The organism is Pseudomonas sp. 5Vm1k (assembly GCF_056161485.1).
The window spans coordinates 740,643-797,051 of the sequence record NZ_JBSPCZ010000001.1 but is presented as its reverse complement, the minus strand read 5'-3'; the positions used below and the strand labels follow the sequence as shown (position 1 = coordinate 797,051).

General features: G+C 60.1%; 54 protein-coding genes (2 of these 54 running past the window's edge). 28 read left to right on the top strand and 26 right to left on the bottom strand.

What is annotated here, in order from left to right; all coding sequences use genetic code 11:
- On the top strand, window positions 1-423 hold the 3' portion of the coding sequence (locus ACWIKB_RS03625; protein ID WP_475265345.1) for a cytochrome c oxidase assembly protein. Its footprint begins 135 nt before the window's first position; 423 of the gene's 558 nt are visible here — the last part of the coding sequence; its start codon lies off the left edge, out of view; its stop codon occupies window positions 421-423.
- A gap of 32 nt (window positions 424-455) precedes the next feature.
- A complete protein-coding gene (locus ACWIKB_RS03620; RefSeq protein ID WP_475265344.1) occupies window positions 456-1,343 on the top strand; it encodes a cytochrome c oxidase subunit 3 in 888 nt (295 codons plus the stop codon).
- Window positions 1,344-1,361: 18 nt separating this feature from the next.
- On the opposite strand, the gene ACWIKB_RS03615 is transcribed toward ACWIKB_RS03620, so the two are convergent.
- Window positions 1,362-1,565, bottom strand: coding sequence for a twin transmembrane helix small protein (locus ACWIKB_RS03615; RefSeq protein ID WP_027926133.1), 204 nt, complete (start codon window positions 1,563-1,565; stop codon window positions 1,362-1,364).
- A gap of 70 nt (window positions 1,566-1,635) precedes the next feature.
- On the opposite strand from ACWIKB_RS03615, the gene ACWIKB_RS03610 reads away from it, so the two are divergent.
- From ACWIKB_RS03610 to ACWIKB_RS03590, 5 genes are read left to right on the top strand one after another with little or no spacing between them, the layout of a single operon-like run.
- Window positions 1,636-2,376 (top strand): SURF1 family protein, encoded by a 741-nt coding sequence (locus ACWIKB_RS03610; RefSeq protein ID WP_475265343.1) that lies wholly within the window; start codon window positions 1,636-1,638, stop codon window positions 2,374-2,376.
- Complete coding sequence (locus tag ACWIKB_RS03605; protein WP_213937643.1) at window positions 2,342-2,935, top strand: hypothetical protein; 594 nt, start codon at window positions 2,342-2,344, stop codon at window positions 2,933-2,935. Before ACWIKB_RS03610 ends, ACWIKB_RS03605 begins: the two co-directional genes overlap by 35 nt.
- A 10-nt stretch (window positions 2,936-2,945) precedes the next feature.
- Complete coding sequence (locus ACWIKB_RS03600) at window positions 2,946-4,025, top strand: COX15/CtaA family protein (protein ID WP_475265342.1); 1,080 nt, start codon at window positions 2,946-2,948, stop codon at window positions 4,023-4,025.
- On the top strand, window positions 4,013-4,912 hold the full coding sequence (gene cyoE / locus ACWIKB_RS03595) for a heme o synthase (protein WP_290027183.1): 900 nt from the start codon (window positions 4,013-4,015) through the stop codon (window positions 4,910-4,912). Before ACWIKB_RS03600 ends, cyoE begins: the two co-directional genes overlap by 13 nt.
- Window positions 4,909-5,544: an SCO family protein gene (locus tag ACWIKB_RS03590; RefSeq protein ID WP_475265341.1), complete on the top strand. Its 636-nt coding sequence runs from the start codon at window positions 4,909-4,911 to the stop codon at window positions 5,542-5,544. The genes cyoE and ACWIKB_RS03590 overlap by 4 nt, the downstream gene beginning before the upstream one ends.
- A gap of 226 nt (window positions 5,545-5,770) precedes the next feature.
- Here the strand turns inward: ACWIKB_RS03590 and ACWIKB_RS03585 are convergent, their stop codons facing one another.
- The 3 genes from ACWIKB_RS03585 to ACWIKB_RS03575 form a co-directional block, all read right to left on the bottom strand.
- Window positions 5,771-6,544, bottom strand: a complete 774-nt coding sequence (locus ACWIKB_RS03585; RefSeq protein ID WP_475265340.1) for a MetQ/NlpA family ABC transporter substrate-binding protein — start codon at window positions 6,542-6,544, stop codon at window positions 5,771-5,773.
- Window positions 6,545-6,633: 89 nt separating this feature from the next.
- Window positions 6,634-7,308 (bottom strand): methionine ABC transporter permease, encoded by a 675-nt coding sequence (locus ACWIKB_RS03580; protein WP_475265339.1) that lies wholly within the window; start codon window positions 7,306-7,308, stop codon window positions 6,634-6,636.
- Entirely contained in the window at window positions 7,308-8,315 is a 1,008-nt protein-coding gene (locus ACWIKB_RS03575; protein ID WP_475265338.1) for a methionine ABC transporter ATP-binding protein, read from the bottom strand. The genes ACWIKB_RS03580 and ACWIKB_RS03575 overlap by 1 nt, the downstream gene beginning before the upstream one ends.
- A gap of 264 nt (window positions 8,316-8,579) precedes the next feature.
- Between ACWIKB_RS03575 and katE the strand changes: the two genes are divergently transcribed.
- Window positions 8,580-10,718 (top strand): catalase HPII, encoded by a 2,139-nt coding sequence (gene katE / locus ACWIKB_RS03570; RefSeq protein ID WP_475265337.1) that lies wholly within the window; start codon window positions 8,580-8,582, stop codon window positions 10,716-10,718.
- Window positions 10,719-10,813: 95 nt separating this feature from the next.
- Here the strand turns inward: katE and ACWIKB_RS03565 are convergent, their stop codons facing one another.
- The 4 genes from ACWIKB_RS03565 to zur are packed head-to-tail and all read right to left on the bottom strand — an operon-like array spanning window position 10,814 to window position 13,616.
- Complete coding sequence (locus tag ACWIKB_RS03565; protein ID WP_475265336.1) at window positions 10,814-11,530, bottom strand: PA5502 family lipoprotein; 717 nt, start codon at window positions 11,528-11,530, stop codon at window positions 10,814-10,816.
- Window positions 11,531-11,567: 37 nt separating this feature from the next.
- Window positions 11,568-12,356, bottom strand: a complete 789-nt coding sequence (gene znuB / locus ACWIKB_RS03560; RefSeq protein ID WP_475265335.1) for a zinc ABC transporter permease subunit ZnuB — start codon at window positions 12,354-12,356, stop codon at window positions 11,568-11,570.
- A complete protein-coding gene (znuC, locus tag ACWIKB_RS03555) occupies window positions 12,349-13,134 on the bottom strand; it encodes a zinc ABC transporter ATP-binding protein ZnuC (RefSeq protein ID WP_163910488.1) in 786 nt (261 codons plus the stop codon). The genes znuB and znuC overlap by 8 nt, the downstream gene beginning before the upstream one ends.
- Entirely contained in the window at window positions 13,134-13,616 is a 483-nt protein-coding gene (gene zur, locus ACWIKB_RS03550; protein ID WP_123408492.1) for a zinc uptake transcriptional repressor Zur, read from the bottom strand. The genes znuC and zur overlap by 1 nt, the downstream gene beginning before the upstream one ends.
- Before the next feature lie 66 nt (window positions 13,617-13,682).
- On the opposite strand from zur, the gene ACWIKB_RS03545 reads away from it, so the two are divergent.
- Complete coding sequence (locus tag ACWIKB_RS03545) at window positions 13,683-14,603, top strand: zinc ABC transporter substrate-binding protein (RefSeq protein ID WP_475265334.1); 921 nt, start codon at window positions 13,683-13,685, stop codon at window positions 14,601-14,603.
- A gap of 126 nt (window positions 14,604-14,729) precedes the next feature.
- Here ACWIKB_RS03545 and ACWIKB_RS03540 read toward each other — a convergent pair whose 3' ends face one another.
- Together ACWIKB_RS03540 and ACWIKB_RS03535 are read right to left on the bottom strand one after the other, a co-directional pair.
- Window positions 14,730-15,680 (bottom strand): homoserine kinase, encoded by a 951-nt coding sequence (locus ACWIKB_RS03540; protein ID WP_475265333.1) that lies wholly within the window; start codon window positions 15,678-15,680, stop codon window positions 14,730-14,732.
- Between the two features lie 60 nt (window positions 15,681-15,740).
- On the bottom strand, window positions 15,741-16,031 hold the full coding sequence (locus ACWIKB_RS03535; protein WP_201199341.1) for a DUF2782 domain-containing protein: 291 nt from the start codon (window positions 16,029-16,031) through the stop codon (window positions 15,741-15,743).
- A gap of 74 nt (window positions 16,032-16,105) precedes the next feature.
- On the opposite strand from ACWIKB_RS03535, the gene polA reads away from it, so the two are divergent.
- Entirely contained in the window at window positions 16,106-18,877 is a 2,772-nt protein-coding gene (gene polA, locus ACWIKB_RS03530; protein WP_475265332.1) for a DNA polymerase I, read from the top strand.
- 293 nt (window positions 18,878-19,170) lie between these two features.
- On the opposite strand, the gene yihA is transcribed toward polA, so the two are convergent.
- Window positions 19,171-19,821: a ribosome biogenesis GTP-binding protein YihA/YsxC gene (yihA, locus tag ACWIKB_RS03525; RefSeq protein ID WP_054048010.1), complete on the bottom strand. Its 651-nt coding sequence runs from the start codon at window positions 19,819-19,821 to the stop codon at window positions 19,171-19,173.
- 191 nt (window positions 19,822-20,012) lie between these two features.
- On the opposite strand from yihA, the gene ACWIKB_RS03520 reads away from it, so the two are divergent.
- The 7 genes from ACWIKB_RS03520 to ACWIKB_RS03490 all read left to right on the top strand — a co-directional run bounded on the left by ACWIKB_RS03520 (window position 20,013) and on the right by ACWIKB_RS03490 (window position 27,350).
- Window positions 20,013-20,303, top strand: a complete 291-nt coding sequence (locus ACWIKB_RS03520; RefSeq protein WP_054048012.1) for a c-type cytochrome — start codon at window positions 20,013-20,015, stop codon at window positions 20,301-20,303.
- Between the two features lie 46 nt (window positions 20,304-20,349).
- Window positions 20,350-20,961, top strand: coding sequence for a c-type cytochrome (locus tag ACWIKB_RS03515; protein ID WP_475265331.1), 612 nt, complete (start codon window positions 20,350-20,352; stop codon window positions 20,959-20,961).
- A gap of 200 nt (window positions 20,962-21,161) precedes the next feature.
- A complete protein-coding gene (locus ACWIKB_RS03510) occupies window positions 21,162-21,803 on the top strand; it encodes a thiol:disulfide interchange protein DsbA/DsbL (RefSeq protein WP_475265330.1) in 642 nt (213 codons plus the stop codon).
- A 14-nt stretch (window positions 21,804-21,817) separates the two neighbouring features.
- Window positions 21,818-22,696 (top strand): endonuclease/exonuclease/phosphatase family protein, encoded by an 879-nt coding sequence (locus ACWIKB_RS03505; RefSeq protein ID WP_475265329.1) that lies wholly within the window; start codon window positions 21,818-21,820, stop codon window positions 22,694-22,696.
- On the top strand, window positions 22,693-24,777 hold the full coding sequence (locus tag ACWIKB_RS03500) for a GGDEF domain-containing protein (RefSeq protein WP_475265328.1): 2,085 nt from the start codon (window positions 22,693-22,695) through the stop codon (window positions 24,775-24,777). Before ACWIKB_RS03505 ends, ACWIKB_RS03500 begins: the two co-directional genes overlap by 4 nt.
- Window positions 24,778-24,880: 103 nt before the next feature.
- On the top strand, window positions 24,881-25,660 hold the full coding sequence (locus tag ACWIKB_RS03495; RefSeq protein WP_475265327.1) for an N-acetylmuramoyl-L-alanine amidase: 780 nt from the start codon (window positions 24,881-24,883) through the stop codon (window positions 25,658-25,660).
- A gap of 76 nt (window positions 25,661-25,736) precedes the next feature.
- Complete coding sequence (locus ACWIKB_RS03490) at window positions 25,737-27,350, top strand: EAL domain-containing protein (protein WP_475265326.1); 1,614 nt, start codon at window positions 25,737-25,739, stop codon at window positions 27,348-27,350.
- Window positions 27,351-27,356: 6 nt separating this feature from the next.
- Here ACWIKB_RS03490 and ACWIKB_RS03485 read toward each other — a convergent pair whose 3' ends face one another.
- Both ACWIKB_RS03485 and algB read right to left on the bottom strand, forming a co-directional pair.
- Window positions 27,357-29,147, bottom strand: a complete 1,791-nt coding sequence (locus tag ACWIKB_RS03485; protein ID WP_475265325.1) for a KinB sensor domain-containing domain — start codon at window positions 29,145-29,147, stop codon at window positions 27,357-27,359.
- A 10-nt stretch (window positions 29,148-29,157) separates the two neighbouring features.
- Window positions 29,158-30,504, bottom strand: coding sequence for a sigma-54-dependent response regulator transcription factor AlgB (gene algB, locus ACWIKB_RS03480; RefSeq protein ID WP_054048028.1), 1,347 nt, complete (start codon window positions 30,502-30,504; stop codon window positions 29,158-29,160).
- 439 nt (window positions 30,505-30,943) lie between these two features.
- Here algB and ACWIKB_RS03475 point away from each other — a divergent pair, with 439 nt between their 5' ends.
- From ACWIKB_RS03475 to ACWIKB_RS03455, 5 genes are all read left to right on the top strand, one after another.
- A complete protein-coding gene (locus tag ACWIKB_RS03475; protein WP_475265324.1) occupies window positions 30,944-31,231 on the top strand; it encodes a hypothetical protein in 288 nt (95 codons plus the stop codon).
- 81 nt (window positions 31,232-31,312) lie between these two features.
- Complete coding sequence (locus ACWIKB_RS03470) at window positions 31,313-31,477, top strand: DUF1328 domain-containing protein (protein ID WP_008002172.1); 165 nt, start codon at window positions 31,313-31,315, stop codon at window positions 31,475-31,477.
- Window positions 31,478-31,479: 2 nt separating this feature from the next.
- The gene (locus tag ACWIKB_RS03465) at window positions 31,480-31,944 is read left to right on the top strand and encodes an inhibitor of vertebrate lysozyme family protein (protein WP_475265323.1); all 465 of its coding nucleotides are present in this window, start codon (window positions 31,480-31,482) and stop codon (window positions 31,942-31,944) included.
- A 701-nt stretch (window positions 31,945-32,645) separates the two neighbouring features.
- Window positions 32,646-33,977, top strand: a complete 1,332-nt coding sequence (gltP, locus tag ACWIKB_RS03460; protein WP_475265322.1) for a glutamate/aspartate:proton symporter GltP — start codon at window positions 32,646-32,648, stop codon at window positions 33,975-33,977.
- A 228-nt stretch (window positions 33,978-34,205) separates the two neighbouring features.
- The gene (locus ACWIKB_RS03455; RefSeq protein WP_475265321.1) at window positions 34,206-35,435 is read left to right on the top strand and encodes a nucleoside recognition domain-containing protein; all 1,230 of its coding nucleotides are present in this window, start codon (window positions 34,206-34,208) and stop codon (window positions 35,433-35,435) included.
- 137 nt (window positions 35,436-35,572) lie between these two features.
- On the opposite strand, the gene ACWIKB_RS03450 is transcribed toward ACWIKB_RS03455, so the two are convergent.
- From ACWIKB_RS03450 to ACWIKB_RS03410, 9 genes are all read right to left on the bottom strand, one after another.
- A complete protein-coding gene (locus ACWIKB_RS03450; RefSeq protein ID WP_475265320.1) occupies window positions 35,573-36,199 on the bottom strand; it encodes an ABC-type transport auxiliary lipoprotein family protein in 627 nt (208 codons plus the stop codon).
- Complete coding sequence (locus ACWIKB_RS03445) at window positions 36,196-37,134, bottom strand: MlaD family protein (RefSeq protein ID WP_475265319.1); 939 nt, start codon at window positions 37,132-37,134, stop codon at window positions 36,196-36,198. The genes ACWIKB_RS03450 and ACWIKB_RS03445 overlap by 4 nt, the downstream gene beginning before the upstream one ends.
- A 1-nt stretch (window position 37,135) precedes the next feature.
- Window positions 37,136-37,939 carry an ABC transporter ATP-binding protein gene (locus ACWIKB_RS03440; RefSeq protein ID WP_054048044.1) on the bottom strand — a complete coding sequence of 268 codons (804 nt, stop codon included), beginning with the start codon at window positions 37,937-37,939 and terminating at the stop codon, window positions 37,136-37,138.
- Complete coding sequence (locus ACWIKB_RS03435; protein ID WP_475265318.1) at window positions 37,936-39,084, bottom strand: ABC transporter permease; 1,149 nt, start codon at window positions 39,082-39,084, stop codon at window positions 37,936-37,938. The genes ACWIKB_RS03440 and ACWIKB_RS03435 overlap by 4 nt, the downstream gene beginning before the upstream one ends.
- A gap of 54 nt (window positions 39,085-39,138) precedes the next feature.
- Complete coding sequence (locus ACWIKB_RS03430) at window positions 39,139-40,167, bottom strand: DUF5924 family protein (RefSeq protein ID WP_475265317.1); 1,029 nt, start codon at window positions 40,165-40,167, stop codon at window positions 39,139-39,141.
- Between the two features lie 205 nt (window positions 40,168-40,372).
- Window positions 40,373-41,749: a M16 family metallopeptidase gene (locus ACWIKB_RS03425; RefSeq protein ID WP_475265316.1), complete on the bottom strand. Its 1,377-nt coding sequence runs from the start codon at window positions 41,747-41,749 to the stop codon at window positions 40,373-40,375.
- A 166-nt stretch (window positions 41,750-41,915) separates the two neighbouring features.
- Window positions 41,916-43,574, bottom strand: coding sequence for a Na/Pi cotransporter family protein (locus tag ACWIKB_RS03420; RefSeq protein WP_475265315.1), 1,659 nt, complete (start codon window positions 43,572-43,574; stop codon window positions 41,916-41,918).
- Window positions 43,575-43,947: 373 nt separating this feature from the next.
- Window positions 43,948-44,715, bottom strand: a complete 768-nt coding sequence (locus ACWIKB_RS03415; RefSeq protein WP_475265314.1) for a TerC family protein — start codon at window positions 44,713-44,715, stop codon at window positions 43,948-43,950.
- 85 nt (window positions 44,716-44,800) lie between these two features.
- A complete protein-coding gene (locus ACWIKB_RS03410) occupies window positions 44,801-46,108 on the bottom strand; it encodes a CitMHS family transporter (RefSeq protein ID WP_475265313.1) in 1,308 nt (435 codons plus the stop codon).
- A 401-nt stretch (window positions 46,109-46,509) separates the two neighbouring features.
- On the opposite strand from ACWIKB_RS03410, the gene ACWIKB_RS03405 reads away from it, so the two are divergent.
- Entirely contained in the window at window positions 46,510-46,911 is a 402-nt protein-coding gene (locus ACWIKB_RS03405; protein WP_475265312.1) for a GFA family protein, read from the top strand.
- On the opposite strand, the gene ACWIKB_RS03400 is transcribed toward ACWIKB_RS03405, so the two are convergent.
- Window positions 46,912-47,238 (bottom strand): DOPA 4,5-dioxygenase family protein, encoded by a 327-nt coding sequence (locus ACWIKB_RS03400; protein ID WP_475265311.1) that lies wholly within the window; start codon window positions 47,236-47,238, stop codon window positions 46,912-46,914. It abuts the gene before it with no gap.
- An 83-nt stretch (window positions 47,239-47,321) separates the two neighbouring features.
- Between ACWIKB_RS03400 and ACWIKB_RS03395 the strand changes: the two genes are divergently transcribed.
- Window positions 47,322-47,987 (top strand): NAD(P)-dependent oxidoreductase, encoded by a 666-nt coding sequence (locus ACWIKB_RS03395; protein WP_475265310.1) that lies wholly within the window; start codon window positions 47,322-47,324, stop codon window positions 47,985-47,987.
- A gap of 128 nt (window positions 47,988-48,115) precedes the next feature.
- Here ACWIKB_RS03395 and ACWIKB_RS03390 read toward each other — a convergent pair whose 3' ends face one another.
- Complete coding sequence (locus tag ACWIKB_RS03390) at window positions 48,116-49,066, bottom strand: choline sulfate utilization transcriptional regulator (protein ID WP_475265309.1); 951 nt, start codon at window positions 49,064-49,066, stop codon at window positions 48,116-48,118.
- A 114-nt stretch (window positions 49,067-49,180) separates the two neighbouring features.
- Here ACWIKB_RS03390 and betC point away from each other — a divergent pair, with 114 nt between their 5' ends.
- The 3 genes from betC (at window position 49,181) to ACWIKB_RS03375 (ending at window position 53,376) form a co-directional block, all read left to right on the top strand.
- Complete coding sequence (betC, locus tag ACWIKB_RS03385; RefSeq protein WP_475265308.1) at window positions 49,181-50,695, top strand: choline-sulfatase; 1,515 nt, start codon at window positions 49,181-49,183, stop codon at window positions 50,693-50,695.
- Window positions 50,696-50,711: 16 nt separating this feature from the next.
- The gene (gene choX, locus ACWIKB_RS03380) at window positions 50,712-51,632 is read left to right on the top strand and encodes a choline ABC transporter substrate-binding protein (RefSeq protein ID WP_475265307.1); all 921 of its coding nucleotides are present in this window, start codon (window positions 50,712-50,714) and stop codon (window positions 51,630-51,632) included.
- Window positions 51,633-51,807: 175 nt separating this feature from the next.
- Entirely contained in the window at window positions 51,808-53,376 is a 1,569-nt protein-coding gene (locus ACWIKB_RS03375; RefSeq protein ID WP_475265306.1) for a SulP family inorganic anion transporter, read from the top strand.
- 175 nt (window positions 53,377-53,551) lie between these two features.
- On the opposite strand, the gene aroE is transcribed toward ACWIKB_RS03375, so the two are convergent.
- Window positions 53,552-54,373 (bottom strand): shikimate dehydrogenase, encoded by an 822-nt coding sequence (aroE, locus tag ACWIKB_RS03370; protein WP_475265305.1) that lies wholly within the window; start codon window positions 54,371-54,373, stop codon window positions 53,552-53,554.
- An 81-nt stretch (window positions 54,374-54,454) separates the two neighbouring features.
- Window positions 54,455-55,369 carry an oxygen-dependent coproporphyrinogen oxidase gene (hemF, locus tag ACWIKB_RS03365; protein ID WP_475265304.1) on the bottom strand — a complete coding sequence of 305 codons (915 nt, stop codon included), beginning with the start codon at window positions 55,367-55,369 and terminating at the stop codon, window positions 54,455-54,457.
- Window positions 55,370-55,533: 164 nt separating this feature from the next.
- Between hemF and ACWIKB_RS03360 the strand changes: the two genes are divergently transcribed.
- Window positions 55,534-56,409: the 5' portion of an NADPH:quinone reductase gene (locus ACWIKB_RS03360; protein ID WP_475265303.1), read on the top strand. It continues 102 nt past the right edge of the window; only the first 876 of its 978 coding nucleotides appear in the window; its start codon is at window positions 55,534-55,536; its stop codon lies off the right edge, out of view.

Here is a 56,409-nt window from a genome sequence, read left to right as displayed (position 1 = left end):
GCCGGGCAATACGAAGGCGAACAAGTGGTTGATACCTCGCGCCAGGTGCGGGTGCAGTTTCTGTCGATGAACAACGCCGACATGGTCTGGGAGTTCTATCCCAAGGGCAATGAACTGACCGCGCATCCGGGGGCGGTGAACGAGATGATTTTCGTCGCCTACAACCCCACCGATCACCCAATGAGTGCCCAGGCCGTGCCGAGTATCGCGCCCAGTGAAGCGGCGGCGTACTTCCACAAGACCGAATGTTTCTGCTTTACCCAGCAAGTGCTGCAGCCCGGTCAACGGATCGAGATGCCGGTACGTTTCATCGTTGACCGTGACATGCCCAAGGATGTGAAGCACCTGACGCTGTCTTACACGCTGTTCGATATCACCGCACGTCATCCGCCCGTGGCTGTTGCTGCAAGCACCGGTGGCTAGGCGTTAAGCGTGCCCGATAAGGAGAACAATAAATGGCAACTCATGAACACTATTACGTACCGGCCCAGAGCAAATGGCCGATCATCGCCACCGCCGGCATGCTGGTCACGGTTTACGGCCTGGGCACCTGGTTCAATGACCTTAAAGCAGCGCGGCCGGAGTCCCATGGCCCACTGATCTTTTTCGTCGGCGGCCTGCTGCTGGCCTACATGCTGTTCGGCTGGTTCGGCACGGTGATCAAGGAAAGCCGCGCAGGGTTGTACAGCCCGCAGCTGGATCGCTCGTTCCGCTGGGGCATGAGTTGGTTCATCTTCTCCGAGGTGATGTTCTTTATCGCCTTCTTCGGTGCGCTGTTTTATGTGCGGCACATCTCTGGCCCGGCGCTGGGGGGCGAAGGCCCGAAAGGCATCGCGCACATGCTCTGGCCGAACTTCCAGTTCACCTGGCCGTTACTGCACACCCCGGACCCGAAACTGTTCCCGCCACCTAAAGAAGTCATCAGCCCCTGGGGCCTGCCGCTGATCAACACCATTTTGCTGGTCAGCTCCAGCGTCACCGTGACCATCGCCCACCATGCGCTGAAGAAAGGCCATCGCGGCGCACTGAAAATCTGGCTGGCGATCACCGTGCTGCTGGGCTGCGGCTTCCTGGCCCTTCAGGCCGAAGAATACATGCACGCCTACCACGAACTGGGGCTGACCCTTGGTTCGGGCATCTACGGCGCGACGTTCTTCATGCTCACCGGTTTCCACGGTGCTCACGTGACCATCGGCACCATCATCCTGTTCGTGATGCTGATGCGGATCATGCGCGGGCACTTCGACGCCGAGCATCAATTCGGCTTCGAGGCGGCGAGTTGGTATTGGCACTTCGTGGACGTGGTGTGGATCGGGCTGTTCGTTTTCGTCTACGTGCTCTGAGGCTTCTGACTCAAAGAGCTACCAAGGCGCTGTAGAGACCAACTGGCCGCTGTAGAAGCCCCAGGCGATCAAGCCGACGGTGGTGGCGGCCAGGGCAACACGAACACTCAAGGCAATGACCAGGCGGTTCGAGCTGCTGTCGTCCTTGACCAGAAAAAACAGGCCGCTGAACAGGCTGACAACCGTGGCAATCAGCATCAGGACGATGGCTGCTTTGAGCATGGTGAGACTCCGGGGGAAAGGCGATGCATTTGAGTATAGCTATCGCGATCACCGACTTTCTGGCGCTGCCATGAAGCGCTTCCGGCCGGGCATCGTGCCGACGATTGTGGTCGCGCTGCTGTTGCCACTGCTGGTGTCACTCGGGTTCTGGCAGTTGAGCCGGGGCGCGGAGAAAAGCGCACTGCTGCAAAGCTACGCCGAGCGCCGGGCGGCCGAACCGATGGCCAGTTCCGAGCTGCTGAATACGCAAGATCCAGCCTTTCGCCGGGTGCGCCTGCATGGTCAGTTCGATGCCGAGCACAGCTTGTTGCTGGACAACCGTCAGCGCGACGGCAAGGTCGGCATCGAGTTGCTGCAACCGTTCCACGATCAGGCGACCGGGCTCTGGCTGCTGGTCAATCGCGGTTGGCTGCCATGGCCGGACCGGCGCACCCCGCCGCAATTCAAGACGCCTGCCGAAGCCTTGAGCCTCGACGCGTGGGTCTACGTTTCCCCCGGCGCTACCTTCCAACTGCATGCAGACCCTAGCACCGCCACTTGGCCACAACTGGTGACAGCCATTGAGCCGACGAAACTGTGGACGGCGCTGAACCGCGAAGGTTTTGCCTACGAATTACGCGAAGAAACCGGCCCGGCGTCCTACCAGGCCGATTGGCCGGTGGTGGCCATGGGGCCGGAAAAACACATCGCTTATGCCGTGCAGTGGTTCGCCATGGCGATCGCCCTGCTCGGCCTCTTTATCTACCTCGGCTGGCACAACGCAAAGGAGAAACACCATGGGAGCGGCCATGAATCCACCCAGCATGTCTGAGGCGAAAACGCCGGCAAGTCGGCGCAAGGGTCGCTTGCAACTGCTGCTGATTCTGCTGGGGGTGATCGGTCCGATGATCCTCGCCACCGGCATGTACAAACTGAATTTCTGGGTGCCGGACGGTCGCAGTTATCACGGCGAATTGATCGGCAACGGCCAGACCCGCGCCGACCTCGGCGTGCAGGCGCAGGAAGACCGCTGGCAGATGCTGGTGACCGCGCCCAAGGACTGTTCGGTGGACTGTCAGCAGTTGGTCTATCTGGCGCGGCAAATCCAGATCGGCCTCGGCCGCGATGCCTCCCGCGCCAGCCATGCACTGGCCGCCGCGCAACCGTTGAGCGCCGATTACGAAGCCAAGCTGACCCGAGAGTATCCACAACTGCAACGCTACCCCATGGACCTCACCACCTTCAGCAAGACCACCGGCGACAAGACTGCGCCGCAACTGTGGATCATCGACCCACACGGCAATCTGGTGCTGCGCTACGACCCGACGGTCAAGGGCAAAGACCTGCTGAACGATCTGCGTCATCTGCTGAAACTGTCGAACATCGGATAAGGGCATCGTCATGGCCAAACCTGGATTTCGCCTCGCGCTGTTTGCCACCTTGCTGGCACTGATTGTGGTGTTACTCGGCGCCTACACCCGCCTGACCCACGCCGGCCTCGGTTGCCCGGACTGGCCGGGTTGCTACGGCTTTATCAGCGTGCCGAAAAGCGAAGCCCAACTGGCCCATGCCGAACTGCATTTCCCTGACACACCGGTGGTGGCGCACAAAGGCTGGAACGAGATGATCCACCGCTACTTCGCTGGCACCCTCGGGTTGTTGATCTCGGTGCTGGCCGGCCGCGCCTGGGTGCATCGTCATCATCCCGGGCAACCGGTGAAGTTGCCGTTGTTCCTGCTCGGCGTGGTGTTCGCCCAAGCCGCGTTTGGCATGTGGACGGTGACGCTCAAGCTCTGGCCGCAGGTGGTCACAGGCCATTTGCTCGGCGGTTTTGCGACCTTGAGCCTGTTGTTTCTGCTGACGCTGCGGCTGTCTGGAGTATTGCCGGCGCTGACCGTACCAAAGCGATTGCAGTACTGGGCGACCGCAGGCCTGCTGCTGGTAATTTTGCAAATCGCCCTCGGTGGCTGGGTCAGTTCCAACTACGCGGCGGTGGCGTGCATCGACTTCCCGACCTGCCACGGCCAATGGCTGCCTCCGGCTGATTTCGCCAACGGTTTTCACTTAACCCAACACATCGGCCCCAATTACCTCGGCGGGCAACTGGATAGCGATGCCCGCACGGCGATTCACCTGACTCACCGCATCGGCGCCTTGTTGGTAACGCTGGTACTGCTGGGCCTCGCCTGGCAACTGAAAGTGGTCGGCATGACGCGCCTCGCAGGCCTGGTGCTGATCGCTCTCGGCGCACAAATCACCCTGGGCATCAGCAACGTGCTGTTTCATCTGCCGCTGCCAATCGCCGTCGCCCACAACGCCGGCGGCGCGGCGCTGTTGCTGACCATGGTGCTGGTCAATTATCACGCGCGGACCAGTCTGGTCCGGGTCAAGCAACAAGCTCCTGCACGCTGGCGGTTCAGCCCGCGTAAACATTCAGCCGGGCCCATAACAATAAAAGGAGAGATGCCATGGCGATTCTGATCGGCGAACGTCACAGTCAGGCGATCTGGCGGGATTATCTGGAGCTGACCAAGCCCAAAGTGGTGGTGCTGATGCTCATCACGTCCTTGGTGGGCATGTTCCTGGCGACCCGCGCCGGGGTGCCGTGGACGGTGCTGATATTCGGTAATCTGGGGATCGCGTTGTGTGCCGGCGGCGCGGCGGCGGTCAATCATGTGGTGGACCGGCGCATCGATGCGGTCATGGCCCGAACCCATAAACGGCCGTTGGCTGAAGGCCGGGTGTCGCCTGCAGCGGCGCTGACGTTTGCCTTGGTGCTGGCGGTGCTGGGGCAAGCCTTCCTGCTGGCCTTCACCAACCCGCTGACCGCGTGGCTGACCCTTGCCTCGCTGCTCGGCTACGCGGTGGTCTACACCGGTTTCCTCAAACGGGCGACGCCGCAGAACATCGTCATCGGCGGCCTCGCGGGCGCGGCCCCACCGCTACTCGGTTGGACTGCGGCGACCGGACATATCGGCGCCGAGCCGCTGCTGTTGGTGCTGATCATCTTCGCCTGGACCCCGCCGCACTTCTGGGCCCTGGCCATACACCGCAAAGAGGAATACGCCAAGGCCGATATCCCGATGCTGCCGGTGACCCATGGCGAGCACTACACCAAAGTTCACATCCTGCTTTACACCTTCGCGCTGCTGGCGGTCAGCCTGATGCCGTATGTGATCCACATGAGCGGCGTGCTCTACCTGATTTGTGCCCTCGGCCTGGGCGCGAGGTTTCTGCAATGGGCCGTGGTGTTGTACCGTGGCACTCGGCCGCACGCGGCGATCAACACCTTCAAGTACTCTATCTGGTACTTGTTCCTGCTGTTTATCGCCCTGCTCGTAGACCACTACTTACTGTTGAACCTATGACTCGAACTCAGAAAACCGTCTTCATCCTCGTCGCCCTGATCGCGCTGGTTCTGGGCCTGACCGTCAACAAAGTGCTGTCCGGCAAGGGCCAGGGCGACCCGACGGCACTGATCGACGCAGGGATCATCCTGCTGCCGCAAAGCCGCAACTTGCCAGACGTGACGATGACCGACCAGGACGGCAAACCGGTGGCGGTCAACGAGCTGAAAGACAAGTGGAGCCTGCTGTTCTTCGGCTACACCTTCTGCCCGGACATCTGCCCGACCACCCTCGCCCAACTGCGCCAGATCAAAAGCGAACTGCCGCCAGAAGCGGTGGCCAAGTTGCAGATCATCCTGGTCAGCGTCGACCCGAACCGCGACACGCCCAAGCAGCTCAAGCAGTATCTGGGCTACTTCGATCCGCAGTTCCAGGGTTTGACCGCCTCGTCGGTGGACGACATCCAGAAACTGGCCAACGCAGTGAGCATTCCGTTCATCCCAGCGGACACCAGCAAGCCTAATTACACGGTGGATCACAGCGGCAACCTCGCGGTGATCGGACCGGACGGCACCCAGCGCGGGTTCATTCGCGCGCCGTTGAATAACGTGAAACTCGTGGCGCAGTTGCCGGTGATGCTCAAGCGCAACTGACTCAGCCTTACACAAATCCCTGTGGGAGCGGGCTTGCTCGCGAAGGCGCCGTTTCAGTCGGCATTGATGGTGGCTGACACACCGCTTTCGCGAGCAAGCCCGCTCCCACAGGGTCCGTATTCCAGGCATAAAAAAACGGGGACGCAATTAATGCGTCCCCGTTTTTTATCGTTCCCACACTCTGCGTGGGAATGCAGCCAGGGACGCTCCGCGTCCCCCTTGAACATCAGAACGCCGGCAATACCGCGCCTTTGTACTTCTCAAGGATGAATGCTTTCACTTCCGGGCTGTGCAAAGCAGCAACCAGTTTCTTCATCGCGTCGCTGTCCTTGTCGTCCGGACGAGCAACCAGGATGTTCACGTAAGGCGAGTCGTTGCCTTCGATCACCAGCGCATCCTTGGACGGATCGAGCTTGGCTTCCAGCGCGTAGTTGGTGTTGATCAGCGCCAGGTCAACCTGGGTCAGCACGCGCGGGATGGTCGCGGCTTCCAGTTCACGGAATTTCAGATCCTTGGGGTTCTCGGTGATGTCCTTGATCGTCGACAGGATGTTGTTCGAATCCTTCAACTTGATCAGGCCAGCCTTCGCCAGCAGCAACAGTGCACGGCCGCCGTTGGTGGCGTCGTTCGGGATCACCACGTTGGCGCCGCCTGGCAGTTCGGTCAGCGCTTTGTACTTGCTGGAGTAAGCGCCCAGCGGTTCCAGGTGCACACCGGCCACGGCTACCAGGTTGGTGCCCTTGGCCTTGTTGAACTCATCCAGGTACGGCTGATGCTGGAAGAAGTTGGCGTCCAGACGCTTCTCGGCAACCTGCACGTTCGGCTGGATGTAGTCGGTGAAGACCTTGACCTTGAGGTCCACGCCTTCTTTGGCCAGGGCCGGTTTCACGAACTCCAGAATCTCTGCGTGCGGAACTGGCGTAGCAGCGACGGTCAGGGTTTCATCGGCCTGCGCGGAAAACGCGGCTACGGCAGCCAATGCGACGAGTAGTTTTTTCATTCAGCTAACTCCTTGTGGGTACCCGCTTGCGGCGCCCGTTTGGCGCCTGCCAGCGAATGGCCGGCTCATGTCTTGATTACGAGAACTGTTTATTTTCTGGAGAAATGCACGACCAGCTTGTCGCCCACCATCTGCAGCACCTGCACCAGCACCAGCAACAGCACCACGGTGACGATCATCACATCGGTCTGGAAACGCTGGTAGCCGAAACGGATCGCCAGGTCACCCAGACCACCGGCACCGACCACACCGGCCATTGCCGTGTAGGACACCAGCGTAATCGCTGTCACCGTAATCGCAGCGAAGATGCCCGGACGGGCTTCCGGCAGCAAGGCGTTGATGATGATCTGCTTGGTGGTCGCGCCCATGGCCTGGGTCGCTTCGATGATGCCGCGGTCCACTTCACGCAGTGCGGTTTCCACCAGTCGCCCAAAGAACGGCGTGGCACCCACCACCAGCGGTGGAATCGCACCGGCGACGCCGAGCGAAGTGCCGGTGATCAGCACGGTGAACGGGATCATCACGATCAGCAGAATGATGAACGGCAGCGAACGCAGGATGTTCACCACCAGCGACAGCACGGCGTAGACACCTCTGGATTCCAGCAACTGTCGTGGGCTGCACAGGAACAGCAGCACACCCAGCGGCAGGCCAAGCAAAACGGTGAACAACAGCGAACCGCCGAGCATCAGCATCGTGTCGCCGGTGGCCAGCCAGATCTCGAACCAGTCGATATTGGCGAAGAAACTTGTGAGGGCTTCCATTAGCGCAGCACCTCCATGTGGACGTCAGCTGCGGTGAAGAGGGCAAACGCCGCCTCCATGTCGCCACCAGTGACGGCCAGCGTCAGTTGCCCGTAAGGGACGTCTTTGATGCGGTCGATACGACCAGCCAGGATGCTGTAGTCCACACCCGTTTCCCGAGCGACGGTGCCCAGCAACGGCGCGTAGGTCGCTTCGCCCTGGAACGTCAGACGCACGATACGACCCGGCACATGAGAGAAGTCATCGCGTTGTTCGCTTTCGTCGATCTGCTCGTCTTCCTGCACGAAACGCTTGGTGGTCGGGTGCTTGGGATGCAGGAACACATCGGCCACCGAACCTTGCTCGACGATCACGCCCGCGTCCATCACCGCCACTTGATCACAGACCCGACGGATAACGTCCATCTCGTGAGTGATCAGGACGATGGTCAGCTTCAGTTCGCGATTGATCTCGGCCAGCAATTGCAGGACCGACGCCGTGGTCTGCGGGTCCAGGGCGCTGGTGGCTTCGTCGCACAGCAGAATTTTCGGCTTGGTCGCCAGGGCGCGGGCAATGCCGACACGCTGCTTCTGGCCACCGGATAACTGCGCCGGGTACTTCTTGGCGTGCTCGGACAAACCAACGCGCTTCAGCAACTCGGCCACACGCCGGTCAATATCACCGCGGGACAGTTCACCAGCCAGGGTCAGCGGCAGCGCGACGTTGTCGGCCACGGTCTTGGACGCCAGCAGGTTGAAGTGCTGGAAAATCATCCCGACCTGCTGACGGAAACGTCGCAGGCTGTTGGCATCCAGCGCGGTGACTTCTTCGCCATCGACGAAGATCTTGCCGCCACTGGAATTCTCCAGGCGATTGATCAGACGCAGCAGGGTACTTTTTCCTGCGCCGGAATGACCGATCAGGCCGAAGACCTGACCATTCTCAATCGTCAGACTGGTCGGATGCAGGGCGGGAATATCCTTACCGGCGACGCGGTAAGTCTTATGGACGTTTTGAAACTCGATCACGTAGCGAACCTTGTGGGGCGCGTTGGAAAAGGATCAGCGGTTAGCCGGGCGCGCATTTTAGCCTGTCCGTATAGAGGTTATTAGCATTTATTCCGCATTCAACCTTCGATTTGGCAATAACGCGATCAAAGGTCAGAAAAAAGGAACGGCTAAAAACCTCATCAGTCACTAATAAGGCAACTCGAAAAGGCCCCCGGTGCCGTGCCTGGGGAATGCATAAGAGTCCTGGCTACGGCGGGAATCGCAACGAGGAGTTTACGACTGATGACTACTAAAAAGCCTGCCGCCCCTAAAAGCGCACTGGCCGGGACCGATACCCTGGACCGCGGCAACACCAACACCAAACTCGACAGCCTGGAGACATTCCGCTCCGACGCTACCGGGCAAGCCCTGCGTACCAACCAGGGCGTGAAGGTTTCTGACAACCAGAACACCTTGAAGGTCGGCGCCCGTGGGCCGTCGCTGCTGGAAGACTTCATCATGCGTGAAAAGATCACGCATTTTGACCATGAACGCATTCCAGAGCGCATCGTCCACGCCCGTGGCACCGGTGCCCATGGTTTCTTCCAGACCTACGAAAACCATTCCGTGCTGACCAAGGCGGGATTCCTACAAGACCCTGGTCAGAAAACCCCGGTGTTCGTGCGCTTTTCCACGGTGCAAGGCCCACGCGGGTCAGGCGATACCGTGCGGGACGTACGAGGTTTCGCCGTGAAGTTCTTCACCGACGAAGGCAACTTCGACCTGGTGGGCAACAACATGCCGGTGTTCTTCATCCAGGACGCGATCAAGTTTCCCGACTTCGTCCACGCGGTGAAACCCGAGCCGCACAACGAGATGCCTACCGGCGGCTCGGCCCATGACACGTTCTGGGACTTCGTTTCTCTGCAACCCGAATCGGCGCACATGGTCATCTGGGCCATGTCTGACCGGGCGATCCCGAAAAGCCTGCGCAGCATGCAGGGTTTCGGTGTGCACACGTTCCGCCTGGTGAATGCCGAAGGCAAATCGCGCTTCGTCAAATTCCACTGGCGCCCTACCGCCGGCACTTGCTCGCTGGTGTGGGATGAGGCGCAGAAGCTCGCCGGTAAAGACACTGACTACCATCGACGCGACCTCTGGGAAGCCATCGAAACCGGGGACTACCCGGAATGGGAACTGGGCGTACAAGTCATTGAGGAAGAGAACGAGCACAGCTTCGACTTCGACATCCTCGACCCGACCAAACTGATCCCGGAAGAAATCGTCCCGATCACGCCGCTGGGCAAAATGGTGCTTAACCGTAACCCGGATAATTTCTTCGCCGAAACCGAGCAAGTCGCGTTTTGCCCGGGGCACATCGTGCCGGGGATCGACTTCTCCAACGATCCGTTGCTGCAAGGCCGGTTGTTTTCCTACACCGACACGCAAATCAGCCGACTCGGCGGGCCGAATTTTCACGAGATTCCGATCAACCGCCCGGTAGCTCCGTTCCACAACGGCCAACGGGATGCGTTGCACCGCACCACCATCGACAAAGGTCGTGCGTCCTACGAGCCGAACTCGATTGATGGCGGCTGGCCGAAGGAAACGCCACCAGCGGCGCAGGACGGTGGCTTCGAGACGTACCCGGAACGCATCGATGCGAACAAGATCCGTCAGCGCAGCGAGTCGTTTGGCGACCACTTTTCCCAAGCGCGGCTGTTCTTCAAGAGCATGAGCAAGCACGAGCAGGAACACATCATTTCGGCTTACAGCTTCGAATTAGGCAAGGTTGAACGGCTGTGGATTCGCGAGCGTCAAGTCAATGAGATCCTCGCCAACATCGACCTGGAACTGGCCAAGCGCGTCGCGCAAAACCTTGGTCTGCCAGCGCCGAAGGCCGGCACGGTTGAGGTGCGCAAAACCTCGCTGGATCACTCCCCAGCCCTGAGCCAGGCCAACTTGCTGCCAGAGAACATCAAGACGCGGAAAGTGGCGATTCTTGCGGCCAACGGCGTCGATGGTGCAGCGATTGATGCGCTGAAAAAAGCGCTGGCCGCCGAAGGTGCCCACGCGAAATTGCTCGGCCCGACGTCCGCGCCGGTGACAACCGCCGATGGCAAATCACTGCCGGTGGATGCGTCGATGGAAGGCTTGCCGTCCGTAGCCTTCGATGCGGTGTTCGTGCCGGGTGGCGCGGCGTCGATCAAGGCGTTGAGCACCGATGGCGTGGCGCTGCATTACGTGCTGGAGGCGTACAAGCACCTGAAAGCGATCGCGTTGCATGGCGAGGCCAAGCAGTTGCTGGATGTGTTGAAACTGGAGGCGGATGCGGGGTTGATCGTTGGTGCGGATGCCAAGCTGTTCAAGGCGTTCTTTGCCGCGATTGGGCAGCATCGGGTTTGGGATCGGGAGCCTAAGGCCAAGGCGATTCCGGCTTAAGGTTCTTTATTGACTGGAAGGACGCCTTCGCGAGCAAGCCCGCTCCCACATTTAGAATGCATTCAAACGTGGGAACGGGCTTGCTCGCGAAGCTTTTAGGGCTTACGCGGACTTAACACCATCTGCGCCGGAATGTTGCGCAGAATCTGCTTTTCCAGCTTCAGGTCAAAATCCGGATCGAGCTTCTTTACCCGTTTGGTCAGCAGCGTGGCGAGCCAAGGGTAATCCTGGGTGCGCGGTGCCTGAATGCTCACATCGCATTCGTAATTCACCACATCGGCGGCAATCGCATCCAGTTGATGACGAAGTTTGCTCATATCGTTGAGGTTCAACGCAACCGTGGTGCTTTCAGCCGTTGGGTCGATCACCTTCGCCTTCGGCTTGGCTTCGGCAGCCATGAGCGCCGCTTCGGCTTTGTCCAACTCAGCCTTGCGCGCATTGACGATGGCGTTGTTGACCCCACCAGTCAGCGCTGGCGCCTTGGGCATCAACGCCCGGGCGCGGCTCAGGGCTGTGGCGGCAGCATTCACATCGCCTTTTTGCAGCACGATCTGGCTGCGTTGCAGATAGGCCTCGGCCAGTTGCCGTTGGTATTGCACAAGGGATGGGTCGTTTGGCGACGCCGCCTGCAAGGTAGCCAATTGGTCTTCGGCGGTGGCCAACTCGCTACTGGCCAGGTTTTGTTCCAGTTGTGCGATGGCCGTGGCCCGTGCATCGGGGGCCTCGGTGGCCGCCGGTGGCGTGCTTTGGCAAGCGCCCAGCAGCAGAGAAAATGCGACAAGGAGCAGATAACGGGAGGCGAACGGCTTCATTCCTGCGACTCTCTATTTGCGCAAAAAACGAGCAAGTCTACACCCCTCGACGGGGCAGGACAAAACTCAGCAGAAACAGCGCGGCGGCCGTCACCACAATCGACGGGCCCGCCGGGGTGTCCTTGAACCACGACAGCGACAGCCCGCCACACACCGCGAGCATGCCCAGCAGGCTCGCGCCCAGTGCCATCTGCTCCGGTGAGCGGGCGTGACGTTGTGCCGCAGCCGCCGGAATGATCAACAGCGAAGTAATCAGCAACACACCAACGATTTTCATCGCCACGGCGATTACCACGGCGATCAGCAACATCAAAGTCAGGCGCAACGCTGCCACCGGCAAACCTTCCACCGTGGCCAACTCTTCGTGCACGGTGATCGCCAGCAATGGCCGCCACAACGTCACCAGCAACGCCAGCACTGCGGCACTGCCACCGAGGATCCAGGCCAGATCGGTCGGGCTGATCGCCAGCAGGTCGCCAAACAGATAGGCCATCAGGTCGATCCGCACTTCATGCATGAAGCTTAGTACCACCAAGCCCAGCGAGAGCGTGCTCGGTGCGAGAATTCCCAAAAGCGTGTCGGACGCCAGCGGCTGACGCTGCTGCAAGGTCACCAGCAACACTGCCAGCAGCAAGCAGCCGACGGTGACGGCAACCGTGGGGCTGACATCCAGCAGGAAGCCCAAGGCCACGCCCAGCAGTGCGGCGTGAGACAGGGTGTCGCCGAAGTAGGCCATGCGCCGCCAGACCACGAATGAACCCAATGGGCCCGCGACCAGGGCCAAGGCCAGACCTGCAAGCAGGGCGTAGAGCAGAAAATCAGCCATGCTTGCAGCTATCTCCGTGAACGTGGGGTTTGGCCGACGGGGCCGCGCTAACCACAGAGCCATGCAGGTCATGGGCGTGGTCGTGATGGTGGTGATAAATAGCCAGGCTTTGTGCGTTCTTGCCGAACAGCTCGACGAAAGCCGGATCGCCGCTGACGTGCTCAGGGTGTCCGGAGCAGCAGACGTGGCGATTCAGGCAAACCACCTGGTCGGTGGTGCTCATCACCAGGTGCAGATCGTGGGAAACCATCAACACGCCGCAACCGTGACGGTCCCGCAGACGCGTGATCAGGCTGTACAACTCGGCTTGGCCAGCGACATCGACGCCTTGTACCGGCTCGTCGAGCACCAGCAGCTCCGGCTCTCGCAGCAGTGCCCGAGCCAGCAGCACGCGCTGCATTTCGCCACCGGAAACACTTTGTACCGGGCTGTCGATTACCTGTTCGGCACCGACTTCCTTGAGCGCCGCCAAGGCCCGCGCACGGTCCACGCCGGGCACCAGACGCAAGAAGCGCAGTACCGAGAGCGGCAGAGTCGGATCGACGTGGAGTTTTTGCGGCATGTAACCAACGCGCAGCTTCGGCTTGCGCCAGACACTGCCGCTGTCCGGCTTCAGCAGACCGAGCACGGCGCGCACCAACGTAGTTTTGCCTGCACCGTTGGGGCCGATCAGGGTGACGATTTGCCCCGGCTCGACGCTCAGGTCGATGCTCTCCAGCACGCTTTGCCCGGCAAACGTGACGGCAACCTGCTCAAGACGGATCAGCGCGTTGCTCATCAAGCCCCCTGGCAACCCGAGCAGAGCCCGACCACTTCAACGGTCTGGGCTTCCACGACAAATCCAACGTCTTTGGCGCTGATCACAATCGCATCGCTGATGGATTTCTGTTCCAGCTCGATGGCGGCGTGGCATTCGCGGCAGATCAGGAACTGGCCCTGGTGGGCGTGTTCCGGGTGATTGCAGCCAACAAAGGCGTTCAGCGAGGAGATGCGGTGCACGAGGCCGTTTTCCAGCAGGAAGTCCAGCGCGCGGTACACAGTCGGCGGCGCGGCGCGGCGGCCATCCTGCTCACTAAGCACCGCCAGAATGTCGTAGGCACCCAGCGGTTTATGGCTTTGCCACACCAGTTCCAGCACCCGCCGGCGCAAGGCGGTCAGGCGCAGGCCTTGACGTGCGCACAGGGCATCGGCCTCTGACAATGCGCTATGCACGCAATGGGAGTGGTCGTGGGGACGGCTGGCAATCGGTGTTTTAGGCATGAGCGGCGACGAGTTTTGTGAGAGACGTTATTATGTTACCCGTTCTCGCCTCTTCGAGTGGTCATCGTGTCCCGACTTTTTTCTGTCTTTGTCGCATTTGTCGCAAGTTTCCTGCTGATCGGATCGGCCCAGGCCGACGTCAAAGTGCTCACCAGCATCAAGCCGCTACAGCTGATTGCAGCGGCGGTGCAGGACGGCGTGGCGATTCCGGAAGTGTTGCTGCCGCCGGGTGCCTCACCGCATAACTACGCCTTGCGCCCGTCCGACGTACGGAAGGTGCAGTCGGTGGATCTGGTGTACTGGATCGGTCCGGACATGGAAGGTTTCCTGCCCCGCGTGCTGAAAGGTCGTACGCTGCCCACGGTGGCCGTGCAGGATTTGCCGGGGATGAAACTGCGACATTTCGCAGAAGATAATCAGTCCCACGCCGAAGATGCCGACGAACATGACCACGATCACCGTCCGGGCACTTTGGACGCGCATTTGTGGTTGTCGTCGGTCAATGCTCGGGTGATCGCCACGAAAATGGCCGCTGACTTGAGCGCTGCCGATCCCGACAACGCGGCGCGCTATCAGAGCAACCTCAAGGCATTCGATGAACGCCTGGATGCTTTGGACCTACGCCTGAAGGCTCGTCTGGCGGGCGTCGCGGGCAAACCGTACTTCGTGTTCCACGAAGCATTCGATTACTTCGAAGACGCCTACGGCCTCAAGCACACAGGCGTGTTCAGCGTCGCTGCCGAAGTGCAACCGGGCGCCCAGCATGTCGCGGCGATGCGCACGCGCTTGCAGGAAGTCGGCAAGACCTGCGTGTTCAGTGAGCCACCGCTACGTCCGCGCCTGGCGGAAACCCTGGTGGCCGGCCTGCCGGTGAAATTGGCGGAACTGGATGCGTTGGGCGGCTATACGCCGGCGACTGCTCAGGGCTATGAGCAGGTGTTGGAAAAGTTGGGGAATGATTTGGCAGGGTGTCTGGAGTCGTTGTAACCGACGTAAAACCTGTGGCGAGGGGGCTTGCCCCCGTAGGGCTGCGAAGCAGCCCCCAATTGATCGGCCAATAGATCGCACGGGAGCGCTTCGCGCTCCAACGGGGGCAAGCCCCCTCGCCACAATTTAAAGGGCAAACGGCAACGGTGTACTGACCTTTTGCCGCTGCGCCAAGCGCTGCTGAAACTCCATCGGATCGTGAATCAACACGTCCTGCCCGGCAAAAGACTCCGCCGCAATCAACCGCGACAGCCAGAACCGCACACACGCCACGCGCAGCATGGTCGGCCACAGCTCGGCTTCGGCAGCGGTGAATGGCCGCAGCGCCGCATAAGCGCCCAACAAGGCCCGGGCTCGCGGTCCATCGATCACGCCTTGTTCGTCCGTACACCAGTCATTCAAGGCAATCGCCACGTCGTAAAGCATCGGACCTGAACAAGCGTTGTAGAAGTCGATCAACCCGGTCAGGTGCGTGCCTTCGAACATCGCGTTGTCGCGGAACAGGTCGGCGTGGATGTTGGCCCGCGGCAGCGCCAGAATTTTCGTCTTCTGCTGTGTGATTTCGTCCAGTGCCCGTTGCAGCAGATCGCTTTGCTCGGCATTCAGGTGTGAGAGCAACTGCGTGCCCTCCTCCAGCATCCAGTCCAGCCCGCGATCAGTCTTGCGCTTGATCATGTTGGCCTGGGTTGCCAGATGCAGATGGCCGAGCAGCTCACCCACCTGCGCACAATGCTGGGCGTTCGCTTGCTTGATGTGTTTGCCGGCCAGACGCGGCTGCAACAACGCCGGTTTGCCGGCCAGTTCGCGCAAGGCTACGCCGTCCGTGGTGCGCAATGCGTAGGGCACCGGCAGGTCGGCTTCGTGCAGTACGTCGAGCAGCTCGATGAAGAACGGCATTTCCTGAACCGGACCGCGCTCGACCAGGGTCAGGACAAATTCGCCCTGCTCCAGGCTGATAAAGAAATTGGTGTTTTCACTACCGGCGGCAATCCCCTGGAAATCGAGCAGGCGGCCGAGCCCGTATGGGGCGAGAAAGGTTTCCAGCTCGGGCCGAGCCAGGGGGGTGAACACAGACATGGTTAAAAACTGCTCAGTTCGGGCGCCGCGATTGAAGCGGCGCCGATTAAAGTTAAGAAACTACTTCCACTCAAAGATTTTCCACGACGGAATCAGCATATCCGGCTGATCCGAGCGGATGAAGTTTGCATCTGTACCGTCCGCGCGCACCAGAAAATACGGCGGCGCACCTTTCGGCGTGACCTTGATGGCGTACAGGAAACCGTTTTGGCGGTATTCCTGAATGACCTTGTCCCCTTCCGTGTGGATCGTGACTTCTGGCTCAGCCTTTGACACATCGTCCGCCGCCATGACGGCCAACGGAACGGTTGCAAACAACCCAGCCAGCAACAGGCGATTTAGTGTGCGCATGATAACCTTGTCCCTTTGTCGTCAACGGTCCCGCTATTCTAGCGCCGGACCCGCCGAAAAGGTTGATCCTGCTCATGAGCCAAGCCCCCCTCGTCCTGGTGGACGGTTCTTCTTACCTGTATCGGGCCTTTCACGCCCTGCCACCGCTGACCACCTCCAGAGGCCTGCCGACCGGCGCGGTCAAGGGTGTGTTGAACATGCTCAAGAGTCTGCGCAAGCAGTACCCGGACAGCCCGTTTGCCGTGGTATTTGACGCCAAGGGCGGAACGTTCCGCGACGAGATGTTTGCCGAGTACAAGGCCAACCGTCCAAGCATGCCCGACGACATGCGCGTGCAGATCGAACCGCTGCACCAGAGCGTGATCGCCCTCGGCTTCCCGCTCCTGTGCGTCGAAGGCGTCGAGGCCGATGACGTGATCGGCACCCTGGCACGCAGCAGCGCAGCGGCCGACCGCCCGGTGGTGATTTCCACCGGCGACAAGGACATGGCGCAACTGGTCGATGGCCACATTACCTTGGTCAATACCATGACCGGTAGCAGCATGGACGTGGAGGGCGTGAAGGAGAAATTCGGCGTCGCTCCCGAGCAGATCATCGATTATCTGGCGCTGATGGGCGATTCTTCCGACAACATTCCGGGCGTTCCGGGCATCGGCCCGAAAACCGCTTCCGGCCTGCTGGTGGGCGTGAACGGCGGCCTGACCGAGCTCTACGCGCAGCTCGACATCGTCCCGACCCTGCCGATTCGCGGCGCCAAGACCCTGCCGGCCAAGCTCGAAGAACACAAGGAGATGGCATTCCTCTCCTATCGACTGGCGACCATCAAGATCGACGTGCCGCTGGACATCGGCCTCGACGACCTGCAAATGGGCCAACCGGATCACGACAAACTCGCCGAGCTCTACACCCTGCTGGAATTCAAGAGCTGGTTCGAAGACAACCAGCGCGACGCCAAACGTTCGGGCCAGGAAGTGGTCGCGCCCGTGGCGGAAGAAGTCGTCGCCGCGGCTGAACTCAAGTACACGACCATTCTCACCCAGGCGGACTTCGACCTCTGGCTGAAGAAATTGAACGACGCCAAACTGTTCGCCTTCGATACCGAAACCACCGGCGTCGATGCGCAACAGGCGCAACTGGTGGGCCTGTCGTTCGCGGTACAGGCCAACGAAGCCGCGTACATCCCGCTGACCCACTCCTACATGGGCGTGCCGGAGCAACTGGATCGCGACACCGTGCTGCGGGCGCTGAAACCGATCCTCGAAGACCCGAGCAAGCTCAAAGTCGGCCAGCACGCCAAGTTCGACATGAACATCCTGGCCAACTGCGCCATCGGTGGCGATCAGAACTGCGGCATCACGGTGCAAGGCATCGCTTTCGACACCATGCTCGAATCCTACGTGTTGGACTCCACCGCGACCCGCCACGATATGGACAGCCTGGCGCTCAAGTACCTGAATCACACCACCACCGGTTTTACCGACATCGCCGGCAAGGGCGCCAAGCAGCTGACCTTTGACCAGATTTCCCTTGAACTGGCCGGGCCGTACGCCGCCGAAGACGCCGACGTGACCCTGCGCCTGCACCAAACTCTGCAAGCAAAGCTCAACGCGATTCCGAGCCTGAGCAAAGTTCTGAGCGACATCGAAATGCCGCTGGTGCCGGTGCTGGCGCGGATCGAGCGTCAAGGCGCACTGGTCGATGACAAACTGTTGGGCGTCCAGAGTGTTGAGCTGGGCAAGAAAATGGTCGAGCTGGAACGTGAGGCTTATGCCATCGCCGGCGAAGAATTCAACCTCGGCTCGCCGAAGCAATTGGGCGCGATCCTGTACGAAAAACTCGGCCTGCCAGTGCTCAGCAAAACCGCTAAGGGTCAGGCTTCGACCGCGGAAGCCGTGCTGGCGGAACTGGCCGATCAAGACTTCCCACTGCCCAAGGTGCTGATGCAGTACCGCTCGATGAGCAAGCTGAAAAGCACCTATACCGACCGCCTGCCAGAGCAGATAAACCCACGCACCGGACGGATTCACACCTCTTATCACCAAGCGGTAGCGGCGACCGGGCGTTTGTCGTCCAGCGATCCCAACCTGCAGAACATTCCGATCCGCACCGCAGAAGGTCGGCGGATTCGTCAGGCGTTTATCGCCCCGAAAGGCTACAAACTGCTGGCAGCGGACTATTCGCAGATTGAATTGCGGATCATGGCTCACCTGGCCAAGGACGAAGGCTTGCTGCACGCCTTCCGCAACGACCTCGACGTGCACAAAGCGACTGCGGCCGAAGTTTTTGGGGTTGAACTGGCGGACGTCACCACCGATCAGCGCCGTAGCGCCAAAGCGATCAACTTCGGTCTGATCTACGGCATGAGTGCGTTTGGCCTGGCCAAACAGATCGGCGTCGACCGCAAGCAGTCCCAGGCGTACATCGACCGTTACTTCGCCCGTTATCCCGGCGTGCTGGCCTACATGGAGCGCACCCGCACTCAAGCGGCCGAGCAGGGCTTCGTCGAGACCATTTTCGGTCGTCGCCTGTACCTGCCGGAGATCAACGCGAAAAACCCGGCCCTGCGCAAAGGCGCCGAGCGCACGGCGATCAACGCCCCGATGCAAGGCACCGCGGCGGACATCATCAAGAAAGCCATGGTGGCGGTGGATAACTGGCTGACATCCTCGGGCCTGGACGCCAAAGTCATCCTGCAGGTGCACGATGAACTGGTGCTAGAGGTGCGCGAGGACCTGGTTGATCAGGTGCGCGAAGAAATCCGCGCGCACATGAGCAACGCCGTGACACTGGACGTGCCGCTGCTGGTCGAGGTTGGTGTGGGCAATAACTGGGATGAGGCTCACTGAGCCACCTGAAGGGGAGACTTCTGCTGCGGCATAGCGCCGCGGCAGAATCGGGCGAAGGGCGCTTAGTTCGAAAAATGCGCTGGGTTATTCCAAAGGCATTTGAAAATATTCTGAACTAATCTGGTGAACCGCCACTCAGATTTACTGAATGGCTGGTGAAGCCCTTCGATGCTCCTATGTTGTGTTAAGTGTTGGCAGATATCTGGACCCCGCCCTAGCGGTCCGGAACTTGAACCCCGGAACTTCCCCCTCCCCATACGAAGTCCGGGGTTTTTTTTGCCTGCAGAAAAGTCCTATTCAGCACTCGGGGCAATCTCGGCGCCCTTGTCCGCCAATTCCATCCAGCCTGCCAATACAGTGTAGGCGTCTTCCAGGCCCATGCGTTTTGGCGCCGAGAACAGCTGGATGCTGATCGCATCGCCCCAGCCTTTACGAATGTCTGCCTGCACCTTGAGCAGAACGTTTTTCGCCGCGCCGTAGGTCAGCTTGTCCGCTTTGGTCAGCAAAATGTGCATCGGCATGCCAGCGGCGACGGCCCAATCGAGCATCAGCAAGTCGAAGTCGGTCATTGGATGACGGATGTCCATCATCAGAATCAGACCTTTCAAACTCTCGCGACCGCCCAGATAAGCTTCCAGGTGACGCTGCCAGTGCAGCTTCAGCGGAATAGGTACTTTTGCATAACCGTAGCCCGGCAGGTCGACCAGACGCCGATCATCGTCTAGCTTGAAGAAGTTCAACAACTGCGTGCGACCCGGAGTTTTCGAGGTCCGCGCCAGGCTGGCGTGAGTCAGGGTGTTCAGCGCGCTGGATTTACCGGCGTTGGAACGCCCGGCGAAGGCTACTTCAAAGCCTTCGTCGTCCGGACATTGGTCGACTTTGGCAGCGCTGAGCATGAAGGTGGACTGTTGGCACAGGCCGAGGATGGGGTTCTTGAGTTGCATGGGATTTCCGATGTGGGCGGCGCCGGGAATGGACGCGGCAAGCGGTGTCGTTTCCGTTTCAGTAGCGCCAGTATATAATGCCGCAGATTTTGTGTGCGCTTTGTCCCAGCGTAGGATGAAGTTCACGAGAGCGATTGACCTTGATTGCGCATTAGAACGCAGAACGCTCTCTACCCTGAAAAGGTCGTTTTATGACGAAATGGCTGCTAGCTGCCGGTGTCTTGATGCCGCTTTACAGCGCTCAGGCTACACAGGATCCGGAAGCTGTGTACAACCGTGTTTGTGGTGCCTGTCATTCCGGCCAACTCCCCATGGCGCCCCAAAAGGGCGATCAGGAAGCTTGGACGCCGAGGTTGGCGAAAGGTATGGAGACGCTGGTGCAACACGTGACCCAGGGTTTCAAGGCGATGCCGCCGCGTGGTTTGTGCATGGACTGCAGTGCCGAGGATTACCAAGCCATCATCCACTGGATGAGCGAGTAAACCCGGCCCATAACTCTTTAACCCTTAGCCGTAGTTGGATTAGCTGATGAACAAATTGATCGTGAGTCTGCTGTTGACCGTGGGGATCTCCGGCATTGCCCATGCTGCAGGTGATGCAACAGCTGGTCAGGCGAAAGCCGCAGTCTGTGGCGCCTGTCATGGCCCGGATGGCAATAGCATGGCGCCTAACTTTCCGAAACTGGCAGGTCAGGGCGAGCGTTATCTGAACAAGCAGTTGCACGACATCAAATCCGGTAAACGCACGGTACTGGAAATGACCGGCCTGCTGACCAACCTGAGCGATCAGGACCTGGCCGATATCGCCGCCTACTTCTCCAGCCAGAAAGGCAGTGTTGGCGCCGCCGACCCTAAAGTCGTGGCTCGCGGTGAAGCACTGTTCCGTGGTGGCGATCTGGCCAAGGGCCTGCCAGCCTGCACCGGCTGCCATTCGCCTAATGGCGCAGGCAACGCGGCCGCCGGCTTCCCACACCTGGGCGGCCAGCACGCTCAATATGTGGCCAAGCAACTGACCGACTTCCGCAAGGAAGAAGGCGGTCGTTCCAACGACGGCGACACCAAAACCATGCAGACCATCGCCAAGCGGCTGAGCGACGAAGACATCGCAGCGGTGTCCAGCTACATCCAGGGCCTGCACTAAGGCCAGCGGATCGAGCGTTGCGGGCGATGGACATCTCCTGCAACGTTAACGCTCGATTAATCCGTCGCAGCAAGTATAAAAAGGGTGGCTTAGGCTGCCCTTTTTTGTGGCCGCTGCCGTTACACTACAGAACTCAAGCCCGCCAGGACCTGTCTGAAAACAGGTCGCGCGAGGCGACCAAAATTGTCCAGGAGTAAAGCATGCGTAATCTGATCATCAGCGCCGCACTCGTCGCTGCCAGCCTGTTCGGCATGAACGTCCAGGCCGCCGAAGCACCCGCGGCACCTTACGTCGAACTGACCAACCCTGTTCCAGTGGCTGTCCCTGGCAAGATCGAAGTGGTGGAGCTGTTCTGGTATGGCTGCCCGCACTGCTATGCATTCGAGCCGGTGATCAATCCGTGGGTTGAAAAACTGCCTTCCGACGTGAACTTCGTTCGTATCCCGGCTATGTTCGGCGGCCCTTGGGATGCTCACGGTCAAATGTTCCTGACCCTGGAAGCCATGGGCGTCGAAAGCAAGGTCCACTCGGCCGTGTTCGAAGCGATCCAGAAAGAGCATAAACGCCTGACCACTCCTGAAGAGATGGCTGAATTCCTGGCCACCCAGGGCGTCGACAAGGACAAGTTCCTGGCCACCTTCAACTCCTTCGCCATCAAGGGCAAGATCGTCCAGGCCAAAGAGCTGGCGAAGAAGTACGAAATCTCCGGCGTGCCAACCATGATCGTCAACGGCAAGTATCGCTTTGACGTGGGTTCCGCCGGCGGTGCCGAACAAGCCCTGCAACTGGCCGACAAACTGGTCGACAAAGAGCGAGCGGCTAACAAGGCTGCCGCCAACTAAGCGCGGCCCCTGCCATGCGCCGCTGGGGTACTGAACGCGTCGTTGGCCTGCATGAACCGCAGGTCAACACGCATCATCTGGAATCGACGGGCCTGCCCGCAGACAGCCGTCTGCGTTTGCTCAGCTTCAATATCCAGGTCGGCATCAGTACCGAGCGGTATCGGCACTACCTGACCCGTGGCTGGCAACACCTGTTGCCGCACACCGGGCGTGCCGACAACCTGCAAAAGATCGGCAATCTGCTGGGTGACTTCGATCTGGTCGCCTTGCAGGAAGCCGATGGCGGCAGCCTGCGATCAGGCTACGTCAATCAGGTCGAACACCTGGCCCAACTGGGCTCTTTCCCTTACTGGTATCAACAGCTCAATCGCAACCTCGGTCGCCTCGGCCAGCACAGCAATGGCGTGCTCAGCCGCCTGCGCCCGTGGGCGATTGAAGACCATCCGCTGCCGGGGCCGAAGGGGCGTGGCGCGATCCTGGTACGTTTTGGCGAAGGTCCCGAGGCGCTGGTCGTCGTAATGATGCACCTGGCCCTTGGTGCGCGCGTGCGCAGCCTGCAACTGGCCTACATCCGCGAGTTGATCGGCGGCTACAAGCACCAGGTACTGATGGGCGACATGAACACCCATGCCAGCGACTTGCTGCAAAACTCCCCGTTACGCGACCTCGGACTACTGGCGCCGCAACTGGAAGCGACGTTCCCCAGCTGGCGCCCGCAGCGCTGCCTGGACCATATTCTGCTCAGCCCGACCCTGACCCTGGAAAGGGTCGAAGTGCTGGCACAACCGATTTCCGATCACCTGCCGGTCGCGGTAGAGATTCGTTTGCCGGGTTCGCTCACGGCCGATGCATTCCCCGCGTTGAGTCCTGCCCCTCGCGGATCCCATGAATGAGCGACGAAGCACAGCGCTGGAAAGAGAAATACCTCAAAAGCATCGAACAACAGGAAAAGCTCGAACGTCGCTGGGACGCTCGGCTCGACCTGTTGCGTCGCGGACTGGTGCGCAGCACCTTGGCGGCCGAGGGCACCGACCGCGCTGTTGACCTGTGCATGAAGGAAATGCGTGAAGTCGTGCGCACCGATGACATGGACGCCGGCCTCGCTGCACTCCTGCCACGCCTGGAAAAAGCCGTGCTCGACTCCGAGCAGCGCCGCGAAACCCGGGTCGACCAGGTCAGCGCGGCACTGAACGCGCTGGTCTCGCAACTCCAGGCATTGCCATTGCCCCGGGAAGTCAGCCGACCGCTCAAGACCTTCGCCAAGCAACTGGATGGACGCGTCGGCCAAGCGCGTGAGATTCCGTTGCTGCTCAGCGAACTGAGCGGCTTGCAAGGCAAAGCCCTTAATCAATTGGAAAACCCTGCCGAACCTGGCCGTCCAGGCTTGTTGCAGCGGTTGTTTGGTAGCCGGGACGCGGAAGAGTCAGCCCCTCAGGTCGCTGCCCCCGCCGTTCAGGCGCCGACTCAACAACCTGCAGAGCCTGTATCTGTACCCAGTGCCGAGGCGCCGACGAAGGTCGAAACCGCGCCAGCCGCCAGCGTGCCGCAAACGGCGCAGCCAACGGTCCAAGTCGCGCCGACCGCCGCCGCTGTTCCAGTGCCGCCAGTGCCGCCGACAGTACCTGTGCCGGAAGTTGTGGCATTTGTCCCGCCGGTTCTGCAACCGCAGTCAGCGCAAACCCAGCCGCCAGCACCGCCGCCGGAACCTGAGCAGCCCCCGGCGCCGGCGCAATCGATCATCGCGCCTGCCGCCCAAGCACAGCCGGCCGTCAATCCAGACGAACTGATCCCGGCGACCCAGCCAGAAACACCGATCTTCCTCGACAGCCTGCCCTTGCCTTCGGTCATGGCCGAGGCTCTGGCCGCAATCGATCCGGACCACCCCGAGCAAGACATCCTCTACGCGCTGCCGGACTCACCAGAACCGTCCTACAGCTCCGTGGCGACTCATATCGAAGAAACGCTGCTGGGCCTGCTCGACGACCTGACGCTGCCGGAACGCCACCGCCCGCAAGCCGAAGCCATGCGCGAGCGGCTGCAAAATGGTTTGAACTGGTACGAGTTGCTGCCGATCCTCGACGATCTGGCGACCTTGATGCTGGCGATTACCGACAGCGGCCAGCACGAATTCGAAGCGTACTTGCAGCAACTCAACGAGCGCCTCGAGTCGTTCCAGAGCAACCTGCAAGCCGCCAGCGCTGGTCATGCCGATAACCGTTCCGCCGCGCGCGAGATGGACACGCAGATTCGCGAGCAGGTCGATGGCCTGCAAACCAGCATGCAGGACGCCGCCGACCTGGAAGACCTCAAGCACGTTCTGGAGAACCATCTGGAAGGTCTGCTCGGCACCATGGACCAGCATCAGAAGCAGCGGGATGAGCGTGAACAGGAAGTCGCCGCCCGCCTGCAAAGCCTGGCCGAACGGGTTGCGCACATGGAGCAGGAAGCCCTGGGCTATCGCGAACACCTTGAAGAACAGCGTCAAAAAGCCCTGATCGACCCGCTGACCGGGCTACCCAACCGAGCAGCCTGGAGCGAACGGCTAGAGCACGAAATCGGCCAGTGGCAGCAGCACGGCAACACACTGATGCTGGCCATGCTCGACCTCGACCATTTCAAACGCATCAACGATAACTACGGCCACCTGGCGGGCGACAAGGTGCTGAAAATAATCGCCAGCGTGCTGCGCAAACGCCTGCGCAGGTCGGACTTCATTGCCCGTTTCGGCGGCGAAGAGTTCGTGCTGCTGATGCCGGCCACCGTGCCGGCTGTCGGGTTAAAACTGCTGGAAACCCTGCGCGCTTCGATTGAAGCCTGCCCGTTTCACTTCAAGGGTGAACGGGTGACGGTCACGATTTCCATGGGGCTGGCCGCATTCAAACCCGGAGAACACAGCGATTTAGTACTTAAAAGAGCCGATCAGGCGCTATACCGGGCAAAAAATGCCGGGCGCAATCGGGTGGAGCAGGGCTGAACGCTAATTGTTCCATTTTGTTTAAAGCGGCTCTTTTGCCATCGTCACGACAGGCATTACGTTACACTGTTGCATTATCGTCTCGCGTGTACTGCCTTCTGCCATGAAATTTCTTGCTCTCGTTGTGTCGCTTCTGCTGCTGGCCGGTTGTGCCAGCGGTCCACGTTTCGACACCAGTCACCCTTCCGCCAACTTCGACAGCCGCGTGCAGTTCGTGGTGGTGCATTACACCAACGCATCCCTGGAACGTTCGCTGCAGTTGTTGACCCATGGCGAGGTCAGCGCTCATTACCTGATCGGGGATGACAAGGGCGCAACCATCTACAAACTGGTGGATGAAAACCTTCGCGCCTGGCACGCCGGGGAAAGCGAGTGGCAAGGCCGGACCTGGCTGAATTCGAGCTCCATCGGCATCGAAATCGTCAATCCGGGTTTCAGCGAGACACCGACCGGTCGCCTCTGGTACCCGTACAGCGAAGCCCAGGTGCAATCCTTGATCGTCCTGCTCAAGGACATCAGCAAACGCAATGGCATCAGCCCTCGGCACATCATCGGTCATAGCGACATCGCCCCGCTGCGCAAACTCGACCCCGGCCCGCTGTTCCCCTGGAAACGCCTGGCCGCCGAAGGTCTGGGCATCTGGCCAAACGAGCAGGCTGTCGCGAGCCGGCAAGCACAGTTCGCGGCTGAGCTGCCGAGCATCGGCTGGTTCCAGGAAGAGCTGGCGCGTCTGGGCTACGCGACGCCACAGACCGGCGAACTGGATGTGGCAACGCGACATGTGTTGGCGGCATTCCAGATGCATTACCGCCCTTCCCGATTCGATGGCACCCCGGATGCGCAAACCGCAGCCATGCTCTTGGTGCTCAATCAGACAAAATAATGACGCCCGCCCGACGGTCCGGGCTTTTTCTCAATCAGCAGCTATAACTCATTGGTAATTCTTCGGATGTTCCCAAATGGCTGCTACTCGAGAGAGGTTGCGTAGTTGGTTCTATCGCCCTTGGTTTTTGGCGATGCTGGCTGCTGCCTTGAGTGCAACCCTGCTGATGGCCGGCAGCCTGTTTATCGCGATGAATCAGGTCGAGCAGAACGAAAGCCAGGAAATGAACGCCCAGGGCGAGCGGTTCCTCGCCCGTCTTGAGCAGATGTTCGGGCAACTGCGCGAAAGCCTGGATGACCTGGAAGCCCAGCCGTTGCGAACGTGCAACGACGAAATGATCGCCACCTTGCAGCAGATCAGCTTCAGCTACCGATTCGTCTACGAAGCCGCTTTTATGGAGGGCAACCGAATCTGCTCCAATCGCCCTCGCCAGGAAGGGCTGACGATGATTCGACCGGCGGACCTCAGAGGCCCCACTTACAGTTACTGGCTGAACACCACCACCGAACCCGACGAAAACCGCGCCGCACTGATGCTGAGTCGAGGCAATTTTCGCGTGGCAACCTCTCGCGGGCATTTGACTGACATGGTCGATCTCTCACCGGGCAGCAGCCTGTTGGTGGTACTCGATCATGGGAAGCGGGCGATTCCGGTGTTGGGCGCCGACCAGGCCTGGCCACCCACGGAACCCTGGCCACCAACCAGCAGTGGTGCGCTGCAAGTGACCCAAACCCGTTTGATTTATCGCATGCCCACCAACAACCCGGAGTATCAGTTGGTGCTGATCACGCCGCGTACCGCCATGCATGTACCGGCGGTCTGGTGGTGGCTGCTGCCCGCGAGCCTGGCGCTGGGCATTATCGTCGGCATCCTGGTGTTCCTGCTGGTGCGTCAGCGTCAATCGCTGGATGCCGAACTGCAAGGCGCGATACGCCGTGGCGAGTTGCAGGTGTTGTATCAACCGATCTTCGACCTCGACAGCCGTAACTGCGTCGGTGCCGAAGCCCTGTTGCGCTGGCGCAGGCCGGACGGCACGCTGACCAGCCCCGATCTATTTATTCCGATGGCGGAAAACACCGGGCAGATTCGCCAAATGACCGACTTCGTCTTGCAGCGTCTGCTTGAACAGTTGGGGCAACTGCTACGAGCCAATCCGCAGCTGTACATCTCGGTCAACCTCGCAGCCTGCGATGTGATGGTGCCGCGTATCGGCCAGGTGATGGCGCGACTGCTGACCCTGCACCGGGTTGCGGCCAAACAGATTGCCTTTGAGGTGACCGAACGTGGATTGGTCGACGTGGTGGTGGCCCGGGAAAACCTGCAGTCCTTGCGCGATGTCGGGCATCAGGTGCTGATCGACGACTTTGGCACCGGCTATTGCAGCCTGGCCTACCTGCAAACCCTGCCGGTGGATTGCCTGAAAATCGACAAGGCGTTTATCGATGCCCTGGGGCATGACGCTGCCAGCAGCGGTGTGGCCCCGCACATCATTCACATGGCTCAGGCCCTGCAGCTCAAGGTGATCGCCGAGGGCATCGAGCATGAAGCCCAAGCGGCATTCCTGAGCAGCGAGGGGGTGAAGTTCGGTCAGGGCTGGCTGTTCGCCCATGCGCTGAGTGCGGTGCAGTTCATCGAACTGATCACCCGCGGCCGACGACTGACCGGCCGACGCCTGGATGACGAAGCGTAAAAACGCTTATACCGCCAGCGCCATATAGAACTGCGTGCCCTGCCCCGGCCGCGAATAAACCCCCATCCGCCCGCCGTGCAATTGCACGATTTCCTTGCACAACGCGAGGCCAAGTCCGGCGCCGCCCTTTTTGCGACCCACTTGCACGAACGGCTCGAAAATCCGTCCTTGCTGGCCGTAAGCAATGCCTTCGCCGTTGTCCTCGACACTGATAATCACCCGCTCGCCGTGGCGCCGGGCCTGCAAACGGATCTGCCCGTCCGCGGCGGTATGACGCAAGGCATTGTCGATCAGGTTGTCGAGCACTCGATCCAGCTGCGCCTGGTCCGCCTGCAAGCGCGGCAGCGGCCCTTGCACTTCCACCAGCAAGTCGATGCCCTTCTGCGCGGCCTCCCCCGCAAAACGACCCTGTGCCTGCTCCAGCAAGTCCTCGATGACGCACGGCCCCAGCGTGAGTTTCTGCAAGCCGTTCTGGTAGCGGGAGAAGTTCAGAAGGTCGTTGATCAGTTGCATCAAGCGCTGCATTTCTTCATTTACGGTATCGAGCAAGTCCGCTTCGCGGGAGTCCGGGGGAAATTTCGCTCGCTCGCGAAACAGCCCGAACGCCATGTGCATCCCGGTAACCGGTGTACGCAACTCATGAGAGGCGCGCAGGACGAATTCACTGCGCACCCGTTCGAACGCTCGCTGTTCGGTAACGTCATGCAACACCATCACCGCGCCGAGAATATGCCCTTGGGTATGGCTGACCGGCGTCAGGCTGTAAGTCAACAGCCGCGACTCGCCATCGACTTCGACACTCAAGTCTTCCGGTGCCCGCTCCAGAGTGCCGCCACGCAAGACCAGTTGCAGCTGTGCATCCAGTTCGGGACGATCGAGTGCCGACCCCAAACCCTGGCCGAGACGGTCGGTGTCCCAGCCCAATTGCCGCTGCGCCACCGGATTGAGGTGCTCCAGATGGCCTTCGCGGTCGATCATCAGCAAACCGTCGTCGATGCTGTCGAGTACGGCCTGTAAGCGTTGCTGGCCGGCCAACAGTTCGTCGACATTGGTTGCCTGGTGTTCACGCAGGGCCTCGGCCATGATCCCGAAGCGCTTGGTCAGCTGGTTCATTTCTTCAGCCGAGGAGATCGGCAGGGTCACTTCGAAATTGCCTTGGCCGATGTTGTCCGCGGCCTGTGCCAGCGCCTCGATCGGCGCGCCGAAACGGCGGGCGATCGCATGGGCGGTGACGAAGCCGATGATCAGGACCGCCAGCCCGACCAACCCGAGCAGGCCGGCGATCAGCAGCGCCCGGTCACGGGCCTTGCGCTGGGTGTCGTTGATGTTATCCAGGGCGCGCTTGTGTTCGGCGATCAAGCCGTTGCGCAGCTGATTGAATTTGGCCGTGACCTCATCGTTGCCCGTCAGTACATGGGCAGGATCGTGGGACAGCTCCAGGGCCTGGAGAAAACTCTGGTAGTCGGCCTTGGCCTGCTGGAAGCCATACTGGCCCTCCACAACCCCCTGCTCATGGGCGATGCCTTCATCGAGCAGTTCGAAGTAATGCTGCTTCGACGCGGCAAACTGCGCAGTATCCGGTTTTTCGCTGAGCATGATGATCAGTTGATCACCCAGGGTCTGGCGCAGCTTCAGCCCCAGATCCAGGGTGACGAAGTTATTGCGGATCAGTGCTTCCTGACTGCCGGCCATTTGCATAACGCTGATCAGCCCGAGCAACAGCCCGAGCAGCGCGACGGTGATGAGTGCGGAAATACTCAGGAATAGCCGGGTCCGCAACTTCATCGCCAGTTTCATCGGATGTTGCTCACAGGTTGTACTGCTTGCGTTTGCGGTACAGGGTCGAGGCATCGATGCCCAAGGTTTTGGCTGCCTGGTCCAGGGTTCCGGCAGTAGCCAGTACGGCGCCGATGTGGGCTTTTTCCAGCTCATCCAGACTCAGCGCGGCACCCACTCGCGGCGAGTTATTGGCCGGTTGTTCGGCCATGCCCAAGTGAACGATCTCGACGCGCTCCTGTGGACAAATAATGCTCGCCCGCTCCACTACGTTACGCAGCTCTCGAATATTGCCCGGCCATCGGTAGCTGAGCAGCGCTTCCCGGGCCTCATCGCTGAAGCCCCGAGCCGGCCGCGCATATTCCTTGACGAAGCGAGCCAGGAAACGATCGGCCAGGGTCAGGATGTCTTCGCTGCGTTCGCGCAATGGCGGCAGATGCAGGGTAATTACGTTCAAGCGATAGAGCAGGTCTTCGCGGAAACGACCGTCGCGGACCATGTCTTCAAGATTGAGGTTGGTGGCCGCGAGGATTCGCACATCAGCGCGCCGAGTGACCGGGTCGCCGACCCGTTCGTATTCCTTGTCCTGGATGAAACGCAGCAACTTTGGTTGCAAAGTCAGCGGAAAGTCGCCGATCTCGTCGAGAAACAGCGTACCGCCGTCAGCCTGATTGACGCGACCCAACGTACTTTCGCTGGCGCCGGTGAACGCACCACGGCTGTGACCGAAGAGCTCGCTTTCCATCAGCTCGGCGGTCAGGGACGGGCAGTTGATCGTGACGCAGGACTTCTTCTCGCGTTTGCTCCAGCCGTGAATGGCCCGCGCCAGTTCACCTTTACCGGTCCCGGACTCGCCGAGAATCAGAATATTGGCGTCGGTGCCGGCCACTTGGCGGGCGGTTTCCAGCACAACCTTCATGGCCGGGCTGTGAGAATCCAGACCGTCCTTGGTCTTGCGCACTTCACCTTCAAGGGCTTCCAGGCGCGCCGAGAGCTGGCGCACTTCCAGTTGCTTGGCGGTGGCCAGGCGCAGTTGATCCGGGCTGCAGGGTTTGACCAGATAATCGGCGGCACCGGCCTGAATCGCATCGACGGCGGTATCTACGGCGGAATGCGCGGTGACGATAACTACCCGCATCCATGGCGCCTGAATGCGCATCTGCGCCAATACATCGAGGCCATTGTCCTCACCCAGACGCAAATCCAGGAAGCACAGGTCAAACACCTGACGCTGCAACAGTGCATCGGCCTGCGCGGCGCTGTTGGCGGTGGCGACGGTATAGCCTTCGTCTTCGAGGCAATAACGGAAGGTACGAAGGATGGCGGACTCGTCGTCTACCAGCAGAATGCGGCCTTGATGCTCAGTGGCTGATTCCATTTTCCGACGCTCCTTACTGAATGATTTTGATTAGTCCCGAGAAAATCGGGCAAGTTGCATGGTTGATTCTGATCCATTCCAGCCCCGGCAGTGTAGCTATCTACTGCCCTTCTGGTTAATTGGCTGATTTCATTGGTTTTTTATCAAAAATCCAAGATTTCGGCGATTACCTGCTTGAACGTCTGACATCCGCGCCCTCCTCGCAATTCAAAAAATTTGAAAGTTCCTCTGAATCTTTCGTGCATAACGCACGACCGTCAGGACCCCATCGTGCAGGATGCGTGTGGAACGATTTTCATCACATATATAAGCAATTGATTTTATTAAGTTTTTTTCATTCAAAAAGCTGGCATGCAGACTGCAATGGTCTGATTAACGCAGGGCATTCACGGAACGAGCGCCCTCAACAAGATGACCACCCCGGTGGAGGAGCTACAGGATGAATCGCCAACGTGCCGCCCAATTGCGTATCTCGCCACTGCATATCCAGCAGGGTTTGTTCGCGATGCTCGCCCTTTCGATCACTTTGATCGGCGGCCAGCAATTCGCTCGTTGGGAACAGAGCCAGCAGCCAGAGGCGCCACGTCTGTCGATTCAACACGCCACCCAGACCCACTTCACTGCCGTCAGCAGCAATCTGGCTGACAGCGCCCCGATGCGAATGATGGAAGTCGACCAGGCTCAGCCTGTGGATCAGATGCCCCGTCAGGAACGTTGGGTGTTCTAAAGAACCGAACTTGGCGTGATCCATGCGCCGGGAAAAGCACCAACAGACATACCTTTAAATAGAAGAGTAAGGAGAATCACCATGTTGAGCTGGGCAATTACATTCTTGATCATTGCCATCATCGCCGCCGTACTGGGCTTCGGTGGTATCGCGGGCACCGCCACGGGTATCGCCAAGATTCTCTTTGTCGTGTTCCTGGTGATGTTTGTTGCTTCGTTCTTCTTCGGCCGTCGCGGTCGAGGCTGAATATGAGCGTTCTGTTTAAGACACTGGCAGCCGCCCTGCTTCTGGGCGGCAGTGCCATGGCGATGGCGGCCAATGATGGCCAGACGCGGGCCAACGAGTTGCTGAACTCGGACCCGCAGTACCGTGAAACCTGGACAAAAGTCGTGAAGAAGGAAGAACGACTGCCGGAATGGGTGATGAATCTCACGGGCGATGCCGAGCAAATGAATGCTGTCCAGGAGGATGGCGACAAGTATCTGGTGGGGCCGCTGTGCGAAACACAGCAGACGTGCCTGAACAAACGCTTGATCGTGGCATTCAGTTTCAACAAAAAGGATGCCTACGCGATGCTGGTTGAGGTGCCTGCGGGACTGCCCGCCGACAAATCACCCACTCGCCATGCCGACTACCGCTTCCTCGGGAAGCCGAATCAGGGCATGCAGGACCTGTTGATGGAACAACTGAAGAAAGATCCGAACTGGTACTGAGTTTGAAACAAAAGAGGAGCAGCCTTGCTTCTCTCCAGTGCGCCACCCGATGAAGGCAGGCGCATGACCAAGGGGTCGGGACGTTCTGACTGTTTCAGGGTCGGAGTGACCTACGAGCACATGGAGTGCTTGCGCAAGGGCCGGGTCAGGTCAGTAAAGCTGCGACGCAAGTTCGCCGGCCCCGAGCGGCTCGACGGACTTGCGAAGAGCTTCAACGTGCAAAACGTTGATCTAGAGCACTTCGTTCATTCCCTTCTGCTGCATATTCCCCGCAAAACCGTTTCGCGGTGTTTCTTCACGACCGTATATCGAGAAACCTCCTACTTTCAGCGCGAGAGTTTTCACTGCCAAACGTAGGCTTTTTCTTAAGTTTCGCCATGAATTCAACTGTTTAAAAAACAACCAACCTGCTCTGAAATGGCCGGTTCACGGCACTTATGCCTGCCGAAATGTCGTATTCGAACCGGTTGGGACGCCAGTTTCATTTGAAAAAGCTCATGCCGATTCGGCATAGGGTAGGCGTTTACGGCATTAGACGTCGCTTCCTTGCATCGGAATAGTTGCGCCTTTTTTCGCCTGCCGAAGAGCCGTAAATACGCGCTTGCGGGCACCTTATACGGGGGCAGATGCACAAACTTTTCCGCTACTGAGCGTTCCAGTTCGCGCATCTGCCCGAGTCAAACTGAAGTAAGGGTAATGATATGAAGAAGGCAAAGCTTAGCCTCGCCTGGCAGATCCTCATCGGTCTGGTATTGGGGATTGCAATCGGTGCGCTGCTCAACCATTTCAGTGCCGAAAAAGCCTGGTGGATCAGCAACGTCCTGCAACCTGCGGGCGATATCTTTATCCGTCTGATCAAGATGATCGTGATCCCGATCGTCATCTCTTCGCTGGTGGTCGGTATTGCCGGCGTCGGCGATGCGAAGAAACTCGGGCGCATCGGTCTGAAGACCATCCTCTACTTCGAAGTTGTCACCACCATCGCCATTCTGGTCGGTCTGGTGCTGGCCAACGTGGTCCATCCGGGCACCGGCATCGACATGAGCACCCTGGGTACTGTGGATATTTCCAAGTACCAGGCAACAGCCGCCGAAGTTCAGCATGAACATGCGTTCATCGAAACCATCCTTAACCTGATCCCGTCGAACATCTTCGCGGCCATGGCCCGCGGCGAGATGCTGCCGATCATCTTCTTCTCCGTGTTGTTCGGTCTCGGTCTGTCGAGCCTGCAATCGGACCTGCGCGAGCCGCTGGTGAAGATGTTCCAGGGCGTGTCCGAGAGCATGTTCAAAGTCACCCACATGATCATGAACTACGCCCCGATCGGCGTTTTCGCACTGATCGCGGTGACCGTGGCCAACTTCGGTTTCGCCTCCTTACTGCCACTGGCCAAACTGGTGGTGCTGGTTTACTTCGCCATCGCCTTCTTCGCCTTCGTGGTGCTGGGCCTGATCGCCAAGCTGTTCGGCTTCTCGGTGATCAAGCTGATGCGCATCTTCAAGGATGAGCTGGTGCTGGCTTACTCCACCGCCAGTTCCGAAACCGTGCTGCCGCGCGTGATCGAGAAGATGGAAGCCTACGGCGCACCGAAAGCCATTTGCAGCTTCGTGGTGCCGACCGGTTACTCGTTCAACCTCGACGGTTCGACTCTGTACCAGAGCATCGCGGCGATCTTCATTGCCCAGCTCTATGGCATCGACCTGTCGATCAGCCAGCAATTGCTGCTGGTGCTGACCCTGATGGTCACCTCCAAAGGCATCGCCGGCGTACCGGGCGTGTCCTTCGTGGTGTTGCTGGCCACCCTGGGCAGCGTGGGTATTCCGCTGGAAGGCCTGGCGTTTATCGCCGGTGTCGACCGCATCATGGACATGGCCCGTACCGCACTGAACGTGATCGGTAATGCTTTGGCCGTGCTGGTCATCTCCCGCTGGGAAGGCATGTACGACGACGCCAAAGGCGAGCGCTACTGGAACTCCCTGCCGCACTGGCGCAGCAAGGAAAAATTGCCGGCAGGCGAAGTCTCCAAAGGCTGATGCATAACCCCTTGTGGGAGCGGGCTTGCTCGCGAAGAGGCCGGTACATTCAACATCTATGTTGACTGACATACTGCCTTCGCGAGCAAGCCCGCTCCCACAGTGGATTGAGACCAGTCCCTGCAAATGGGCCCTCATGCCGCTCAAAACAAACCCCGGAGAAATCCGGGGTTTGTCGTTTCTGGCGACCCCGCTATCATTCGCCGCATTCTTCGGGGGATTTAACTGATGCTCAATGGCCTGTGGCTTGGCTTCTTCATCGTGGCTGCCGTGTCGGCAATGGCGCAGTGGCTGATCGGCGGCAATGCCGGGATCTTCGCGGCGATGGTGGAAAGCATCTTCGCCATGGCCAAGCTGTCGGTGGAAGTCATGGTCCTGCTGTTCGGCACCCTGACCCTGTGGCTGGGCTTTCTGCGAATCGCCGAGAAGGCCGGGATCGTCGAGTGGCTGGCCAAGGCACTGGGCCCGCTGTTCCTGCGCCTGATGCCCGAAGTCCCGGCGGGTCACCCGGCCATCGGCCTGATAACCCTCAACTTCGCCGCCAACGGCCTGGGCCTGGACAACGCCGCCACGCCGATCGGCCTCAAGGCCATGAAGGCGCTGCAAGAGCTCAACCCCAGCGCCACGGTGGCCAGCAACGCGCAAATCCTGTTCCTGGTGCTCAACGCTTCGTCCCTGACCCTGCTGCCAGTGACGATCTTCATGTACCGCGCCCAACAAGGCGCGCCGGACCCGACGCTGGTGTTCCTGCCGATCCTGCTCGCCACCAGTTGCTCGACCATCGTCGGCCTGTTGTCGGTGGCATTCATGCAACGCCTGCGCCTGTGGGACCCGGTGGTGCTTGCGTATCTGATTCCCGGTGCGCTGGCACTGGGTGCGTTCATGGCGCTGCTGGCGACGCTCTCAGCCACCGCGCTGGCCGGGCTGTCCTCGATCCTCGGCAACTTGACGCTGTTCGGCCTGATCATGGTGTTTCTGATCATTGGTGCGCTGCGCAAAGTGAAGGTGTACGAAGCATTCGTCGAAGGCGCCAAAGAAGGCTTCGATGTCGCGAAGAATCTGCTGCCGTACCTGGTGGCGATGCTGTGTGCCGTCGGCGTATTGCGGGCGTCCGGCGCGCTGGATTTCGGCCTGGACGGGATTCGGCACCTGGTGCAGTGGGCCGGTTGGGACACGCGTTTCGTCGATGCGCTGCCGACCGCGATGGTCAAGCCGTTCTCCGGCAGCGCCGCCCGGGCGATGCTGATCGAAACTATGAAGACCTCCGGGGTGGACAGCTTCCCGGCGCTGGTGGCGGCGACGATTCAGGGCAGTACCGAAACCACGTTCTATGTGCTGGCGGTGTACTTCGGCGCGGTGGGGATTCAGCGGGCGCGGCATGCGGTGGGGTGTGCGTTGCTCGCGGAACTGGCCGGGGTGCTGGGTGCGATCGGGGTTTGTTACTGGTTCTTCGGTTAACCACAAAACCACTGTGAAATAAAAAACCCTGTGGGAGTGGGCTTGCTCGCGAATGCGGTGTGTCAGTCACCATCAATGCTGAATGACACACCGCATTCGCGAGCAAGCCCGCTCCCACATAGGTTTTTGTGTGGGCCTCATGGTCTGAGCGGCGGGGCGACTTTCTGTCCTTGGTCCACCGCCCAAGCCACCACCTGCGCCGTCAACTGGTCGCTGGCCTGGCCAAACCCGGCCACTACGGATGGCACCTTCAAGTCGCTCAGTGGCTGGCGCACTTCAAAGCGGCGACTGGCGAGGATTCGCTGGTCATAGCCGCGCACCAGCAAGGCATCCAACCGAACCACCACACTCGCGTTCGGGCCCTGGTACTCGGTCTGAAACGCCTGCAAATTGCCGCCCAGCTCCAGATCCGCCTGGAAGTTGCTGTCATCGGTGCTCAACAACGACACCCGACCATCGCGCTGAAACCCATCCAGCAACCGATTACGCAGCAGCACCGGCGCCGGATCGCTCCAGCGCGAAGCCTTATAGCTGCTGATCAAGTCACCCTGAGGAATCACAGCGATTTTCGGGCTGTTCAACACCTCGCTGGCCTGGGGCTTGGCCAGACGTAGCGACCAGTGTTGCGGCGTGCCATGACTGGCCACTGCGCCGCTTTGGTTCGAGGGCAACCGATAGACATCCGACGGCTCGGCCTTGGGCAGGATCGAGCATGAGCTGACCAGCGCAAAACTGGCGAGGAGGGCGATATGAGTCAGCTTCATGGCGTGAATTCCTTGTTCTTGTCGCTGCCCAGCAGGTAACCGCTGGGGTTGGCTTCCAGTCGCTGGGAAATCGCTCGCAGCGAACTCAGGGTGTCGCGCAATTCACGCACGGCCGGGGCCAGACCATTGAGGCCCTGCATGCCGCTGTTGAGCGAGTCCTGATTGGTGGTCAGCAGTTTGTCGATGGTCGCAGTGGTTTGTTCCAGCGACTTCATCGCCTGGCCGGCGCTGCCGAACATCTGCTTGCCCTGATCGTTGAGCAAGCCGTTGGCGTTGCGCATGAGCGCGGTGGTCTGTTCAAGGGTGGCGCTGGCCTGTTTGCCGATCGAGGCCAGTTGCTGCATGGCCTGGCGGATGTCACCGCGTTGTTCGGCGATGGTGCCGGTGGTTTGCTCCAGATGTTCAAGGGTGTTGCTGATGCGCTCGACGTTCTCCGCCGAAAACATCTGATTGGCGTTATGCATCAGCGTGCTCACACCCGCCATCAGGTCGTTGCTGTCATTCAGCAGCCGGGCGATAGGCGAGGGCGCGGCGATGATGGTCGGCAACTCCCCGTCCTTGCCGCGAAGCTTGGGACTTTGCGGTGTACCGCCACTGAGCTGGATGATCGAAGTGCCGGTGATCCCGGTCAGCGCCAGTTTGGCCTGGGTGTCTTCCTTGATCGGCGTTTCGCCACCGAGGCGAATCCGCGCCAGCACCCGGCGCGGGTCTTTCGGGTCCAGGCGCAGGGACACCACGTCACCGACCTTGATCCCGCTGTACTGCACGGCGCTGCCCTTGGACAAACCGCTGACTGCCTCGTTGAAGACGATTTCGTAGTCCTTGAATTCGGTATCCACGCTGGACTTGGCCAGCCACAGACCGAAGAGCAGGGCGCCCGCCACCACAATCACGGTGAACAGGCCGATCAATACATGATGGGCTCGGGTTTCCATGTCAGACCTCGTTTAGCTGTTGAGCGGCGGTCAGCGCCGCGCGGCCGCGAGGGCCATGGAAGTATTCGTGAATCCACGGATCGTCGGTTTCCGACACCTTGTCGATGGCGTCCGCCACCAGCACCTTCTTCTGCGCCAGCACCGCCACCCGGTCGGTGATGGTGTAGAGCGTGTCCAGATCGTGGGTCACCAGGAAAACACTCAGGCCCAAGGCGTCGCGCAGGGTCAGGATCAACTGATCGAAAGCCGCCGCGCCAATCGGGTCGAGGCCGGCGGTGGGTTCGTCGAGAAACAGGATGTCCGGGTCCAGCGCCAACGCCCGGGCCAACGCCGCACGCTTGATCATGCCGCCGGACAAGGATGCGGGGTATTTATCCGCCGCAGACAACGGCAGACCGGCCAACGCCAGTTTCACCGCCGCCAGGTGCTCGGCGTCGGCGCGGCTGAGGCCGGCGTGTTCAATCAAGGGCAGGGCGACGTTCTCGGTCACGGTCAGCGAAGAGAACAGCGCGCCTTTCTGGAACAGCACGCCGAAGCGTCGCTCGACCATCGAACGCTCATGCTCCGACAGCGTCGGCAGATTCTTGCCGAAGACCTTCACCACGCCTTCACTTGGCTGGCGCAAGCCGACAATGCTGCGCAGCAACACCGATTTGCCGCTGCCGGAGCCGCCGACCACCGCGAGGATTTCACCCTTGTACAAATCCAGGTCGAGGTTCTCGTGCACGCTCTGGCTACCAAAACGGTTGCACAGGCCACGGACTTCGATCACCGCCTCAGAAGGCGCTCGGGGTAGACGACTCACCAGCCTATCTCCATGAAAAACAACGCGGCCACGGCATCGAGCACGATCACCACGAAAATCGACTGGACCACGCTGGACGTGGTGTGGGCGCCGACAGATTCAGCGCTGCCGCTGACCTTGAAGCCTTCAAGGCAACCGATGGCGGCGATCAGAAACGCGAAGATCGGTGCTTTGACGATCCCCACCAGAAAGTGCTGAACGCCAATGTCGGTTTGCAGCAGCGACAGGAACATCGCCGGCGAAATCCCCAGCGACACTGCACAAACCACGCCGCCACCGACAATCCCGGAGATCATCGCCAGAAAGGTCAGCATCGGCAGCGCCACCAGCAGCGCCAGGACTCGCGGCACCACCAGCAGCTCCATCGGATCGAGGCCCAAGGTGCGGATCGCGTCGATTTCTTCGTTGGCCTTCATCGAACCGATCTGCGCGGTGAACGCACTGGCGGTGCGCCCGGCCATCAGGATCGCGGTCAGCAGCACACCGAATTCACGCAGGAAGGAGAACGCCACCAGGTCCACGGTAAAAATGCTCGCGCCGAAACTCGCCAGCACCGTCGCCCCGAGAAATGCCACCACGGCGCCCACCAGAAAGGTCAGCAGGGCGACGATGGGGGCGGCATCGAGACCGGTCTGTTCGATGTGCGCAACCATCGGCGTAATACGCCAGCGCTTGGGCCGGAACAAGCCACGGGCGATGGTTTCAAGGATCAGGCCGACGAAACCCAGCAGTTGCAAGGTGTCTTGCCAGACTGCGTCAACGGCACGACCTATGCGGGTCAGCAATTGAATGCCGACGCCGACTTCCGGCTCTTTGAGCGGAACGCAGAAATCGGTCAGCGAGCAATAGACGGTTTGCAGCAACGCGCGATCGGCATTGGAGAGGGTGCATTGGGGGTGTTCGGCCGAGCGGCCGAGGCGTTCGGAACCGAGCAATTCCACGAGCAACGAAGCGCCAGCGGTGTCGAGCGCACCGAGGCCGTTGAGGTCGATGTGGGTGCTGTCGTCGTACTGGCCGCGAAGCTTGTCGCCCAGGCGCTTGAGGTCAGCGTAATGGGCAAGCGTCCAGTCACCCGTGACCCGCAATTGTGCAGGGGTGTGCGAGGTGTCCAACTGGGCATTGCCGGCCATTGTGCTGCTGGTCATAAGCTCCGTGCTTGTTCGGCTGTTACGCAGAACTACGTAATAGCACGAACCGCATTACTTTTCTTTGGTCGGTGTGCTGTCCTTGACCACGAAGCGCAACACGCCGATCACCTGACCGTCTTCGGTCAACACGCGGACCTGCCATTTGCCTGCCGGGTTGCCCGGGAAGTTCTGCTTGTGGGTCCAGGCCCGGTAGCCTTCCTTGCGTCCGCCATGAATATCCAGCGGGATGCGGTCGACTTCCTGGCCGTTGAATTGCCACACGTGATAAATCCGCTCATCCAAACCGCGCGGCGCGTTGATCGCGGTGTAGGCGTAGAGCCCGCCACCGCGAATCTGCTCGGCGCTGACTTCGTCCAGGCTGTCGCCGGGGGTACGGTCCTGCATTTCGGTGCTGATGGCCACGTCGGTCATCCACAGTGTCGCCGGGGGTACCCACGAACGCAGCACCCAACCGAGGGCGCCTATCCCTAAGGTGATACTCAGAATCGCCAAGGCGTTGCGCACGGTACGGATCGGGAAGATCGACGCCAGGCTCGGGAACGACAACAACACGGAGATGCCCAGCGCCAGTTTGAAGCTCTGGGATGTCGTGAGGTGCATGATGACGGGCAGGGCGGTGAGCAGGGCGGCGAATAGCGTCAGGGTGTGCAGCGCCAAGAACGCCCAGCGACGGGGTGCCAGCCATTTGTAGTAAAGCGGGTCGGTGATGGAAATCAGCGCTGCAATGCTCAGCAACCCGGTAAACACCAGTTGGCCGCTGTTCCAGGTGGTGGTGATGAAGAAAAACGGCAAGACGAAAAACAGGCTTTCCTGATGGATCATCTGCGTCGCGTAACGCAGCAACGGCTGGGGAATTTCCCGCTTAAAGACCCGGGTAAACAACTGCGTGAGGCTGTTTTCCAGCATCAGCCAGACCCAGCTGACCAGCATGATGGTGGTGATCCAGGTCGCCAGGCCCTGTTGGCGATCCACCAGCATGAAACTGCCGACACCGGAGATAAAACCACCGAGCGCGATAACCCCGGGATAGCGCTTCATCAATTCGAGGACGCGCTGGACGATAAGGGGCAGGGTCGGCATTCGGCGGTTCACACTATTCGTAGGAAAAATCCTCGACAGGGTACCGCCGAGGGCCTTCTGTGGCGATCAAATTTGGGCAACCACAAGACCAGAGCGAATGATGACCTGTGGCGAGGGGGCTTGCCCCCGTTCGGCTGCGCAGCAGTCGTGATTTTTGGGCCGCTTCGCGACCCGACGGGGGCAAGCCCCCTCGCCACAGGGATTGCTAGCGTTTGCGATAAACGCGCCAGCCCAACACCCCAAGCACCATCAACCCAAGCACCGCGCCTAATGCCCACAACAACTGGTCATCACTGATCAACGGCTTCTCGATCCGCAAATACCCCGGCTGCAGCAGCAATTCGCGCATGGCCTTGTTCGCTTCTTCCAGCGTCACCCCTTGCAGTTCCTTGGCCGGGTCAGTGAAGCGCCCGTCCTCGTAGTCGCCCAGGGCGCTCCAGTAGTAATCGGCCAGGGCGCTGTTGCCTTGCACGGCCCAGGACTGGCGGGCAATGGCGGCTTGCTTGAGGCGATCAAACGTCTCGACATCGAGGCCGTTCTTCAGCAGCTCGGCTTTCATGTCCTCGAGCACTTGCTCGGCTTCGGCGATGTTTTCGCGCTCAAGGTCGGCATTCAGGCTCATAAAACCCACACTGCCGAACAACTCGCGCTCAGCCCAAGGACCATAGGACAAGCCATGGGCCAGGCGCATCTGGCGATACAGCGCCCAATCCAGGTAATCCTTGAGCAGGTCGAAAGTCTGGTCGGGCACGTCTTCCAGCACCGGCTCCGGCACCAGCCAGTGCAACTTCGCACCGCCGCCGACAAAACCGTGAATCAGGCTGCGTTCATGGGCGGCGCTGGCATTGATTTCCGGAAGTGGCAAATGATCGGTGGGATCGACCGCTTCAAGCGCGCCATAGGCCCGTTCCAGATAGGCCGGTAGCAGTTTGTCGAGGTCGCCGACTGCAATCAGGGTCATGTTATTGGGGGCGTACCAGGCCTTGCGCACCTTATCCAGTTGCTCGCTCGTCAGGTGACCGACTTGGGCACGCTCGGGGCATTTGAGGCCCAGTTCCACAGCGAGTTGATTGCTGGCGGTGTGGCCCAGGTCCTGACGATCCATCCAGCGTTGCAGGTGCGAGTAGTGGCCGCCGTCTTCGCGTTCGACCACTTGCTTGGCGGCGTTGATTGCGTTGTCGTCAATGCGGGTCTGGGTCAGCAGCGCCAGCAGCAGGTCGAGGACTTTGCGCTGGTTTTTCGCTGGCGCCTCGATGACGAACGTGGTGTCGGCGTTGCTGGTATAGGCGTTCCATTCGCCGCCCAGAGCCTGCATGCGCTCCTCCAGGCCACCTTCACCGCTGGCGTCGATGCCGCTGAACAGCAAGTGTTCGAGCAGGTGTGGCAACTCTTTGTCAGCGCATTTGAAGTCATCGAAACCGACGCCAACCACCAGGCGAATCGCCACATGCCCGCGATCGGTGCCTGGCTTGAGCAGCAATTGCAGACCGTTGGGCAGCGCATAGCCTTCGACCTGGAAACGATCCAGGGCGAACGAAGAAAATGAACCGAGCAACAGACAGGCGAATAACAGGCAACGCATAACGAGCTTCCATACGGCTGATTGGAGATCCGTGTCGTCAGTCAGGGCCTCTTCGCGAGCAAGCCCGCTCCCCCAGGAGTAAGCATTCCACTGTGGGAGCGGGCTTGCTCGCGAAGAGGCCTGAATGGCTGAACCATTGTTACTGACTGACCACAACCCCAGACGTTCAAGGCGAATGTGTGATGTCGGCCAAATCGTCAGCCGCCAGCGCCCCGGTGTCGGAGGTTTCCAAGACCGCGTAGGCGCTGCTGCAAAACAGCGAATTCAGGCGTTTCATGTCGGCAATCAGTTCCAGGTGCAGCGAACTGGTTTCGATACTTTGCACGATCTTACGTTGCAATCGGCTGACATGAGCATGGGCCAGGCGGCGTTCCTGTGCGCGAAAGCGACGTTTTTCACGCAGTAACTGACGCGCGCTTTCCGGATCGCTGCTGAGGAACACCGACAACCCCAGGCGCAGGTTGGAGATCAATTGGCTGTGCAGCCCCGCCAACTCTTCCAGGCCCACCTCGGAAAAAGACCGGCGTTGCGACGTCTTTTGCTGCTGGACCTTGCGCAACATGCGTTCGATCAGGTCGCTGGCGAGTTTGAGGTTGATCGCCAGCTCGATGATTTCCGCCCAGCGCCGACTGTCCTGATCACTGAGGTCTTCGCGGGGCATCTGCGCCAGGTAGAGCTTGATCGCGCTGTACAGCGCCTCGACATCATCGGTCAGGCGGCGCATTTCCTGGGTCACAGCGGTCTGTTTGCCGTGCAGCACGTCGAGCATGGCTTCGAGCATGTTGTCGATCAGGTCGCCGATGCGCAGGGTTTCCCGGGCGGCGTTGGCCAGCGCCAGGCTGGGGGTGACCAGCGCGGTAGCGTCCAGATGCCGGGGTTTGGCCATGCCGTTGAGCTCCGGGCGCTCCGGCAACAGCCAGGCGCAGAGCTTGGCCATTGGGCCGACGCTGGGCAACAGGATCAGGCAACGTGTGGTGTTGTAGAGCAGGTGGAAGCCGATGACCATTTCCTGAGGGCTGAAGTCCAGGCTGTCGATCCAGTGCACCAGCGGGTCGAGCACCGGGATGATCAGCAAAAGGCCGATCAGTTTGTACAACAGGCTGCCCAACGCCACTTGGCGACCTGCAGCGTTCTGCATGCTGGTGCTCATGAAGGCCAGCACGCCGCTGCCGATGTTGGCGCCGATCACCAGGCCGATGGCCACGGGCAGACTGATAACGCCGGCACCGGCCAGGGTCGCGGTCAACAGCACGGCCGCCAGGCTGGAGTAGGAAATCATCGCGAACAGCGCGCCAATCAGGGCATCGAGCAGGATGTCACCGGTCAGGGACGCGAAGATCACTTTCACCCCTTGGGCGTGGGTGATCGGTGCGGCGGATTCGACGATCAGTTGCAGCGCCAGAATGATCAGCCCCAGGCCGATAGCTACTCGGCCCATCTGCCCGACTCGGGTCTGTTTGCGCGACAGGAAGAAAATCACCCCGAGGAAGATCAGCAGCGGCGACAACCACGACAGGTCAAACGTCAGCACCCGCGCCATCAACGCGGTACCAACGTCGGCCCCGAGCATGGTCGCCAGGGCCGGGGTCAACGCCATCAGGCCCTGGCCGACGAAGGAGGTGACGAGCATGGCCGTGGCGTTGCTGCTCTGGACCATGGCGGTCACGACGATACCGGCGATGAACGCCAGCCCACGCTTGGACATGTTCTGGCCAATCACATGGCGCAGGTTGGAACCGTACACCCGCAGGATGCCGGTTCGGACGATGTGCGTGCCCCAGATCAGCAAGGTCACGGCAGATAGCAAATTGAGCAGGGTCAGCATGCTGGGCCCCCTGTGGTGGTAGCGTCCCAAAGGGACAAGTTGACGGTACCGCGCGACGTTCTACGTTCTGTACTTAAGCTGTAGTTGGCTAACGGTCTGGGCGCCAGCATCGCATAGCTAAAGAAGTGATTGAAACAAAACTGTCATAAAAACAGCTTGATGCAGAGATGAAAAAGGGGCCCAAAGGCCCCTAGGTGCAATATTTGGATTCACTGGGTAACTGTGGCGAGGGGGCTTGCCCCCGTTCGGCTGCGAAGCAGTCGTAAGACCGGTGAATGCGGTTTTCTTGATAAACCGCATCGCCGGTTTTAGGGCCGCTGCGCGCCCCAACGGGGGCAAGCCCCCTCGCCACAGAGGCTCCCAGGCCACAGAGTTACTGGCCAGGAATGTCCTTGCGCAGTTTCACCGGGTCTTGCTGTTTCTTCTTTTTCGCGATCGCGGTGCGCATCTTGATGTTGATCGCTTCCACTGCCAGCGAGAACGCCATGGCGAAGTAGACGTAGCCTTTTGGCACGTGCACATCGAAGGACTCGGCAATCAGCACGGTACCGACGATCAACAGGAACGACAGCGCCAGCATCTTCAGCGACGGGTGCTTGTCGATGAACTCGCTGATGGTGCCAGACGCCCACATCATCACCAGCACCGCTACGATGATCGCCGCGACCATGACCGGTACGTAGGAAACCATACCCACAGCGGTGATCACCGAATCCAGCGAGAACACGATGTCGATGATCGCAATCTGGATGATGGTGTAGAGAAATTTGCCGCCCTTGCCGCCCGGCTCCTCATTGGTTTCGTCTTCACCTTCCAGCGCGTGGTACATCTCTTGCGAGCTCTTCCACAGCAGGAACAGGCCACCGAAGAACAGAATCAGGTCACGCCCGGAAATCCCCTGGCCGAACACTTCAAACAGGTCGGCAGTGAGGCGCATGACCCAGGTGATCGACAGCAGCAACAGGATCCGCGTAACCATGGCCAGGGCCAGGCCGAAAATCCGGGTGCGCGCCTGCATGTGCTTGGGCATGCGGCTGACCAGGATCGAGATCATGATGATGTTGTCGATGCCCAGGACGATCTCCAGGGCAGTCAGAGTGAAAAAGGCAACCCAGATTTCAGGGTTGGTCAGCCATTCCATGTGTATTCCTTTGAGCGAGTGTTAAACCCCGAAAAGTCCGGGCTTCTACCAACGAAGCGCAGACCCGTCGGGGTGAGTCTTTGGCTTATAGAGTGCTGAATACCGGAAAAATCCCCATCAGCAACGCTGCAACCAATATGCACATGCACACCAGCACTGCCCATTTCAGGGTAAAGCGCTGGTGGTCACCGAATTCGATACCGGCCAGGGCCACCAACAGGTAAGTCGACGGAACCAGCGGGCTCAGCAAATGGACGGGCTGACCGACGATCGAGGCACGCGCCATTTCCACCGCAGTTATCCCGTAGTGGCTGGCGGCCTCGGCAAGTACTGGTAACACGCCGTAATAAAATGCGTCGTTGGACATGAAGAAGGTGAACGGCATGCTCACCAGCGCCGTGATCACCGCCAGGTACGGGCCAAGGAAGTCCGGGATCACCGCCAGCAGGCTTTTCGACATAGCATCGACCATGCCGGTGCCCGACAGGATACCGGTGAAGATACCGGCCGCGAAGATCAACCCGACCACCGCCAGCACGCTACCGGCGTGGGCCGCAACGCGGTCCTTCTGCTGTTGCAGGCACGGGTAGTTGACGATCATCGCGATACTGAACGCCACCATGAACAGCACCGGCAGCGGCAACAGGCCCGCGATCAGGGTGCACATCAAGGCGATGGTCAACACGCCGTTGAACCAGATCAGCTTCGGACGACGGGCGTCCGGGAACTGCGAAACGCTGATTTCGCTGTGGTCCACTTCGTCGCCCGCCAGGTGCAATTCACCCAGCCGCGCACGCTCGCGTTTACCGTAGAAGTAGGCAATCGCCAGGATCGCCACCACGCCGGCCAGCATCGCCGGAATCATTGGTACGAAGATGTCGGACGGGTCCACGTGCAGCGCACTCGCGGCACGGGCGGTCGGGCCGCCCCACGGGGTCATGTTCATCACGCCGCCGGCGAGGATGATCAGGCCAGCCATGATTCGCGGGCTCATGCCGATGCGGCTGTAGAGCGGCAGCATGGCGGCCACGCAGATCATATAAGTGGTCGCGCCGTCACCATCGAGGGAGACAACGAGCGCCAGAACGGCGGTACCGACCGAAACTTTCAACGGGTCGCCCTTGACCAGTTTGAGGATTTTGCGCACGGCCGGGTCGAACAGGCCGGAGTCGATCATCAGGGCGAAATACAGAATGGCGAACATCAGCATCACGCCGGTCGGCGCAAGCTTGGTGATGCCTTCGAGCATCATCGGACCGATCTTCGGCGCAAAGCCGCCGAACAGGGCGAAGATGATTGGAATAATGATCAGGGCGATCAGCGCGGACAGGCGCTTGGTCATGATCAGGAACATGAACGTGATGACCATGGCAAAGCCAAGGAAAGTCAGCATGGGAATACTCCAGGCGTAGCGCGGCTAGGGAATGGGCGAACCGGTGGGGTCAGCGCAGAACGGGAAGCACGAGGCGTACGGGGGGAGTTGCAGCAAAGCGGCGGGTAGAAGAGGACATCAGAATCACCATTGTTGTTGTTAATTGGACCGTGCCAGCGATAAAACACAGGCGTGGCCAACCGGTCTGTTGCCGGTAGTGGGGGCGATCCTAATGGGGAAAGCTTTCAGCCAGCTTTCGCCGGTGAAAGCATTGACCGGATATACAACCGGTCGTCGGACGAGGGATGGAAGGTAAACCGGGTTGAGGCGTTCGCGAGCAGGCTCGCTCCTACATTGGAATGCGCCCCTGTGGGAGCGAACCTGCTCGCGAAGGCGGTCAATACAAATCAGGAGTGAACACCATGCGCGACATCCATACAGGCGGCTGTCATTGCGGGCATCTGCGCTATCAATTCAGCGCTGCGCTGCACGACATCGCCCACTGCCATTGCTCGATTTGCCGGCGGGTCAGCGGTGGGATCGTGACCACCTGGATCACCGTACCCGCTTCAACCTTTGAATGGCTGGGCGGGATACCGGCGCGGTACGACTCTTCTGAACACTGCGCGCGATATTTCTGCCCGACCTGTGGAGCGCAGGTGGCGCTGATCACGCAGCTCAGCCCGGAGAGCATCGACCTGACAATCGCCACCCTCGATCACCCTGAAAACGCCCCGGCCGACCGGCATATCTGGACCGACAGCCGCTTGCCTTGGCTGCACCTGGACGAACATCTGCCCGGTGAAGCCGAGGAAACGATCTGATCAAAAAATAGACAGGTCCAGCGGCCGGATCGCGCCCATCCACACGGCGTGTTCGGTGTGGTCGAGCAAGTCATCGCCGGTGTCCGGGTGCAGGAACACCACCAAACCGTTGCGATTGAGCACCAGCCACGGCAGCACCTCGCCGATCAACTGCGGCCCGAACGCCAGTTGGCAGCTCCAGTCCGGGTGCGGACCGACCGAGCGTTCGTGTACGCGGCCCATCTTCAATGGGAACAACCGCGCGGCCTGCTCACACAAGGCCCGGGCCTGGTCGATGGTGCTGGCGTCGAAATAGACGTGGGCGTGGTAGCCCGTGATCTGCTGCATTTGAACCTCTAGAAATTCCGTTCGAACCCTCACCGTTTCCTACAGGTCACACGCCATATAGGTACGAAACAAGGAACTCAGCCATGAAAAATGCCGAAACCCCGGTGGTGAAAGTGGTGCTCTATGGTGCCATGAGTAGCCTGGGCAGTGCGCTGATGGCTGAAATGCTGCGGCGCCAGCATGAAGTGATCGCGATTCTCGATGACCTGACGGCGCTGGCGCCACGACCGGGTCTGCGCACCAAGAACGGCGACCTGTTCGATGCGGAGCGGGTCAAGCAAAGCGTGGCCGGTGCTTCGGCGGTGATCTGTTTACTAGACGCACAGGGGCTGCCAATCAACAGTGAACACGTGGAAAAAACCATCGTGCCCGGTCCGGTCGAGCAGGTGCTGGCGGTGGATGCGTTGATCGACGGCATGCAAGCCGCCCACATTGGCCGGTTGTTTGTGGTGGGGCATTTTGAGGAGCTGGACGAGCCGGAAATAGAGGATGACTTGCAGCGCCACGCAGCCGAGGAAATCCTCGATGCCCTGCAAAACAGCGGCCTGCATTGGACGTTGGTCGATGCGCCGCGCGGGGTCGCCGGGCTGACCATTGAGCATTTCAGTCAGGTCAGTAGCAGCCTGGAGACGGGTCTGGCCGAGCCGCTTGAGCGGTTGAACCGGGTCGCCGTGGGTATCGCCGATGAGCTGCGCTTGAATCTGCATCTCGGTGAACATGTGAGTTTTGTGGCGGCTTCAGAACCGTAAAGATCGCAGCCTTCGGCAACTCCTACGGGATCGTGTACGGCAAACAACCGCCGTCAACGCGAAATTCGGGTTGGAAAATCGATGCGACCCCCCTGTAGAAACTGCCGAAGGCTGCAATCTTTTGCTTTTCACACCGCAATCGAAGGAAACGGCAAACCGGTCAACGACTGGGCACTGCTGGCCTGTTCCGCCATCAGCCAATCCACAAACTGCTGAATCAACACCCCCCGACGTTTGCGCTGGGGCAGCACCACGTAATACCCCAACCGGGAAATCACCGTGTCGGCAATCGGCCGGCACAACAAACCCTGGGCCAACAAGTTATCCACAAGGTGCCGCCAACCGATGGCCACGCCCTGGCCGCCAATCGCGGCCTGGATCAACAACGTGTAATTGTCGAAACGCAGTTGTCCTGGCGCCGGGGCCGACGTTATCCCCAACTCACGGAACACACCGCTCCAATCGAACCAGTTGCTGCTGTTTTCACCGCGCAAGTGCAACAGTGGAAGTTCCAACAACGACTGGACGGGCAAGGGCAGGGCGCGGTCCTTCAACAACAGCGGGCTGCACACCGGGAACACTTCCTCGCTGAACAGCCAGTGGCTTTCGCCCTGTTTAAAACGCCCATCGCCGAACAACACTGCTACGTCGATATCGGTACGCAGCATGTTGTGATTGCGTTCACTGGTGACGAGGCTGACATCCACCTGCGGATTGGCTTCGTGAAAGCGATGCAGGCGCGGCATCAACCAATACGCGGCGAAGGCAAAATCGGTGGCGACTTGCAGCACCTCATGGGATTGCTGTGCGCTGATCGCGGTCAATCCGGCGTCGATATTCTGCAAACCGAGCTGAACCTGCTCGAAAAGGATCATCCCGGTCTCGGTCAGTTCGATGCCGCGATAGATGCGGTCGAACAGCCTTGTACCCAACTGTTCCTCCAACCGTTTGATCTGCTGGCTGATCGCCGGCTGCGTGGTGCCCAGCTCCACCGCAGCGGCGGTAAAGCTGTGCTGACGTGCCGCCGATTCGAAGGCACGCAGCAGATCGAGGGACAAATCACCGAGGGCGTCATACATAAGCTGTGCTTATCCTAGTCATTGCCTTGCGTGGGCTTTACCACAAGGAGCATGGCCTACATGCTCGGTCGCAGCACTCTCGCATAAATATTCACTATGGAATGCCGCGATCACATGAAGCGCAAGAATATTCTTTTCATCATGGCCGATCAGATGGCCGCGCCAATGTTGCCGTTCTACGGCCCTTCGCCCATCAAACTCCCGAATCTCAGCCGCCTCGCCGCCGAAGGCGTGGTGTTCGACGCCGCGTATTGCAACAGCCCATTGTGCGCGCCGTCACGATTTACCCTGGTCAGCGGTCAGTTGCCGAGCAAGATCGGCGCCTACGACAACGCGGCCGATTTCCCCGCCGACGTACCGACTTACGCCCACTACCTGCGTCGCCTCGGCTACCGCACCGCGCTGTCGGGCAAGATGCATTTCTGCGGCCCGGACCAGCTCCACGGCTATGAAGAACGCCTGACCAGCGACATCTACCCGGCCGACTACGGCTGGTCGGTGAACTGGGACGAACCGGACGTGCGTCCGACCTGGTATCACAACATGTCGTCGGTGCTGCAAGCCGGGCCCTGCGTGCGCACCAATCAGCTGGATTTCGATGAAGAGGTGGTGTTCAAGGCCCAGCAGTACTTGTTCGATCACATTCGCGAGGATGGTGATCAGCCGTTTTGCCTGACCGTGTCGATGACTCACCCACACGATCCGTACACGATTCCCAAGGCTTTTTGGGATATGTACGACGATGCCGACATCCCGTTGCCTACGACGCCGGCCCAGACCGAACTCGATCCGCACTCCCAGCGCCTACTCAAGGTTTACGACCTGTGGGATAAACCATTGCCTGTGGATAAGATTCGCGATGCCCGCCGTGCCTATTTCGGTGCGTGCAGCTATATCGACAGTAACGTCGGCAAACTCCTGCAAACGCTCGAGGAAACCGGGCTGATCGACGACACCATCATTGTCTTCTCCGGCGACCATGGCGACATGCTTGGCGAGCGTGGCCTCTGGTACAAAATGCACTGGTTCGAAATGGCCGCCCGCGTGCCGCTGTTGATCAGTGCACCGGGGCAGTTCGGGGCGGGCCGTGTCAGCGCGGCGGTTTCCACGGCGGACCTGCTGCCGACCTTCGTCGAACTGGCGGGCGGTTCGTTGGAGCCTGGCTTGCCGCTGGACGGCCGCTCGCTGGTCTCGCACCTGCAAGGGCAGGGCGGTCACGACGAGGTGTTCGGTGAATACATGGCCGAAGGCACCATCAGCCCATTAATGATGATTCGTCGCGGCGCCTACAAATTCATCTACAGCGAAGACGACCCATGTCTACTCTTCGACGTACACAACGATCCGCGTGAACAGGAAGAACTCAGCCAGTCGCCGCAACATCGGCAGCTATTCGACGATTTTCTCGCCGAAGCTCGGGCTAAATGGAATATTCCGGCGATCCACCAACAGGTCCTCGACAGCCAGCGGCGCCGGCGTTTTGTTGCCGACGCCCTGACCATCGGCAAGCTGAAGAGCTGGGATCACCAGCCGCTGGTAGACGCCAGTCAGCAGTACATGCGCAACCACATCGACCTTGATGATCTGGAGCGCAAAGCACGTTATCCACAACCCTGCCAAAACCAATAATGTGAAGGGGAAGTCCATGCAAAGGTTATCCACAGTACTGACGGTCGGGCTTCTGGCTCTGGGCAGTGCATCGGTTTACGCCGATCAGAGCTGCGAGACGGTGAAAATGGCCGATCCGGGATGGAGCGACATCGCCGCGACCAACGCCATCACCGGATTTCTGCTGGACGGCATGGGCTACAAGGCCAAAGTCGACACCCTCGCGGTGCCGATCACCTTTGGTGGTTTGAAGGACGGCCAGGTCGATGTGTTTTTGGGTAACTGGATGCCGGCGCAGCAAGGCTTCTACGACAAGTTCGTGGCCAATGGCGATGTCACGCAATTGGCGAAGAACCTGGATGGCACCGAGTTCACCCTGGCAGTCCCGGATTATGTGTGGGACGCGGGTGTGCATAACTTTGCCGACCTGAACAAATACGCCGACAAGTTCGACAAGAAGATCTACGGCATCGGCTCCGGCGCCCCGGCGAACATTTCGCTGCAGGACATCATCAAGAAGAACGACTTCGAACTGGGCCAATGGAAGCTGATCGAGTCCAGCGAACAGGCGATGCTGGCCGAAGTGTCTCGCGCGGTGAAAAAACAGAAGTTCGTGACCTTCCTCGGCTGGACCCCGCACCCGATGAACGTGCAGCTGAAAATGCATTACCTGAAGGGCGGCGAGAAGTACTTCGGCGACACCGGCGCGGTTTATACACTGACCCGCAAAGGTTATGCACAGGCCTGCCCGAACGTCGGCAAGCTGCTCACCAACCTGAGTTTCACCCAGGAAATGGAGAACAGCATCATGGCCGAGGTGGTTAACAAGAAAGTCAGCAATGCCGATGCGGTGAAGGCGTGGATCAAGGCCAATCCGGCGGTGCTGGATAAATGGCTGGATGGCGTGAAGACCGTGGATGGTAAGGATGCATTGGGGGCGGTGAAGGCCAAGCTTTAACCCACCACCGCTGATCGTTCCCATGCTACTCGTGGGATTGATCAACCTGACCCTGTAGGAGCGAGGCTTGCCCGCGAAGCTTTTGGCGCATTTGAGGACGCCTTCGCGGGCAAGCCTCGCTCCTACAGAGTCTGGTGCTGTTACCCTTTGCGCAAATTCCCACCCGAGAGGACCCATGGCCTTCCCCAGCCGCCATTCACTCTTTCCTTTTCTGACCTGGCTGCCGCGCCAGACCCGCGCCAGTGTCGGCCGCGATTTGATCGTCGGGCTCAGCGGCGCGATTCTCGCGCTGCCGCAGTCCATTGCCTACGCGTTGATTGCCGGTCTCCCACCGGAATACGGCTTGTACGCCGCGATCATCCCGGTGCTGATCGCCTGTCTGTGGGGTTCGTCGTGGCATTTGATCTGCGGTCCTACGGCGGCCATTTCCATTGTCCTGTACGCCAGTGTCAGCCCTCTGGCCGTGCCGGCGACCCAGGACTACATCACGCTGATCCTGCTTCTTACGCTGCTTGCCGGCATTTTCCAGTGGTTGTTGGGCATGCTGCGTTTCGGTGCACTGGTGAATTTCGTCTCGCACTCGGTGGTGCTGGGTTTCACCCTCGGTGCCGCCGTGGTGATCGCCATCGGGCAGATGCCGAACCTGCTGGGGCTGGACCTGCCCAATCAGGCCACGGCGCTTAACAGCCTGTTGACCTTGCTCACTCACCTCGGGGCTGTGGATAAACCGTCGCTGATGCTGGGCCTGGCCACGGTGGTGGTCGGTGTCGTCCTGAAACTGCTGCTGCCCCGCTGGCCGACGCTGTTGATCACCCTGGTGCTGAGCGGTTTGCTGGTCTGGCTTTGGCCCTCGATGTTTGACCATGTGAAATTGGTCAGCGCGTTTTTCGGACGATTGCCACCCTTCAGCGCGCTGCCGCTGGATCTGGAACTGATCCTGCGTTTGCTTCCTAGTGCGGTGGCGGTCGGCATGCTCGGACTCGTTACCAGTCTGTCGATTGCTCGCTCCTTGTCGGCCCGTTCGCAGCAGTTGCTCGACGCCAATCAGGAAGTCCGCGCCCAGGGTTTATCTAACATGGTCGGGGCGTTTTTTTCCGGATCACTTTCGGCCGGTTCTTTCACCCGTTCGGGACTTAGCTACGAAGCGGGCGCCTGTTCGCCGCTGGCCGGGGTGTTCTCGGCATTGTGGGTGGCGCTGTTCGCGATCTTCGGCGCCGGATTGATCGCGCACATTCCGATCCCGGCCATGGCCGGCAGCATTCTATTGATCGCCTGGGGGTTGGTGGACCATCGCGGCATTCGCGCGTTGCTGCGGGTCAGCCGCGCCGAATTCGCGGTCATGGCCCTGACCTGTGTCGCCACGCTGTTGCTGGAATTGCAGACCGCGATCTACGCCGGAGTGCTGGCGTCGCTGTTCTTCTACCTCAAGCGCACCTCGCAACCGCGAGTGCAGCATTGGCGCGATGGTGATGAAGACATTCTGCGGGTCGGCGGCTCGATCTTTTTTGGTGCCAGCCATTACCTGCAAGTGCGCCTGCAACGGATGCACGGCGCGCGGGTGGTGATCGAGGCGCAACAGATCAACTTCATCGACTATTCGGGCGTGGAGATGCTGCATCAGGAAGCGCGGCGGCTAATGCGCCAGAATCGCAGCCTGACCTTGCGTGGGGCGAGGCCGCCGGTGGTGGAGGAGTTGCGCAAGCTGGAAGGGGCCGAAAAATGCCCGATCCGGTTTGAAGATTGAAACACCATGGTTATGACAACCGCATAACCTGTGGCGAGGGGGCTTGCCCCCGTTCGGCCGCGAAGCGGTCGTAAACCCGGCAACCGAGGTGTGTCAGACAAATCTTGGGGGGCTGCTGCGCAGCCCAACGGGGGCAAGCCCCCTCGCCACAGCAAGCCCCCTTGCCACAAAAAGCTTACAGCGCGAGCTGGCGACGCAGTTCGGCCAACACTGGCGCCGTGTCGGGGCGCACGCCGCGCCACAGGAAGAACGCTTCTGCCGCTTGTTCCGCGAGCATCCCCAACCCATCCATCACCACCGCCGCGCCGTGTTCGCTGGCCCAGCGGCAGAACGAAGTCGGTTCCTTGCCGTACATCATGTCGTAGCACAACGTCCTGCCCGGTTCGATCAAACTTCCGGCAATCGGCGGTACATCGCCTGACAGGCTGGCGGACGTCGCGTTGATGATCAGGTCCACCGGCTCCTGCAACCAATCGAAGCCACTGGCGGACACCGGCCCCAGATCGGCAAACAGTTGCGCCAGCAATTCGGCTTTTTCCACCGTGCGATTGGCGATGATCAGCGACGCCGGTTGTTCAGCCAGTAACGGCTCCAGGGCACCACGCACGGCACCACCGGCACCGAGTAGCAGGATGCGTTTGCCCTTGAGACTGAAATTGGCATTGACCGTCAGGTCCCGCACCAGCCCGGCGCCGTCGGTGTTGTCGCCCAACAACGTGCCGTCGGCCAGTTTGCTCAAGGTGTTGACCGCACCGGCCCGCTGCGCGCGCGGCGTCAGGCTGTCGGCCAGGCGATAGGCGTCTTCCTTGAACGGCACCGTGACATTCGCCCCGCGACCTTCAACGAAAAATGCCCGGGCAAACTCGGAAAAGTCATCGAGGGGTGCCAGCGAAGTGCTGTAGTCCAAATGCTGCGCAGTCTGCTCGGCAAACAGACGATGGATCAGCGGCGACTTGCTGTGGCCAATCGGGTTACCGAATACGACGTAACGATCCATCAACACACCTCACCTGTAGGAGTTGCCGCAGGCTCGGGCCGCGATCGGACGATCTTGGCGCCAGCCTCGACAACTCGGAACTCAGCCCTTGGCCAACCAATCGCGATCTTGCAGGAAGTACTCAGTCAGGCGCGCTTCTTCGCTGCCCGGCTCGGCTTTCCAGTCATAGCCCCAGCGCACTTGTGGCGGCAGGGACATGAGGATCGATTCGGTACGCCCGCCCGATTGCAGGCCGAACAACGTGCCACGGTCGTAGACCAGGTTGAACTCGACGTAACGGCCACGGCGAAATTCCTGGAACTCTCGCTGTTTGGCGGTGAACGCATCGTTCTTGCGACGCTGCACGATCGGCAGGTAGGCGTCGATGAACGCATCACCAATGGCGCGCATGAAGGCGAAACTGGTGTCGAAGTCCCACTCGTTCAAGTCATCGAAAAACAGACCACCGATGCCCCGAGGCTCATGGCGATGCTTGATGTGGAAGTAGCTGTCGCACCAGGCCTTGTAGCGTGGATAAACGTCCGGGCCGAACGGCGCACACGCCTGTTCGGCGACGCGGTGCCAATGCACGCAATCTTCTTCGTTGCCGTAATAAGGGGTCAGGTCGAAGCCGCCGCCAAACCACCAGACCGGTTCTTCACCTTCTTTTTCAGCGATGAAAAAGCGCACGTTGGCGTGGGACGTCGGCACATGCGGATTGTGCGGGTGAATCACCAGCGACACGCCCAGCGCTTCGAAGCCACGCCCGGCCAGTTCCGGCCGATGAGCACTGGCGGACGGTGGGAGACCGCTGCCGAAGACGTGGGAAAAGTTAACGCCGCCCTTTTCGATCACCGTGCCGTTTTCGATTACCCGGGTGCGACCGCCACCGCCGGCAGGGCGCTCCCAGGCGTCTTCGACGAAGCGCGTGCCACCGTCCTCGGTTTCCAGGGCGGCGCAAATGCGGTCTTGCAGGTCGAGCAGGTAGGCTTTTACGGCCTCGGTGCGGGTCGTCATGTCATCACCTTGAATCGGGCAAAACTACGCGGCGCTCCATTGGAGCGGGGGCCGGCGCAAATGGGCGCGTAGCATAACATCGCAGATACACCTGCCGCAGTTGACGAAGATCAAGCATAGGAGTCCGATAGGGAGCTTCGTAATGCGACCTAAGGAGAGTTCTGATGGCAAAGCGTATTCAATTCCGCGCCCATGGCGGCCCCGAAGTGCTCGAGTATGTCGATTACCAACCCGCCGAGCCCGGCCCGCAGCAAGTGCGCGTCACCAACAAGGCCATCGGCCTGAACTTCATCGATACCTATTTCCGCAGCGGCCTCTATCCGCCGCCGGCATTGCCGTCGGGCCTGGGCTCTGAAGGCGCCGGTATCGTTGAAGCCGTGGGTAGCGACGTCACCCGCTTCAAGGTCGGCGATCGCGTGGCTTATGGCAGCGGCCCGTTGGGCGCCTACAGCCAGGTTCACGTCTTGCCGGAAGCCAATCTGGTGCTGCTGCCGGACGCCATCAGTTTCGAACAGGCCGCCGGTGTGATGCTCAAGGGCCTCACCGTGCAGTACCTGTTGCGTCAGACCTACGAACTCAAGGGTGGCGAAACCATCTTGTTCCACGCCGCGGCTGGCGGTGTCGGTTCCCTGGCTTGCCAGTGGGCCAAGGCACTGGGCGTGAAGCTGATCGGTACGGTCAGTTCAGCGGAAAAAGCTGCCCTGGCCAAGGCCAACGGCGCCTGGGCGACCATCGATTACAGCCATGAAAACGTCGCACAACGGGTACTGGAATTGACTGACGGGAAGAAAGTCCCGGTGGTGTACGACGGCGTGGGCAAGGACACTTGGCTGACTTCGCTCGATAGCGTGTCGCCGCGCGGTTTGGTGGTGAGCTTCGGCAATGCGTCGGGCGCCGTGGACGGGGTGAACCTGGGGATTTTGTCGGCTAAGGGTTCGCTGTACGTGACCCGGCCGACCCTGGCGACCTATGCCAACAACGCCGAGAACTTGCAGCGCATGGCGGATGAGCTGTTCGAGATGATCATCAGTGGCAAGTTG

Excerpts from the sequence above, each read along its gene's own strand:
- ACWIKB_RS03620 (WP_475265344.1), top strand. The coding sequence starts at position 456 with ATGGCAACTCATGAACACTATTACGTACCGGCCCAGAGCAAATGGCCG.
- ACWIKB_RS03615 (WP_027926133.1), bottom strand. The coding sequence starts at position 1,565 with ATGCTCAAAGCAGCCATCGTCCTGATGCTGATTGCCACGGTTGTCAGC.
- ACWIKB_RS03610 (WP_475265343.1), top strand. The coding sequence starts at position 1,636 with ATGAAGCGCTTCCGGCCGGGCATCGTGCCGACGATTGTGGTCGCGCTG.
- ACWIKB_RS03605 (WP_213937643.1), top strand. The coding sequence starts at position 2,342 with ATGGGAGCGGCCATGAATCCACCCAGCATGTCTGAGGCGAAAACGCCG.
- ACWIKB_RS03600 (WP_475265342.1), top strand. The coding sequence starts at position 2,946 with ATGGCCAAACCTGGATTTCGCCTCGCGCTGTTTGCCACCTTGCTGGCA.
- cyoE (WP_290027183.1), top strand. The coding sequence starts at position 4,013 with ATGGCGATTCTGATCGGCGAACGTCACAGTCAGGCGATCTGGCGGGAT.
- ACWIKB_RS03590 (WP_475265341.1), top strand. The coding sequence starts at position 4,909 with ATGACTCGAACTCAGAAAACCGTCTTCATCCTCGTCGCCCTGATCGCG.
- ACWIKB_RS03585 (WP_475265340.1), bottom strand. The coding sequence starts at position 6,544 with ATGAAAAAACTACTCGTCGCATTGGCTGCCGTAGCCGCGTTTTCCGCG.
- ACWIKB_RS03580 (WP_475265339.1), bottom strand. The coding sequence starts at position 7,308 with ATGGAAGCCCTCACAAGTTTCTTCGCCAATATCGACTGGTTCGAGATC.
- katE (WP_475265337.1), top strand. The coding sequence starts at position 8,580 with ATGACTACTAAAAAGCCTGCCGCCCCTAAAAGCGCACTGGCCGGGACC.
- ACWIKB_RS03565 (WP_475265336.1), bottom strand. The coding sequence starts at position 11,530 with ATGAAGCCGTTCGCCTCCCGTTATCTGCTCCTTGTCGCATTTTCTCTG.
- znuB (WP_475265335.1), bottom strand. The coding sequence starts at position 12,356 with ATGGCTGATTTTCTGCTCTACGCCCTGCTTGCAGGTCTGGCCTTGGCC.
- znuC (WP_163910488.1), bottom strand. The coding sequence starts at position 13,134 with ATGAGCAACGCGCTGATCCGTCTTGAGCAGGTTGCCGTCACGTTTGCC.
- zur (WP_123408492.1), bottom strand. The coding sequence starts at position 13,616 with ATGCCTAAAACACCGATTGCCAGCCGTCCCCACGACCACTCCCATTGC.
- ACWIKB_RS03540 (WP_475265333.1), bottom strand. The coding sequence starts at position 15,680 with ATGTCTGTGTTCACCCCCCTGGCTCGGCCCGAGCTGGAAACCTTTCTC.
- ACWIKB_RS03535 (WP_201199341.1), bottom strand. The coding sequence starts at position 16,031 with ATGCGCACACTAAATCGCCTGTTGCTGGCTGGGTTGTTTGCAACCGTT.
- polA (WP_475265332.1), top strand. The coding sequence starts at position 16,106 with ATGAGCCAAGCCCCCCTCGTCCTGGTGGACGGTTCTTCTTACCTGTAT.
- yihA (WP_054048010.1), bottom strand. The coding sequence starts at position 19,821 with ATGCAACTCAAGAACCCCATCCTCGGCCTGTGCCAACAGTCCACCTTC.
- ACWIKB_RS03520 (WP_054048012.1), top strand. The coding sequence starts at position 20,013 with ATGACGAAATGGCTGCTAGCTGCCGGTGTCTTGATGCCGCTTTACAGC.
- ACWIKB_RS03515 (WP_475265331.1), top strand. The coding sequence starts at position 20,350 with ATGAACAAATTGATCGTGAGTCTGCTGTTGACCGTGGGGATCTCCGGC.
- ACWIKB_RS03510 (WP_475265330.1), top strand. The coding sequence starts at position 21,162 with ATGCGTAATCTGATCATCAGCGCCGCACTCGTCGCTGCCAGCCTGTTC.
- ACWIKB_RS03505 (WP_475265329.1), top strand. The coding sequence starts at position 21,818 with ATGCGCCGCTGGGGTACTGAACGCGTCGTTGGCCTGCATGAACCGCAG.
- ACWIKB_RS03500 (WP_475265328.1), top strand. The coding sequence starts at position 22,693 with ATGAGCGACGAAGCACAGCGCTGGAAAGAGAAATACCTCAAAAGCATC.
- ACWIKB_RS03495 (WP_475265327.1), top strand. The coding sequence starts at position 24,881 with ATGAAATTTCTTGCTCTCGTTGTGTCGCTTCTGCTGCTGGCCGGTTGT.
- ACWIKB_RS03490 (WP_475265326.1), top strand. The coding sequence starts at position 25,737 with ATGGCTGCTACTCGAGAGAGGTTGCGTAGTTGGTTCTATCGCCCTTGG.
- ACWIKB_RS03485 (WP_475265325.1), bottom strand. The coding sequence starts at position 29,147 with ATGAAACTGGCGATGAAGTTGCGGACCCGGCTATTCCTGAGTATTTCC.
- algB (WP_054048028.1), bottom strand. The coding sequence starts at position 30,504 with ATGGAATCAGCCACTGAGCATCAAGGCCGCATTCTGCTGGTAGACGAC.
- ACWIKB_RS03475 (WP_475265324.1), top strand. The coding sequence starts at position 30,944 with ATGAATCGCCAACGTGCCGCCCAATTGCGTATCTCGCCACTGCATATC.
- ACWIKB_RS03470 (WP_008002172.1), top strand. The coding sequence starts at position 31,313 with ATGTTGAGCTGGGCAATTACATTCTTGATCATTGCCATCATCGCCGCC.
- ACWIKB_RS03465 (WP_475265323.1), top strand. The coding sequence starts at position 31,480 with ATGAGCGTTCTGTTTAAGACACTGGCAGCCGCCCTGCTTCTGGGCGGC.
- gltP (WP_475265322.1), top strand. The coding sequence starts at position 32,646 with ATGAAGAAGGCAAAGCTTAGCCTCGCCTGGCAGATCCTCATCGGTCTG.
- ACWIKB_RS03455 (WP_475265321.1), top strand. The coding sequence starts at position 34,206 with ATGCTCAATGGCCTGTGGCTTGGCTTCTTCATCGTGGCTGCCGTGTCG.
- ACWIKB_RS03450 (WP_475265320.1), bottom strand. The coding sequence starts at position 36,199 with ATGAAGCTGACTCATATCGCCCTCCTCGCCAGTTTTGCGCTGGTCAGC.
- ACWIKB_RS03445 (WP_475265319.1), bottom strand. The coding sequence starts at position 37,134 with ATGGAAACCCGAGCCCATCATGTATTGATCGGCCTGTTCACCGTGATT.
- ACWIKB_RS03435 (WP_475265318.1), bottom strand. The coding sequence starts at position 39,084 with ATGACCAGCAGCACAATGGCCGGCAATGCCCAGTTGGACACCTCGCAC.
- ACWIKB_RS03430 (WP_475265317.1), bottom strand. The coding sequence starts at position 40,167 with ATGCCGACCCTGCCCCTTATCGTCCAGCGCGTCCTCGAATTGATGAAG.
- ACWIKB_RS03425 (WP_475265316.1), bottom strand. The coding sequence starts at position 41,749 with ATGCGTTGCCTGTTATTCGCCTGTCTGTTGCTCGGTTCATTTTCTTCG.
- ACWIKB_RS03420 (WP_475265315.1), bottom strand. The coding sequence starts at position 43,574 with ATGCTGACCCTGCTCAATTTGCTATCTGCCGTGACCTTGCTGATCTGG.
- ACWIKB_RS03415 (WP_475265314.1), bottom strand. The coding sequence starts at position 44,715 with ATGGAATGGCTGACCAACCCTGAAATCTGGGTTGCCTTTTTCACTCTG.
- ACWIKB_RS03410 (WP_475265313.1), bottom strand. The coding sequence starts at position 46,108 with ATGCTGACTTTCCTTGGCTTTGCCATGGTCATCACGTTCATGTTCCTG.
- ACWIKB_RS03405 (WP_475265312.1), top strand. The coding sequence starts at position 46,510 with ATGCGCGACATCCATACAGGCGGCTGTCATTGCGGGCATCTGCGCTAT.
- ACWIKB_RS03400 (WP_475265311.1), bottom strand. The coding sequence starts at position 47,238 with ATGCAGCAGATCACGGGCTACCACGCCCACGTCTATTTCGACGCCAGC.
- ACWIKB_RS03395 (WP_475265310.1), top strand. The coding sequence starts at position 47,322 with ATGAAAAATGCCGAAACCCCGGTGGTGAAAGTGGTGCTCTATGGTGCC.
- ACWIKB_RS03390 (WP_475265309.1), bottom strand. The coding sequence starts at position 49,066 with ATGTATGACGCCCTCGGTGATTTGTCCCTCGATCTGCTGCGTGCCTTC.
- betC (WP_475265308.1), top strand. The coding sequence starts at position 49,181 with ATGAAGCGCAAGAATATTCTTTTCATCATGGCCGATCAGATGGCCGCG.
- choX (WP_475265307.1), top strand. The coding sequence starts at position 50,712 with ATGCAAAGGTTATCCACAGTACTGACGGTCGGGCTTCTGGCTCTGGGC.
- ACWIKB_RS03375 (WP_475265306.1), top strand. The coding sequence starts at position 51,808 with ATGGCCTTCCCCAGCCGCCATTCACTCTTTCCTTTTCTGACCTGGCTG.
- aroE (WP_475265305.1), bottom strand. The coding sequence starts at position 54,373 with ATGGATCGTTACGTCGTATTCGGTAACCCGATTGGCCACAGCAAGTCG.
- hemF (WP_475265304.1), bottom strand. The coding sequence starts at position 55,369 with ATGACGACCCGCACCGAGGCCGTAAAAGCCTACCTGCTCGACCTGCAA.